Below are 57,394 nucleotides of genomic sequence, written 5' to 3'. Positions count from 1 at the left end.
CGCCTTGCGCGCCGCACTGCGCGCACGCGAGGCGGCCGCCGTGGGCCGTTTTTCCGCGCGCGTCGAAGGCAGCCCCGTGGCCGCCAACTCGATCGTCGACGGCGTCGCCAGCAAGGCACTGGCCGACCACGCACTCGACCAGCAAGGGGCCTGGGCGATCGCCGGCTGGCCCGCGGACGATGCGCTGCATCGCTACGCCGGCCAACCCGTTCCCCCGAGCCGCCGCGCGATCGTCCAGACCCTGACCGCGCTCGACAGCGAGCCCTCGTTCGAGCGCATCGAGCAACTGCTCGGCGAAGAACCGACGTTGGCCTATCGGCTGCTGGTGTACCTCAACTCCGCCGGCCTCGGCCTGCGCAGCGGCATCGCATCGCTGCGACATGGCTTCATGATGCTCGGCTACCGCTCGCTCGGAGCCTGGCTGGCCGAGCAACTCGGCCATGCCAGCGAGGACGTGGACCTGTATCCCGTCAACGCGACGATGGTGCTGCGCGGCCACCTGATGGAACACCTGATGGATGCCGGCGTCGAAGACGACCTGCGGCGCGAGGTCTACCTGTGCGGCCTCTTCGCGCAGCTCGACCAGATCCTCGACGAGCCGTTGCGTACCAGTCTTTCGCGCATCCCGTTGTCCGACCGGATCGTGTCGGCCGTCGTGAGCCGCAGCGGCCCCTATGCGCCGAGCCTGCAGGCCGCCCTCGCGCTCGAATCGGAAGACCCCGCATCCATTCGCAGCGTGCGCGACCTGTACGGCCTCACCGCCGAGGATGTCAACCGCGCATTGCTGCGCACGCTTTCTGTTGCAGGCGCGCACACAGGCGAGCATGCAATGGCCGGCGTTCGCTGAGAATCGCCCGCGTTGCAATTTCAATCTTCACCCGGAGTTAGTTCTCGATGTTCAATGATCCCGATCTTGCAAGTGATGCCGCAGGCACCGTGCCCCCAGCCGGCGTGAATACCGCTCTCTCGCGACAGGCGATCGTCGACGACCGGCGCGCCGTGTTCGGCTACGCGCTGTTCGAGCAACCGCGCGACCGCGCCAATGACTCGACCGTGGTGCTGGACGCCGTGTCCGACTCCGGCGCGAAGGCCATCGCCGGCGAGAAGATCGTGTTCCTGCATTGCGCCATCGAGAACCTCGACAGCGTGCACCTCGACCTGCTCGACCCGGACAAGGTGGTGCTCGAAGTGATCACGCGCGACGGCAGTACCGCGGAAGACATCGAGCGCGGCCTGGCCGGGCTCACGAAAATCCGCGAAAGCGGCTTCAGGCTCGCCTTCGGTCCGGCCGTGCTGGAGCCGGCCTACGCATCGTGGAAGCCGCTCGCCTCCTACGTCAAACTCGAGATGTCGGGCCTGGAGCGGGACCAGGCCGAGCGCTACGTCAAGGCGGCCCGCAGCACCACCCGCGCCGAGGTGGTGGCCGAGCAGGTCGACACGGTCGAGCAGTACGAAATGATGAGGCGCTTCGGCGTGAAACTGTTCCAGGGCCAGTGGTTCTCCCAGCCGGCTGTCATCAGCGACAAGTCGGTGCAGGCGTCGCAGGCGACCATCATCCAGCTCATCAATCTGGTGCGCCGCGAGGCCGACCTCGACGAAATCGAGGAGCTGATCAAGCGCGATCCGACGCTGTCGTTCAAGCTGCTGCGCATGATCAACTCCTGCGGCTTCGGCCTCAGCGTCGAGATCACGTCATTCCGCCACGCGGTGATGATCCTCGGGCTCAACAAGCTGTTCCGCTGGGCCACGCTGCTGATGACCGTCTCGCGCCCCGGCGGCGCCGCGCCGGCGGCGGGCACCACGGCCGTCGTGCGCGGCCGCTTGATGGAATTGCTCGCGGCCGAGTTGATGCCGCAGGAAGACTGCGACAACGCTTTTGTCGTCGGCGTGTTCTCGCTGCTCGACACGCTGCTCGGCATGCCGCTCGACCAGGCCCTGAGTTCGGTCACGCTGCCGCAACCCGTGCTCGACGCCTTGCTGCGCAACGAAGGCCAGCTTGCGCCGTTCCTCGCGCTGACCAAGGCTTGCGAGAGTGGCGACGACGTCGCCTTTGCAAAGGCCGCGGACGAGCTGCAACTGTCGAACCACCAGGTCAACTGGGCGCACTTGCAGGCGCTGATGTGGGCGGATCAGCTGGATCGGTGAGCGTTCGCGCGATCTGCGCAAAGGCCGGGAACAGCCGGTGCGACTCGTGCTCGGACGCAACGAGCATCAGGCGCGCACCACTTCCGCCTCCGCCCGCAGCCACCGCACGAAATCCTGCGCATCGCGATTGCCCGCCGCGCGCGTCGACGTGTCGATGAAGTAGCCGCGACGCGAGGCGGCCGTCTCGCCGAACGGTGCGACCAGGCGCCCGTCCTGCACCAACTCGCGCAGCAACGGCATGCGGCCGATCACCACGCCCTGCCCGGCGACGGCGGCAGCCACCGCGTCGGTGTAGTGCGAGAAGCGCAGCACGCTCTTCATGCGCAGGCCGGTCAGGCCCATGACCTGCAGCCATGGCTCCCAGTCCAGCGTCGGCGCTTCGTGGTGATTGGGCGCGTCGATGGTCAGCAGCGTTTGCCCGGCCAGGTCGGCCGGCGTTTGCAGCACCGACGCGATGGCAGGTGCGCACACCGGCATCACCGATTCCTCGAACAGCGCCGGCCCGTTGCCGCGCGCGATCGGCACGAAGCGCACCGCCAGGTCGAGGCGGCTGCGCTCCAGGTCTTGCATATCGAGCGTGGCCGACACGCGCACATCCACCTGCGGATGTGCCGCCGTGAAATGCGCCAGCCGCGGGATCAGCCACAGCGACGCAAACCCCGGCGTGCAGGTGATCGCCACCTCGCGGGCCGCCGGCGCAGAGCGAATGCGGGCGGTGGCGTCGCGCAGCCGCTCCAGGCTATCGACCACTGCGCGTTGCAGCACCGTGCCGGCCTCGGTGAGCGCCAGCGCTCGGTGCCGGCGTTCGAACAGCAGCACGCCAAGGCTGCCTTCGAGCTGCTGCACCTGCCGGCTGACGGCCGATTGCGTCAGCGAGACCTCCGCGGCGGCCTCGGTGAAGCTCAGCCTGCGCGCCGCGGCCTCGAAGCTGCGCAGCAGCTCCAGCGGCGGCAGTCCGTCGAGCCTATTGGGAGTTTTCACATTCTCTGCACGCATGCAACGAGTTCCTATTCATCGTGTGCAAATGGAAGGCATGCCCACTATATTCATTCTCACAACGAATGTGAAAGGCTCATCATGAACCACCACTCCTCATTCCTCAGCGCGTCGGTGTCCTCGGCGTTCCAGATGGGACTGCCGGCCCATGCGGTCTACAGCGTGGACGATGCGTCCGACGTGCGCATCACCTGCCGCAGCGGCTCGGTGTGGATCACGCTCGACGACGACCCGGTGGACGTGGTGCTGGCGCCCGGCGAACAATTCACGACGCCGCTGCATCGGCGTGCGCTGGTGTCGGCGCTGGAATCGTCCTGCATTGCGGTCGCGCCGGCGGCGGAGCGCAGCGTTGCGAGGCAGGCCGCGCCTCCGCGCGTCTCCGGCCTGCATCTACGGGATTTCCAGCCTGCGTGATTTCACTGTGTCACCCGTGCGACGCGGGTTGATACCGGGTTGACCCTGCCCTGCCGGCGCCCAAGATCGAGGGTTCCATTCCTGAAGGGCACAACAAATGGCAGAGGCATACATCGTCGCCACGGCCCGCACCGCGGGCGGCAAGCGCGGCGGCAAACTGGCGGGTTGGCACCCGGCCGACCTGGCGGCTCAAGTGATCGACGCGCTCGTTGCGCGCAGTGGCGCCGACCCGGCCGCGATCGAGGACGTCATCATGGGATGTGTCGGCCAGGTCGGCCAGCAGGCGAGCAACATCGCACGCAATGCGGTTCTCGCATCGCGCCTGCCCGAATCGGTGCCGGCCACTTCGGTCGACCGCCAGTGCGGCTCGTCGCAGCAGGCGCTTCACTTCGCGGCGCAGGCCGTGATGTCGGGCACCATGGACATGGCGATCGCAGCCGGCGTCGAAAGCATGACGCGCGTGCCCATGTTCACTCCCAACGTGCTGCCCGCCAAGGCCGGCCTCGGCGGCTACGTGAGCCCTGGGATGCAAGCGCGCTACCCCGGCATCGAGTTCAGCCAGTTCACCGGCGCCGAGATGATCGCGAAGAACTACGGCCTCCAGAAAGACGCCCTCGACCGCTATGCGTTCGAAAGCCACCAGCGCGCCATCGCGGCCAGCCGGGCCGGTGCGTTCAACGACGAGATCGTGCCCGTCGAGATCCGCACGGCCGACGGCGCCGGCACCGGCGAGATGCACACGGTGGATGAAGGCATCCGCTTCGATGCCACCCTCGAAGGCATCGCGAGCGTCAAGCTGATTGCCGAGGGCGGGCGCTGCAGCGCGGCCACGGCCAGCCAGATCTGCGACGGCGCCAGCGGCGTGCTGGTCGTCAACGAGCGCGGGCTGAAGGCGCTCGGCGTGAAGCCGCTCGCGCGTATCCATCACATGAGCGTGATGGGGCACGACCCGGTGATCATGCTGGAAGCGCCCCTGCCCGCCACCGAGCGCGCGCTAAAGAAGGCCGGCATGTCGATCGACGACATCGACCTCTTCGAAGTCAACGAAGCCTTTGCGCCCGTGCCGCTGGCCTGGCTGCAAGCGCTGAAGGCCGACCCGGCGAAGCTCAACGTGAACGGCGGCGCCATCGCCCTCGGCCATCCGCTCGGCGCATCGGGAACCAAGCTCATGACCACGCTGGTCAATGCCTTGGGCCAGCGCGGCAAGCGCTACGGCCTGCAGACCATGTGCGAAGGCGGCGGCATGGCCAACGTCACCATTGTGGAAAGACTCTGAGCAATGCCGTTGGTCCTGTATGAAGTCGAGAACGGCGTTGCAACCATCACGCTGAATCTTCCCTCCAAGCTCAACCCGATCGCCCGAGACCTGCAGGTCGAGTTGCGCGATACGCTGGCCCGTGCAAGCGAAGACAAGAGCGTCCGCGCAGTCGTGCTGACCGGCGCCGGCAAGGCGTTCTGTGTCGGTGCCGATCTGAGCGTGATCGGCACGCCTGAAGACGGCAAGACCATCGGCGACCAGACCGCCGAGTGGATGCAGTCGCTGAGCCACCCGATCATCAGCGGACTGCACAACTTTCCGGTGCCGGTGGTCTGTGCGGTGAACGGCCCTGCCGCCGGCGCCGGCGTGGGCCTGGCGCTGGCAGGCGACGTCGTGCTGGCGGCACGCAGCGCCTACTTCTACCTGTCGTTCCTGCCCAAGCTCGGCCTCGTGCCGGACCTCGGCTGCACCTGGCTCCTGCCGCGCCTCGTGGGCTCGGCGCGCGCAATGGGAATGGCCCTGCTCGACCAGCGCCTGAGCGCCGAGAAGGCCGCGCAATGGGGTCTGATCTGGGACTGCATCGACGACGACCTGCTGCTGCTCGAAGCGCAGAAGACAGCGCAACGCCTGGCAAACCTGCCCGCCCACGCCATCCTGGAAGCGCGCAAGGCCTTCGCCGCCAGCGAGCGGCACACGCTCGATGAGCAACTGCACTACGAAAGCGAACGCCAGCGCGAACTGCTGATGAAACCGACCTTGGCCGAAGGCGTGGAGGCGTTCCTTCAGAAGCGCCCGGCTGTGTTCCCGGGACGCTGAGCGATCCGATTCGAGCAGCCGGACGCAGGGGCTTGCCTGCGACGACTCGCTTCCAGGCCCTCGGGTTCAAGCGTCAAGGAATCCTTGACAGTTGCCGCCAGTTCATTTGGTCGTCGCCAACGCCTGTCGCAGAATGCAGCCATGACCGCCGCCGCAGTCCCGCCAGACCCCAGCCGCTGCCCCCTCTGTGGCGCAGCAAATGTCTGCGCGATGGAGATTGCGCACGAAACCGGCGTCGCCCAGCCGCCGTGCTGGTGCATGTCGGCCACATTCACCAAGGCCTTGCTGGCGCGCGTGCCTGCCGATGCGCGCGGCCTGGCCTGTATTTGTGCGAAATGCGCGGCGGTAGCCGCAGCGCTCGAAGAGACGACAAGGGCCTCATGACAAAAACCACCAACGCCTTCTACGCACAGTCCGGCGGCGTCACCGCCGTCATCAATGCCTCGGCCTGCGGGGTGATCGAGACCGCGCGCAAGCACGCCGACCGCATCGGCACCGTCTACGCCGGCCGCAACGGCATCCTTGGCGCACTGGCCGAAGAACTGATCGACACGGCGCAGGAGTCGGCCGAAACCATCGCCGCGTTGCGCAGCACGCCCTCCGGCGCCTTTGGCTCATGCCGCTACAAGCTCAAGTCGCTCGAGAAAAATCGCCGCGAATACGAGCGCCTCATCGAAGTCTTCAAGGCCCACGGCATTGGCTACTTCTTCTACAACGGCGGCGGCGATTCGGCCGACACCTGCTTCAAGGTGAGCCAGTTGTCACAGTCGCTGGGCTACCCCCTGCAGGCGATCCACGTGCCCAAGACCATCGACAACGACCTGCCGATCACCGACTGCTGTCCCGGCTTCGGCTCGGTCGCGAAGTACGTGGCGCTGTCGACGCTGGAAGCCTCGCTCGACGTGCGCTCGATGGCCGCAACCTCGACCAAGGTGTTCGTGATCGAAGTGATGGGCCGGCATGCGGGCTGGATCGCGGCGGCGGGCGGGCTGGTGGAGGCGCACGGCATTCCGGTCGTGATCCTGTTCCCCGAAATCGACTTCGACGAAGCGAAGTTCCTCGCGCGTGTCGATGCGATGGTCAAGCAGCACGGCTATTGCAGCGTGGTAGTGTCCGAGGGCTGCCATCACCCCGACGGCACTTTCCTTGCCGAGCAGGGCACGCGCGATGCGTTTGGTCATGCACAGTTGGGCGGCGCGGCGCCGGTGGTCGCGCAGATGATCAAGGGCGCGCTGGGCTACAAGTTCCACTGGGCCGTGGCCGACTACCTGCAGCGCGCGGCGCGACACGTGGCATCGGCCACCGACGTGCGCCAGGCCTACGAACTCGGCAGCCGCGCGGTCGAACTCGCGCTCGAGGGCCACAATTCGGTGATGCCGACCATCGATCGCATCAGCGACGTGCCCTACCAGTACCGCATCGGCAGTGCATCCCTGGACACGGTGGCCAACGTCGAGAAGATGATGCCGCGCGACTTCATCTCGGAAGACGGCTTCGGCATCACCGAAAAGTGCCGCCGCTACCTCGCGCCGCTGATCGAAGGCGAGGACTACCCGGCCTACCGCGATGGCCTGCCGGTGTACGTCACCCTGAAAAACCAGACGGTGGCGAAAAAGCTGCCCACCTTCGCCTTGGCCTGAACGCGTTCGCGGCGCCGCGCATGATGCGCTGCGCCTGGAACTGCTGCAGCATCGGCGACCAGCCGTGCTCCTGCTGTTGCGCCTGGCGTTGCTCCGGCGCTGGCGAGGCTTCGCGCGGGACCGGCGGCTCGACACGGCGCTGACGCTCGTGCGTGATGACCTGGTGCACGAACTGCAGCTTGCCAACCGCCGCACGCGGCAGCACGAACGGGTAGTAGTCGGGCTGGCCCATGCTGCGCGAGAGTTCGTTCAGCACATTGGTCAGGCGCACCCAGCCGTTGAGGAAGTCGAGGAACTTCATCGCGTCGGGATGCTCCGGCTGCCACAGGTCGGCAGCCTCGAAAAGGTCGCTCGCCAATTCGACCAGCGTCGCGTCGACACCGAAGCTCATCGCCGTATCGGCCGTGTCGGCCATGTGCAGGTAATGGGCCCAGGTCTCGGCCCAGTCTTCCCACGGATGCGAGCTGGCATAGCTGGTCACGAAGCGCAGGGCCCAGTCGGGCGGCGGGCCTTGCTCGTAGTGCTGGTGCAGCGCGCCGGCGTAGTCCAGTCGCTCGTCGCCGAACAGCGCGCGGAAGTCGTCGATCCACGGCGTGGGGTACACCAGCCGGTCCCAGTAGTAGTGGCCGATCTCGTGCCGAAAATGGCCGACCAGCGTGCGATACGGCTCGCGCATCTCGGCACGGATACGCTCGCGCACGGCGTCTTCCGCTTCCTCCGCGTTGAGCGTGATCACGCCCTCCTCATGCCCCGTCAGAACATGCGGGCCACCGGGCACGTTGCTGAGGAAGTCGAAGGCGAGGCCATGCACCGGATCCGCATGGCGCGTGACCACCGGCAACCCGAGCGCAAGCAGTTGCGACATGAGGCGGCGCTTGGCCTGCTCCAGCCTGCGCCAGAGTTCGCCGTTGGTCGGCACCGAAAGATCGGGAATGGTGCGCGTCGCGCTGCATGAGAGGCAATAGCCGGGCGCCAGGCCGAGGTTGTCTTCCCCGAGGTCGCCGTTGTCACCGTTGTGGCCGTTCCCGCGCACGGGCACCATCCAGTTGCAACCCGCCGCGGTGGTGAAGTTCGCGCAGCGGTGATATTGCTTGCCATTGCCGTCGCCGAACACCGTGTAGGTGTCGAGCGCAGGATCGTTCTCATCGCCGTTGCCGGCGTCTTGCGCGTCCAGCCCATCATTGCCCCCTTGCGGGTCTTGCTGGGCGGCGGGCACGGGCGCTCGCGCAACAGGCGCGAGCGGCACCACGCCCATGCTGTCAATGACAAAGCCCAGCGGCGTATGGCAGGCGAGGCATTCGCTGTTGCCCAGGAAGATCGGGCGGCCGCACTGGCACTGATAGGCGCGCGTGATCGTCGGCGCGCTGAGGTCCGCCGCCAGCGAGTGGAGGGGCGTCTCTTGCGGGTCCGGGGTCGGCTCTTGCTGGTCCGGCTCTGCGGGTGATTCCATGGTGTGCGTGTTGTTCTCTGGAATGGGTTGGTCGGGCAGCAAGTCATTGTGAGGGCGACCCGGCATGTCCCAACGGCTGCAAACACCGATATCCTTGTAGGACGGTTCGCCCGTCCCCTGCAGCCCCTCGCGCTCGATGACTCACCCTTCCTCTCCTGTTGCCGCCGACGGCGCCACCGCCCCGCCCCCGTCGATGAACTTGCTGCGCGAGCGCTATGGCGAGCGCTACCGCTGGCTGCTGTTGCTGTCGGTGATGGTCGGCACGATGGCCTCGATCATGTCCTCGACCATCGTCAACGTGGCGATTCCCGACATGAGCCGCCACTTCGCACTCGGCCAGGAGCGTGCGCAATGGGTGAGCTCGGGCTTCATGGTCGCGACGACGGTGTCGATGCTCACGACGCCCTGGCTGCTTTCGCGCTACGGCTACCGGCGCACCTACGTCGGCACCATGCTGCTGCTGATGGCGGGCGGGGTGCTCGGCGGGCTTTCCAATGTCTTTTCGCTGGTGCTGGTGGCGCGCGTGGCCGAAGGCCTCGCGGCCGGCGTGGTGCAGCCGATCCCGGCCATCATCATCCTGCGGGCGTTCGAGCCGCACGAGCAGGGCCGAGCGAGCGGTATCTTCGGCATGGGCGTGGTGCTGGCCCCGGCCATCGGACCCAGCATCGGCGGCGTGCTGGTCGACCTGTTCGGCTGGCGCTCGATCTTCTTCATGGTGGTGCCGTTCTGCCTGGCCTCGCTGTGGCTGGCCTTCAAGTTCGTGCCGACCACCGCGCCCGGCGGCGTGGCCGCGGCACGGCAAGGTGCGATCGACTGGCGCGGACTGCTGCTCGGCACGATCGGCACCCTGTGCCTGCTCAACGGACTGGTCGAACTGCGCGGCAATGCGCCGGGAGAGGCCGCGTTGCTGTTGGCCGGCGCCGTGGCTTCGCTCGCGGTCTTCGTGTGGTGGCAGAAGCGGATGATCGCCGCGGGCGGCGAGCCGCTGATGAACATGGCGCTGTTCGGCTACCGCCAGTTCGCGATGGGCAGCGTGGTGGCCTTCATCTACGGTACTGCGCTGTTCGGCTCGACCTACCTGCTGCCGGTGTACATGCAGGTCGCGCTGCACCTGTCGGCATCGCACGTGGGCACCATCATGTTGCCGGCGGGCATCGTGCTGGCCATCACGATCGCCGGTGTCGGGCGTCTCGCCGACCGCCAGCCGACCTGGGTGCTGGTCTCCATCGGGTTGGTGTTGCTGGCGATTTCGTTCGCGCTGATGGTGTGGATGCACCTGCGCAGCCCGATCTGGCCGCTGGTGGTCTTCGCGATCATCGGGCGCATCGGACTGGGCTTCATCCTGCCGTCGCTCAATCTCGGCTCGATGCGGCCACTGGCCAAGCCGTTGATTCCGCAAGGCGCCAGCACGATCAGTTTCGTGCGCATGCTGGGCGGTGCCAGCGGGGTCAGCTTGTGCGCAATCGTGCTCGAATGGCGCCTGGCCGCGCATGGCGATTCCCTTGCCAGCTCAATGACCAGCACCGCCCGGCTTGCCGCCTTCAACGAGGTGTTCGTGATGCTCTCCGGCCTTTGCGTCGTCGCGATTTGCGCCGCATGGCAACTGCGCGAGAAGCACGAGAAAAAACCGGTCTAATCAGTCCCATGTGCCAACTGCTAGGGATGAACTGCAACACGCCCACGGACGTGACCTTCAGCTTTGCCGGCTTCGCGCAGCGCGGCGGGCGCACCGACCACCATGCCGACGGCTGGGGCATTGCCTTCTTCGAAGATCGCGGCCTGCGCCATTTCGTCGACCACCAGCCGGCCTGCGAGTCGCCGGTCGCCGAGCTGATCCGCCGCTACCCGATCAAGAGCCAGCATGTCATCTCGCACATCCGCAAGGCGACGCAAGGCAAGGTCAACCTGCAGAACTGCCACCCCTTCGTGCGCGAGCTCTGGGGCCGCTATTGGGTGTTCGCCCACAACGGCGACCTCAAAGACTTCCGGCCACGCCTGCACGGCAACTTCCATCCGGTCGGCGATACCGACAGCGAGCATGCCTTCTGCTGGATCATGCAGGAGCTGGCCAAGTCGCATGCGGGCGTGCCGAGCATCCACGAGCTGACGCTCACGCTGCGCGAACTCGCGCCGCAGATCGCGAAGCACGGCACCTTCAATTTCATGCTGTCCAACGGCCAGGCACTGTGGGCGCACGCCTCGACCAATCTTTGCTACATCGAGCGCCGCCATCCGTTCAACCAGGCGCACCTGGCCGATGACGACATTTCGATCGACTTCGCGCGGCACACTACGCCGACCGACCGCGTCGCCGTGGTCGTGACCACGCCGCTGACCACCAACGAGACCTGGATGCCGTTCGCCACCGGCGAACTCAAGGTGTTCGTGGACGGCCAGTCGCGCGAGTGATACGCCCCCGAAGCGCCTGCGGCGCATCCTGGCGTAAGTGTGGAAAAAGTGCCTGGCCGTAGGCTTTGCATTCGTATTGGAACCGTTTTCATGCACGCCCGGTCGGTCCGTTCGGCGCGGCCTACTCGTCGTGCTGAGCCAGAACGTGCCCTGGAAAGGCACAGCCGCCGATGTGTTCGTGCAACTCCAGTTTCCGCTGCACTCGGGCCGCATCCTCGGCATGCCCGGACGCATCATGAAGTCGCTGATGGGCCTGATGGTGGCGATGCTGTCGGTGACCGGCATTGTGATCTGGGAGCGCAAGCGGCGGTCGCGCCGCTTGCAGGCATCGCGCGAGGCGGCTGCCCAGTGCAGCACCAAACCATGGCGAGTGGCAAGACGCCTGTCAGCGCGAGGTAGAGAAAGCAGAACGCCAGCAGCTTGAGCCGCTGCCGCCGCGGGAGGCTGCCCGCGACAACCGGGCGTGCTGCCGCGAAGGCTCGACTATTTCAGGCTTTGCTCCAGCGCGTCGATGAATCGCTTCGGCACGTCGTAGCCGGTCTGGTCCGAGATTTCTTGAAAGCAGGTCGGGCTGGTGACGTTGATCTCCGTCACGAAATCGCCGATGACGTCGAGGCCGATCAGCAGCAGGCCGCGCGGCGCGAGTTCGCGGCCCACGGCTTCGGCGATCTCGCGGTTCTTCGCGCTCAACGGCTGCGCCACTCCCTTGCCGCCGGCAGCAAGGTTGCCCCGCACCTCCGTGCCTTGCGGAATGCGCGCGAGCACGAAGGGCACCGGTTCACCCGCGATGATGAGGATGCGCTTGTCGCCCGCTGCGATCTCGGGCACGAAGCGCTGGACCATGATGGTCTCGGCGCCATCCTTGTTGAGCGTCTCGGTGATCGAGCCCAGGTTCAAGGCGTCCTCGCGCACGCGAAAGATGCCCATGCCGCCCATGCCATCGAGCGGCTTCAGGATGATGTCCTTGTGCTCGGCATGGAAGGCGCGCACTGCGGCCGGGTCGCGCGTGACGAGCGTGGGGCTGGTGAACTGCTGGAACTCCATTACCGCGAGTTTTTCGGGATGGTCGCGCAATGCGGCCGGCTTGTTGAACACCCTGGCGCCTTCACGTTCGGCCTGGCCGAGCAGGTGCGTGGCATAGATGAATTCGGCGTCGAAGGGCGGGTCCTTGCGCATGATGATCGCGTCGAAGGTGTGCAGCGGCGCGAAGCGCGCGGGCGTTTCGGTGAACCACTGGTCCTTGTGTCCTGTCAGCGTGATGTCGCGCACGGTGGCGGTGACGGGTTGGCCGGTTTGCCAGCCCAGATCGCGCGGCTCGCAGGCCGAGATGCCGTGCCCGCGCCGCTGCGCCTCGCGCATCATCGAGAAGGTGGTGTCCTTGTAGATCTTGAAATGTTCGAGCGGATCGGCAACGAAGAGGATGTTCATCGGGAAGCCTTTTCGGCGGACGAGGTAGTTGGTGAAGGCTCGGGCGCGGCGCGGCGCCGGCGCAGTTGCTGGATGCCGAGTGCGACCGCGCCGGCCACGACGCCCCAGAATGCCGAGCCGATGCCGGCCAGCGTGACCCCCGAGAGCGTGACCAGGAAGGTGATGAGCGCGGCCTCGCGGTGCGAATCGTCGCGCACCGCCGCGGCTAGTCCGCCGCCGATGGTGCCGAGCAACGCCAGGCCCGCGATGGCGGCGACGAGTTCCTTGGGGAACGCGGTGAGCAAGCCGGTGACGGCGGCGCCGAACAGGCCGATGACCACGTAGATCGCGCCACAACACACCGCCGCGCTATAGCGTCTGGCCGGATCGTCGTGCGCCTCGCGGCCCATGCAGATGGCGGCCGTGATCGCGCTGAGGTTCAACGCGAAGCCGCCGAAGGGCGCCAGCACCAGCGTGGCGACGCCGCTGAGGGTGATGAGCTTGCTGATCGGCATGTCGTAGCCGGCCGCGCGAATCGCGGCAACGCCGGGCAGGTTCTGCGAGGCCATCGTCACCACGAACAGCGGCAGCGCCAGGCTCACGGCCGCCTGCCATGTGAACACGGGCATCGTGAACACCGGCATGGCAAGCGAGAAGTGAACGGCCGACCAGGCCAGCTGGCCCCGCGCCTCCACGAACACGATGGCCACCAGCAGCGTGAGCGGTACCGCGTAGCGCGGCAGGAAGCGCTTGGCCAACAGGTAGGTGGCCAGCATCAGCAGCACCAGCGGCAACGCGGTCTGCGCGGCCAGGAAGGCTTGCAGCCCGAAGCGCGCCAGCACGCCCGCGAGCAGCGCCGAAGCAATCTCCATCGGAATCTTGTTCATCACGCGCTGGAACCAGCCGGTCGCGCCCGCAATGGTGATGAGCACCGCGCAGACGATGAACGCGCCGACCGCCTCGTTCATCGAATAGCCAGCACCGGCGACGGCGAGAACGGCCGCTCCCGGCGTGCTCCACGCGATCATCACCGGCATGCGCAACCAAAGCGAAGGCAGTGCCGACGCGAGGCCCATGCCAAGGCCCAGCGCCCACATCCATGAACTGATGATTTCAGGCGTGGCACCGAAGGCCAGCGCGGCCTGGAAGACAATGGCGACCGAACTCGTGAATCCCACGAGCACGGCGACGAAGCCCGCGGTGAAGGCCGACAGGCTGAGGTCCTTGAAAAAGCGCATCGGGCGATTGTGCCGGGAGACCGAATCCCGTCGCCGGCTCGGCACATGTCTTGCTCACTACTGGCGCATGACCGAACGCTGGCCCCGCCTGCTGCCCCATCACGGGCGCTTCGACTACTCGCCCATCACGCGCCGGCCCGATTGGCGCTGGCCCAATGGAGCGCGGCTGGCGGTGTACCTCGGCTTCAACCTCGAGCACTTCGCTTTCGGCGATGGACTGGGCGCGCGCATCGGGCCGACGTCGGCCAGGGAGCCGGATGTGCTGAACCATGGCTGGCGTGAATACGGCAACCGCGTCGGCGCGTGGCGCTGCCTGGAACTGTTCGACCAGCTTGCGCTGCCGACGGGCGCGTTGATCAACACCGCGCTGTACGACCATTGCCCCGAACTCGTCGCGGCCTGCGTCGCACGCGGCGACGAACTCATCGGCCATGGCCACAGCAACGCCGAGCGCCAGGCAGATTTCGATGAAGCCGGCGAGCGGGCCTTGCTGCAGCGCTGCAGCGCGCGTATCGCCAGCGAAAGCGGCGCTGCGCCCATCGGCTGGCTGTCGCCGTGGATATCGGAAAGCAATGTCACGCCCGACTTGCTCGCCGAAACCGGCTACCGCTACACCCTCAACTGGTGCCATGACGACCAGCCGACGCGCATGCGCACGCGCAGCGGCCGGTCGCTATGGGCCGTGCCCTATCCGCAGGAGCTCAACGACATCCCGATGATCGTCGCGCGCCAGATGGACGCGAAGGACTTCTGCGCGATGGTGCGCGACAACTTCGAGGAGATGCGCCAACAAGCCGTGCGCCAGCCGCTGGTGATGGGCCTGGCATTGCATCCCTACATCTTCGGCCAGCCGTACCGGCTGCGGCACCTGCGCCCGCTGCTCGAAGCGTTGGCCGCTGCGCGCGCCCACGGCGAGATCTGGTTCACGACACCGGGCCAGATCTGCCGGCACATGGATGCGCTCGCAGTCGAGCGGCCGGATGACTTCTGACTAGATTTCGATCTTCGACCCCAGCTCGACCACCGCGTTGTTCGGCAGCCCGAGGAAGTCCGCCGCGCCGCTGGCGTTGTGGTGCATTTGCGCAAACAGCTTCTCTCGCCAGGGCAGCATGCCACTGCCCAGGGTCGGGATGACGACGTCGCGCGAGAGGAAGTAGCTCGTCGTCATCGGCTCGAGCTGGCAGCCGCGCATGCGCGCGTTCTCGAGTGCGCGCGGCAGGTCGACGTCGTTCTTGAACCCGTAGTGCACCATGATCTGCCAGCAGTGGTGGCCGAGGGCCTCGATCTCGATGCGCTTGTCCATCGGCACCCATGGCACCTCGTGGTTGCGCACCGTCACGAACATGTTCTGGTCGTGCAGCACCTTGTTGTGCTTCAGGTTGTGCAGCAACGCGTTCGGCACCACGCCGGGTTCGCCCGTAAGGAACACGGCGGTGCCTTCGACGCGCATCGGCGGGTTCACGAACACCGAATCGAGGAAGCTCTGGAGGTCGATGGCGTCGGCGCGCTGCACCTCGCCCATGAGCCGGCGGCCTTCCTTCCAGGTGATCATCAGGGTGAACACGCAGCCGCCGATCAGCAGCGGGAACCAGCCACCTTCGAACAGCTTCAGAAGGTTCGACGCGAAGAACATGAAGTCGACCACGAAGAACGCGGCTGTCGAGGCGATGCACAGCGCCAGCGGCAACTTCCACGCAAAGCGGATCACGAAGAAAGTGAGCACCGTGGTGATGAGCATGTCGGTGGTCACGGCAATGCCATAGGCTGCGGCCAGGCTGCTCGACGAACGGAACATGACGACCGCCAGCACGATCGCCACGAACAGTCCCCAATTGACGAACGGGATGTAGATCTGCCCGGCCGTGCGCACGCTGGTGTGCTCGATGTTCAGACGGGGCAGATAGCCGAGCTGGATGACCTGCCGCGTGACGCTGAAGGCTCCGGTGATCAGGGCCTGCGAGGCAATCACTGTCGCAGCCGTGGCCAGGATCACCAGCGGTATCAAGGCCCAGTCGGGCGCCATCATGAAGAACGGGTTCTTCACCGCCTCGGAGTTCTCCAGCAGCAACGCGCCCTGGCCGAAGTAGTTGAGCGTGAGCGCCGGCATGACGACCGAGAACCACGCGATGCGGATCGGGCCCTTGCCGAAGTGGCCGAGGTCGGCGTAGAGCGCCTCGGCGCCCGTGACGCACAGCACCGTCGCGCCCAGGATGATGAAGCTGGTGACCGGGTTCTCCCACATGAACTTGAGCGCGTAGTACGGGCTCAGTGCCTTCAGGATTTCCGGGTGCGAGAGGATCTGGTGCACGCCCAGCACCGCGATAACGGCAAACCAGGTCATCGTGATCGGACCGAAGAAGCGGCCGATGCCGGCGGTACCGTTCTTCTGCACGAAGAACAGGCAGAACAACACCACCAGGGTGATCGGAATCACGTAGTGCGTGAATTGCGGTGACACCACTTCAAGGCCTTCGACCGCGGAGAGCACCGAGATGGCCGGCGTGATGACGCCATCGCCGTAGAACAGCGAGGTGCCGAAGATGCCGACCATCAGCAGGACCTGGCGCAGCCGGGGCTTGTCGTGCACCGCGCGCGAGGCCAGCGCGAGCATGGCAACCAGGCCGCCTTCGCCCTCGTTGTCGGCGCGCAGCACCAGCACCACGTACTTCAGCGAGACGATGACGGTCAGCGTCCAGAAGAACATCGACAGGATGCCGTAGACGTTCTCGATGGTGAAAGGAACGTGTCCATGTGCGAACACTTCCTTCATTGCATAGAGCACGCTCGTGCCGATGTCGCCGTAGACGACGCCGATGGCCGCGATGATCAGCGCAGCTGAAGAAGTTTTGGGGGCTGACACAAGGGTCGCTGGAGGGCGGGGTCGACGCGAGCACGCCGGGCACCGCGGGCCGCCCGTGCTGCCTCGCTCACCCTCCCCGCCCTCTTTTTGTCCAATTGCTGTGGGGTCGCTATTTTGACGCCGCAGCAAGCCGCCGCAAGAGGTGCTGTGGCCGGTTGGCGTCAGTCACCGGCCTGCCCGCCCGCATCACTCGTAGACTTCGGCGTCCGGATTGGTCGCCTCGAGTTCGTAGCTGGCCGCGACCATGGCCAGCCGGGCAACGACGCCGTACATGTAGAAGCGGTTCGGCGCGCTCGCGCCGGGCTTTGCACCCGGCTGAGGTAAGTGCGCACTCTCCGAAAAAGCCAATGGCACAAAGCTCACACCCGGCGAAGCCAGGCTTTCATCCGGACTGCGGCCAGCGTGCACGCGGTAGAAGCCGCCGACCACGTAGCGGTCCATCATGTAGACCACCGGCTCGGCCACGCCGTCATGCACGCGTTCGTTGGTCAGCACGCCTTCCTGCACGATCAGGGGCTCGAACTCCGCGGTCGGGCTCATCATGCTGCGCGTCTTGGGGTCGAGCGTGTCCAGGTCTTTCACGTCGCGCACCGTCAGCACGCCCACGCCGGCCGCGCCGTTGTCCGGCTTGACGATGACGAACGCCTTCTCGTTGATGCCGTATTCCTTGTACTTTCGGCGTACCTTGGTCAGTACCGTGTCGACATGGCTGGCCAGCACGTCCATGCCCTTCTTCGAGCCGAAATTGACGCCTTCGGCCCGCGCGTACATCGGGTTGACGAGCCATGGGTCGATGCCCAGCAGCTTCCCGAAGCGCTTGGACAGCTCCTCGTAGCTGTGGAAATGGTTGCTCATGCGCCGAGACGGCCAGGCGGCGTGCAGCGGCGGCAGCAGGTATTGCTCGTGCAGGTCTTCCAGGATGCCCGGGACGCCAGCCGACAAATCGTTGTTCAGCAGGATCGTGCACGGGTCGAAATTCTTGAGACCCAGGCGCCGCTTGCCGCGCACCACGGGCTCCAGGCACACCGATTCGCCATTGGGCAGCGCGATTTTCTTGGGCGACTTGATGGCCGGATCGATCGAGCCCACCCGCACGTTGAGGCCGGCCATCTGGAAGATATGCACCAGTTGGGCGACGTTCGACAGGTAGAAGGTGTTGCGCGAATGGTTTTCGGGGATGACCAGCAGGTTGCGCGCCTCGGGGCAGATCTTCTCGATGGCCGCCTGGGCGGCCTGCACCGCCAGCGGCAGCATCTCACGGGTCAGGTTGTTCCAGCCGCGCGGGAACATGTTGGTGTCCACCGGCGCTAGCTTGAAGCCGGCATTGCGCACGTCGACCGAGGTATAGAACGGCGGCGTGTGCTCCATCCATTCGAGCCGGAACCAGCGCTCGATGGCCGGCATGGAGTCGAGCACGCGCTGCTCGAGCTCGTTGATGGGGCCGGTCAGGGCGGTGACGAGGTGGGGGACCATGGAGAAGGTGACCTTCGGAAAACCGGACTGCGATTGTAGGGAATTGGGGCTGGCTGCCGGGTTTGCAATCGCACGTCCGAAGGCCAGTTCGCACTATTTCCGGAAGTCAGGAAAGTGGTGTGACGACCGGCCGTGCACGCCCTTGGTCCCCGCATGTCGGCGTCGCGCACGCCGATGGAGCCTGCTGCGAAGACGATGATTTTCGTGCTCCCGCAGGCGCCTTGCAGCAACGCCCGCCGGTCGCGCTCAGGTACGCACTTCGCCCTGGCCCAGCACCACGTACTTGAGCGAGGTCAGCCCCTCGATGCCGACCGGCCCGCGCGCATGGAACTTGTCGGTGCTGATGCCGATTTCAGCGCCGAGGCCGAACTCGAAGCCATCGGCGAAACGGGTGCTGGTGTTGACCATCACGCTGGCCGAATCCACCTCTCGCAGGAATCGCTGCGCGTTGACGTGGTCGCGCGTGACGATGGCATCGGTATGGTGGCTGGAATAGTGGTTGATGTGGGCGATCGCCTCGTCTACGTTCTTGACCACCTTGATGCTGATGACGGCGGCGAGATATTCCTCCGACCAGTCGGATTCGACCGCATCGACCACCACATGACCCGCATCGCGCACGATGGCGCCGGCGGCAGCGTCGCAACGCATCTCCACGCCCTTGGCGGCGAAAACCTTCGCAATCTCCGGCAGGAACCTCGATGCCACGCCCTCGGCGACCAGCAAGCCTTCGGCGGCGTTGCAGGGGCTGTACTTCTGCGTCTTGGCGTTGTCGACGATCTTCAGCGCCATGTCGATTTCGGCAGTGTCGTCGACGAACACATGGCAATTGCCGTCCAGGTGCTTGATGACCGGCACCTTGGCCTCGCGGCTGATGCGTTCGATGAGGCCCTTGCCGCCGCGCGGAATGATCACATCCACGTATTCGGGCATGGCGATCAGCCGGCCGACGGCTTCGCGGTCGGTCGTCTGCACCAGTTGAACCGCTTCGACGGGCAAGCCGACTTCGGCCAGCGATCCGGACACCAGCAGCGCCAGCGCCTTGTTCGATTCGATCGCCTCCGAGCCGCCGCGCAGAATGGCCGCGTTGCCGCTCTTGATCGCCAGGCTGGCCGCTTCGATGGTCACGTTCGGACGGCTCTCGAAGATCATGCCGAACACGCCGAGCGGGACGCGCATCTGGCCGACGCGGATGCCGCTGGGCATCTGCTTCATGCCGATGATCTCGCCGATCACGTCGGGCATCGCGGCGAGTTGCTCGCAGCCTTCGGCCACGGTGGCCAGCACCTTGGGCGTGAGCTTGAGGCGGTCGACCATCGGCGCCGACAGGCCGGCCGCCACGGCCCGGTCGATGTCGCGTGCATTGGCCTCGGCGAGTTCCGGGCCGGCCTCGCGCAGGCGGCGTGCGAGCGCCCTGAGCGCCTTGTTCCTGATGGCGGCGTCCGCGCGCGCCATCTGGGCGGCGGCGGCCTTGGCCTGCAGGCCCAAAGCCTGCATGTGTTCGTCGACGTTGAACGCGTTCATGGCGACATTTTCCCACTCCCCGCGCCCGCGCAGGCGCGGCAGGTCATTTGCGCCAACCGATGCAGCGCCTGCCAGCCGTTGGCGGGCCAATCGGGCTGCTTGAGGCCCTTGACGATGCCGTCGACCACATGGGCCGAGCGCAACAGGCGGTTCAGCGCACGGTCGTCGATGCGCTGGAGCACGCGCTCGAAGGCGCGCTCCTTGTTGCCCCAGATGCGGTTCTCCCGCAATGCCATCGGCAGCGGCCGGCCGGAGGCCATCGAATCCTTGACGCGCTTGAGGGCGCGGATGTCCTCGGCCAGGGTGTAGTGCACGAGCACTTCGGCCTCGCCCTCGGCCTGCAGGCCGTCGAGCATGCGCGCGACGCGCTGCGAATTGCCCGCCAGTACTGCCTCGCCAAGCTTGAACACGTCATAGCGCGCCACGTTGTGCACTGCGCTTTCGACCTCCTCCCAGCCCAATTCGCCGGGCGGGTGCAGCAGCGCCAGCTTCTGGATTTCCTGGTGCGCCGCCAGCAGGTTGCCTTCGACACGATCGGCAAAGAACTGCAGCGTGCGCTGGCCTTCCTCGCCGGGTTTCACGCGCTGGCCCTGCACGCCCAGGCGCTGGGCGATCCATTGCGGCAATGCGGCGCGGTCGATCGGGTCGATCTGCAGTGCCACGCCATTCGATTCGAGCGCGCCGAACCAGGCGCCGGTGCGGGTCGCCTTGTCGAGCCGGGGCAGCATCACCATCAGGAGCGTGCTGTCGTTGCCAATGGCCGACTGCGCCAGCTGCTGCAGCGCCACGCTGCCATCCTTGCCGGGCTTGCCCGAGGGAATGCGGACCTCGACGATCTGCTTGTCCGCGAAGAGGCTCAGCGAGCCGCCGGCCGCCAGCACGGCGCTCCAGTCGAAATGCGCGCCGGTCACCGTGTACGAACTGCGCTCGGTGTAGCCCTGTGCGCGGGCAGCGGTGCGAATGGCATCGGCAGCTTCCTGCGCCAGCAGGGGCTCGTCGCCGTGCAGGACGTAGAGCGGGCGCAGGCCGTCTTTGAGGTGCGCCGCAAGCCGGCCGAGGGCAAGTTCCATGGGACCGGAGTTTACGCAGCCCCGCTCCCGCCTTCAGGCCGCGATGGCTTGCGCCACTGGCAGGGTGATGGACGACAGCAACGCGAATGCCGATTGGGCGGTGCGGCCGGCGACATCGTGCAACGGGTTGTATTCGGTCAGCTCGATCGCCGCGCATTCCGGGTCGGCAGCGCAGCCGCGCAGGGCCTGCACCGCGTCGACCAGCGCGATGCCGGCCTCGACCGGCGTGCCGGTGCCGGGTGCATCCGCCGGGTCGAGCGCGTCGAGGTCGAAGCTCAGGCCCCAGGCCACGGTGTGGCGGCGCACCAATGCCAGCGCTTCGTCAAAGCAGGCGGCGAAGCCCCGTCGATCGACTTCGGGCATGTACATGACGCGCACGCCAAGGCGGTCGAGCAGCGCCCTTTCGCCAGCCTCGAAGCTTCGTGCGCCGATGATGACCAGGTTGCCCGGCTTGACCTTTCCCGTCCAGCCGTAAAGCGATGTGAGTCCGGGTGCGCCGTGCCCGAGCAGTGCGGCCACGGGCATGCCGTGGGGCGCCAGGCTGTCGGAAGTCGCGGGCGTATGGGCGTCGAGGTGCGCATCGACCCAGATCAGCCCGATGTCGCCCTGGCCTCGCCAAGCATCGGCGACGGCGCTCCACGTGCCGACCGCGCATGAATGGTCGCCGCCAATGACCACCGGCATCGCGCCACTGCGCAGTTGGCGGTGCACGACGTGGGCCAGCCTGCCGCTGAACTCCGCGACCGAGTCCAGCCGCGACTGCACTTCCTGTTCCGGCCGCGCGCCGACCATGTCGACCCAGCGCGCATCGCGCCTCGCTTCGCCGAGGTGTTGCGCCAGGCCACGCTCGCGCAAGGCGCGGGCGCCCCATTTGCAGCCGCTGTCGCTTGCGCCTTCGCCGACTTCGGCCCCGATCAGGGCCAGGGGTTTGTTCTTCATCATCGACGGCTCCTCATGCGGCCTTGCGTGCAGCCAGCGTGTCTTGCTGCGAATACCCGAACAGGTCCTTCGGATCGTCCATCGTCGGCACCAGGTCGATATCGCGCCCCACGCCGTGCGCCAGCGCGAGCCGGTGCAGGTAGCGCAACGCGGACAGGTCTTCGAGCGCGAAGCCGACCGAATCGAACAGCGTGACCTGCTCGGCGTCGTCGCGTCCCGCGGCGCGGCCGGCGAGCACCTCCCACAACGCGGTGACGGGGAAGTCGGCCGGCATCTGCTGCAATTCACCTTCGATGCGCGTCTGGGGTTCGTATTCGACGAACACCTTGGCGCGGTGGAGGACTTCCGCGGCGAGTTCGGTCTTGCCCGGGCAGTCGCCGCCGAGCGCGTTGATGTGCATGCCGGGTTCCAGCAGGTCGGCGGTGAGGATGGTCGCGTTCGCCTTGTCGGCCGTGGCGGTGGTCACGATGTCGGCGCCGCGCACCGCGTCGCGGATGCTGGCGGCGCGCCGCACCTGCAACTGGCCGCTTCGGATCTGCGGCGCGAGGTTGGCGAGCAGCTTGGCGGTGGCGCGCGGGTCGACGTCGAACACGCGCAGCTCGCGAATGCCCAGCCGGTCCGCGAAGGCGAGCGCCTGGAACTCGGACTGCGCGCCGTTGCCGATCAGCGCCATCGAGCGCGCGCCGGGCCGGGCCAGCGCGGCGGCGGCCATCACCGATGTGGCCGCGGTGCGCAGGGCGGTCGTGATCGTCAGCTCGCTCAGCAGCAGCGGATAACCAGTGAGGACGTCGGCCAGCACACCGAACGCCATCACGGTGGACATCCGCACGCGCGGATTGCCGGGGTGCCCGTTGACGTACTTGAAGGCGTAGAGCTTCTGGTCGGACACCGGCATCAGCTCGATGACGCCGCCCTTCGAATGGTTCGCCATGCGGGCGCTTTTCTGGAAGTCCTCCCAGCGCAGGAAGTCCTCGCGGATGCAGGCCTCCATCTCGCGGCTCATGCGTTGCGCGCCAAGCTGCCGGATCAGGTGCCGCATGTCGTGGATGTCGACATACCGTGTCATTTTTCGTTCCTTCGTGGCCACCGCGGCCGTAAAGGAAGTCTAGGTTTGCAAGCCCGTCCACAAGGGACGTTGCACGGTGCGTCAATACCCGTTCGGGCAGTTTCGATCGGGTGATACTTCCGATTCGGAAGTTGACGGCATTCGGACCGGGCTCCGGGCTCCGGGCTCCGGGCTCCGGGCTCTACAACGGCTCGACAGGGAAACCGGTGAATTCCTTCACCGTCTGGAGTTCGGTGCTGGTGACGATGCGGTCGATGCCCAGCCCGACCTGATCGAGCCAGGCATTGGTCAGGTTGCGGTAGTGCGTGAGGTCGCGGCAACCGAAGCGCAGCAGGTAGTCGTAGCGCCCGCTGACCAGCCAGCAGCCCACGACCTCGCGCGTGGCGCCGATATGCCGCTCGAAGCGCTGCACCGTGGCCTGGCGCTGGTCCTTCAGGGTGACTTCGGCGAACACCGCGACGTGCTCTCCAAGCGCGGCCCGATTGACTTGCGCACGGTAGCCCTCGATGACACCCTGCGCCTCCAGCCGGCGCACCCGGTTGAGCGTGGCGCGGGCCGAGAGGTGAACCGCCTCCGACAGCGCCTGCATGCTCTGCCGCCCATCGGCCTGCAGGCGCTCGAGCAAAAGGCGGTCGATGCGATCGAAAGGGCCCATCAGAGCTGTTTGACGGCCCCGAGCTGTCGCACGATCTGCTGCGCGATGTCGGTCTGCATGTCGCGATAGAGCAGGTTCTGCTCGGTCTCTTTCGCCAGCGCGTTGGTTTCGTTGTACGTGATGTCGCGCTGCTGCCGGATCTCGCCGGCGCTGATCAGTTCCTTGCCGGCCGGCGTGCGCAGGCGGAAGCGCACCGTCAGCCGAAGCGTCAGTTCACGCACCTGGCCGGCGGAGTTGGTGGAGATCACCAGCGAGTCACGCGGCTCGGCCAGGATGTCGAAGATCACGTCGGCTGTCTGCGCGTCGGCTTCGGGCACGACCGTGACATTGCCAGCAGCCTGCAAGTAGCGCTTCAGGCGCGCAGACACCAAGGAATTGCCCATGACCGCGATGGACTTGAACGCAAAATTCGGCGCCTTGCGCAATTCGAAACCACAGCCGGCCAGTGCGAGCAAGGCTGCGGCGAGCAATCCACGGCGCGTTGCCGTCGACGAGGGAGTTTTCATGCGTCTCAAACCACCACGTTGACGAGCCGGCCCGGCACCACGATCACGCGCTTGACCGCGGCACCCGCCGCGAACTTGACGAAGTCCTCGCTGGACAGCGCCAGCTTCTCGATGTCCTGCTTCGAAGCCGCCGAGGGCACGCGCACCGCACCGCGCAGCTTGCCGTTGACCTGCAGCACCAGTTCGATCTCGTCCTGTTCCAGCGCAACGGCATCGACCTTCGGCCATGCCGTGTCGAGCAGATTGCCATGGCCGTCGTCGTAGCCCAGTTCCTTCCAGAGCTGCTGCGCGATGTGCGGCGTGGCCGGGTAGAGGCAACGCAGCAGGATGCCGAATCCCTCGCGCACGGCGGCCGTGTCGCCCACCTTGCCGGGTTGCGGCTTGAAGCCTTCCAGCGCGTTGAGCAGCTTCATCGCGCCCGACACCACCGTGTTGTATTGCATGCGCTGGTAGTCGTAGTCGATCTGGCGCAGCACGGTGTGAACCTCGCGGCGCAGTTTCTTCGCCTCGGCGCCGTAGGTCGCTGCGGCCTTCACGCCCTTGACGTCGGCGGCCAGGTCCTTCAGGCCGACCCCGAAGATCCACACGCGGCGCAGGAACCGGTAGCTGCCCTCGACGGCGGCATCGTTCCATTCGAGCGTGGCCTCGGGCGGCGCGGTGAACATGGTGTAGAGGCGCGCTGTGTCTGCACCGTACTTCTCGATGAGGTCCTGCGGGTCGACGCCGTTGCGCTCGGTCTTGCCCATCTTGCCGACGCCGCCGTATTCGACTGTGGTGCCATCGGCCAGCGTGCCGCCGCTGATGCGGCCTTGTTCGTCGAGAACCGGCGTGACTTCGGCCGGCGGGAAGTATTCCTTGCCGCCCTTGTCGCCGCGCCGGTAATAGATGTGGTTGAGCACCATGCCCTGCGTGAGCAGCTTGAGAAAAGGCTCGTCGACATTGATCAGCTTCAGGTCGCGCATCACCTTGGTCCAGAAGCGCGCATAGAGCAAATGCAAGATCGCGTGCTCGATTCCGCCGATGTACTGGTCCATCGCCATCCAGTACTTGGCGCCGCCGTTGACCATCGCGTTGTCGCTGTGCGGGTCGCAATAGCGCATGAAGTACCAGGCCGAGTCGACGAAGGTGTCCATGGTGTCGGTCTCGCGCCGCGCGGACTTGCCGCAGACGGGACAGACCACGCCGGCATGGAAACCTTCGTGCTTGTTCAGCGGGTTGCCGGAGCCGTCGGGCACGCAGTCGGCCGGGAGCACAACCGGCAGGTCCTTCTCGGGCACGGGCACCGCGCCATGCTCCTCGCAATGAATGATCGGGATCGGCGTGCCCCAGTAGCGCTGGCGGCTCACGCCCCAGTCGCGCAGTCGCCAGGTGGTCTGCTTGTCGCCCAGGCCCTTGATCTGCAGCGCGTGCGCGACGGCGTTGACGGCCTCTTCGTGGCGCATGCCGCTGAACACGTCGGAGTTGATGGTCACGCCGTTCGTCTTGTCGGCGTACCAGTCCTGCCACTTCTTGTAGCTGAAGTGCGGAGCGTCGTCGTCGATGATCACCTGCAGGATTTCAAGGCCGTACTTGTTGGCGAATTCGAAATCGCGCTCGTCATGGGCGGGCACGCCCATGACGGCGCCGTCGCCGTAAGCGATCAGCACGTAGTTGCCGACCCACACCGGGATCCGCTCGTCGGTGATCGGGTGCTTCACGAAGAGGCCCGTGGCCACGCCCTTCTTTTCCTGCGTGGCAAGTTCGGCTTCGGTGGTGCCGCCGGCCTTGCATTCGTCGATGAAGGCGGCAACCTTGGGATTGGTCGTTGCGGCATGCACAGCGAGCGGATGCTCGGGCGCGACGGCACAGAAGGTCACGCCCATGATCGTGTCGGCACGCGTGGTGAACACGTACATGCGGCCACCCTGGATCAGCTTGCCGCCGGCGTCCTTGATGTCATGCGGGAACGCGAAGCGCACGCCGCTCGACTTGCCGATCCAGTTTTCCTGCATCAGCTTGACGCGTTCGGGCCAGCCCGGCAGCTTGTGCTGGGTGTGGTCGAGCAGTTCCTCGGCGTAGTCGCTGATCTTCAGGTAGTAGCCCGGGATCTCGCGGCGCTCGACCGTGGCGCCGGTGCGCCAGCCCTTGCCGTCGATGACCTGCTCGTTGGCCAGGACGGTCTGGTCCACCGGGTCCCAGTTGACGACCTGGGTCTTGCGGTAGGCAATGCCCTTCTCGAGCATCTTGAGGAACAGCCACTGGTTCCACTTGTAGTAGGCCGGGTCGCAGGTGGCGATCTCGCGGCTCCAGTCGATGGCAAGGCCCATGGCCTGCAACTGGCCCTTCATCGTGGCGATGTTCTCGTAGGTCCATTGGGCGGGCGGCACGCCGTTCTTCAACGCCGCGTTCTCGGCGGGCAGGCCGAACGCGTCCCAGCCCATCGGCATCAGCACGTTGTAGCCGCTCATGCGCAGGTAGCGCGTGAGCATGTCGTTGATGGTGTAGTTGCGCACATGGCCCATGTGCAGCCGGCCGCTGGGGTACGGCAGCATCGAGCAGGCGTAGTACTTCTTCTTGCGCGTGTCTTCGGTCACGCGGTAGGCGTCGGCGGCGCGCCAGACGGCCTGGGCGGCTGACTCGACGTCACTGGGGGTGTAGCTGGGGTTCATGGCATTCGCTGGGGCCCGGCGCCAGGCGGCCGGGGGAAGGCGATTATCGCGGCTGGACGCGAATCAAGGCGGCGGCTTGATGCGGTGATGGGTCTTTTGGGGTCAAGCGCGCACCCTTGGCGGGGGTTGACACGCCTTTTCAGCCTCAACGGCGGGCAGGAAGGGGGTTTAAGTTCCGCTACCGTTTCGCTTCGAGGCGCGAGATCAGACGGGGACGAATGCAACTTGCCGTGCCATCATGCTGTGCCCTTCCCCGATTGCGGATGTTTTCTGCCGAGCCTGCCCATGCCAACTCTGCCCGACTCCGAGATCCATGCGCTGATGCGCGCCGAACATGGTGATCCATTCGCCGTCCTGGGGCCGCACGAGACGGCCGAGGGCCTCGAAGTGCGTGCGCTGCTGCCCGGCGCGCAAGCGGTGGCCGTGATGCACGCGAGTTCGGGCTGGCCGCTGGCCACGCTGGAGCGGGTGCCCGGCAGCGACCTGTTCGCCGGCCTCGTCCCGGCCGCGCCCGCCCGGATCGGCTACAGCCTGCGGGTGACCTGGGCGCATCACACCTCCGACATCGCAGACCCCTATCGCTTCGGGCAAGTGCTTCGCGACATGGATGTGTGGCTGCTGGCCGAGGGCACGCACCTGCGGCCTTATGAGCAACTCGGCGCGCACTTTCGCGAAATGGACGGCATCAAGGGCGTGGCCTTTGCGGTGTGGGCGCCGAATGCGCGGCGTGTGTCCGTGGTCGGCAACTTCAATAACTGGGACGGCCGGCGCCACATGATGCGGTTTCGCCGCGAGTGCGGGGTGTGGGAGATCTTTGCGCCAGGCCTGGCGACGGGCGATGTCTACGAGTACGAGATCCTGTCGTCGAAGGGCGAAGTGCTGCGCAAGGCCGACCCCTTCGGTTTCTCCGCGCAACTGCGCCCCGACACCGCGAGCGTGGTGCAGCCGCTGCCGGGCGTGGCCGCGGTGCCGCCGGGACGCGCCGCCGCCAACGACCGGCATTCGCCGATCACCATCTACGAAGTGCACCTGGGTTCGTGGCGGCGCAAGAACAACGGACACGACTGGCTCGACTATCGAGAACTCGCCGACTCGCTGGTGCCCTATGCGCGCGACCTGGGCTTCACCCACATCGAACTGCTGCCGGTGAGCGAGCACCCTTTCGACGGCTCTTGGGGCTACCAGCCGATCGGTCTTTACGCGCCGACCTCGCGCTTCGGCACGCCCGGCGACTTCCGCTATTTCGTGGAGACCGCGCATGCGGCGGGACTTGGCGTGATCCTGGACTGGGTGCCTGCCCACTTCCCCACCGACGCGCACGGCCTCGGCCAGTTCGATGGCACCGCCCTGTACGAATACGCCGACCCCCGCGAAGGCTTCCACAACGACTGGCAGACGCTGATCTTCAACTACTCGCGCATCGAGGTGCGCAACTACCTGGTCGGCAACGCGCTGTACTGGCTGGAGCGCTACGGCGTGGACGGGCTGCGCGTGGACGCGGTGGCCTCGATGCTCTACCGCGACTACAGCCGCGAGCACGGCCAGTGGGTGCCGAACGCGTACGGCGGCCGCGAGAACCTCGAAGCCATCGCCTTCCTGCGCCGCATGAACCACGTGGTCGGCGTGGAGCGCCCCGGCACGATGACGGTCGCGGAAGAGTCGACCAGCTTCCCTGGCGTGACGCGCCCGCCCGCGGATGGCGGCCTGGGCTTCCACTACAAGTGGAACATGGGCTGGATGAACGACACGCTGTCGTATGCCGGCATCGACCCGGTGCATCGCAAGCATCATCACCGTAAGGTCACCTTCGGGCTGATGTACGCGCACAGCGAGAACTTCGTGCTGCCGTTCTCCCACGACGAAGTTGTTCACGGCAAAGGCTCGATGATCGGCCGCATGCCCGGCGACGAGTGGCAGAAGTTCGCGAACCTGCGCAACCTCTACGGCTATCTGTGGGCTTATCCGGGCAAGAAACTGCTGTTCATGGGCAGCGAGTTCGCGCAGTACGCCGAATGGAATGCCGACAAGAGCCTCGACTGGCACCTGCTTTCCCATGCCGCGCACCAGGGTGTGCACCGTTTGGTGCGCGACCTGAACAACGTCTACCGCCACTTCCCGGCGATGCATGAGCTGGACTGTGACGGCGGCGGCTTCGAATGGATCGTGCACGACGACACCGCCCAGTCGGTGTTCGCCTTCATCCGCCGGGCGCGCGATGGTGCTTTCGTCGTCGTAGTGTGCAATTTCACGCCGGTGGTCCGGAATGGCTATCGGCTGGGGGTGCCCGAGCCCGGGTCGTATCGCGAGGTCATCAATACCGACAATGGCGTCTACGGCGGCAGCGGCGTCGGCAACGGGACGCTGTCATCCGAAGCGGAGCCGCAACATGGACGGGCGCAGTCGTTGCTGATGAACGTGCCGCCGCTGGGGACGGTGATGTGGGTCCTGGCCACGGAGAACGAATCGCCATGACCCTCCGATTAGGCTGGCCGACGCCTCTGGGCGCGAGACTGGGCGCCGACGGCGTCAACTTCGCGCTCGTGGCGCCCAATGCAACAGCTGTCGAACTCTGCATTTTCGACACCACCGGCCAGCACGAGCAGCAGAGACTGAAGCTCCCCGCCTGCACCGATGGCGTCTGGCACGGCCGGTTGCCCAACGCGCAGGCGGGACTCGTCTACGGCTATCGCGTGTACGGTCCCTGGGCGCCGGCTGAAGGCCATCGCTACAACCCGGCCAAGCTCGTGCTCGACCCCTATGCACGCGAAATCGTCGGCCAGTACGATGGCAGCGACATCCATTGGGGCCACGACCCCGCACAACCCGATCGGCCCGACCCGCGCGACAACGGCTCGGTTGCGCTCAAGGCCCGCGTCGCATTGCCGCTCGCGCCTGTCACCCCGACCCGGCCACGCGTCGACGCCGGCCACCGCGTCATCTACGAACTGCACGTGCGAGGCCAGACCAAGCAGCATCCCGGCGTGCCCGCCGAGCTGCAAGGCACCTACGCCGGCCTCGCCGAGCCGGCTGTGCTCGATCACCTGCAAAGCCTTGGCATCACCACCCTGAGCCTCATGCCCGTCCAGCATCGCGCCGACGAGCAACGGCTGCTGAAGATGGGCCTCCTCAACTACTGGGGCTACTCCACCATCGGCTGGTTCGCGCCCGAAGTCCGCTACTGGAGCGGCCGCCCCGGCACCACGCCCGCCACCGAATTCCGCGCCATGGCCGACGCCATTCACGTGCGCGGCATGGAACTCGTGATCGATGTGGTCTACAACCACAGCGCCGAAACGGACGAACTCGGCCCCACGCTCTCCATGCGCGGCATCGACAACGCCCTCTACTACCACCTGCGCCGCGACGACCGCGCGCTCTACGAGAACTGGACCGGCTGCGGCAACTGCCTCGATTTCAGCCAGCCCCGCGTCGTGCAGCTCTGCATGGACAGCCTGCGCCACTGGGCCACCGAACTCGGCGTCGACGGATTCCGCTTCGACCTGGCGCCCGTGCTGGCGCGCGGGCCCAACGGCGAGTTCGACCCGCGCGCGCCCTTCCTCGCAGCCGCCCGGCAAGACCCGGTTCTGGCCGACGCCCTCTGGATCGCCGAGCCTTGGGATATCGGCCCCGGCGGCTACCGCGTCGGCGAGTTCCCGCCCGGCTGGCTCGAATGGAACGACCGTTTCCGCGACACCCAGCGTGCGTTCTGGCTGCAGGGCGGCGTCTCCCGGGGCGAGTTCGCCCAACGCTTCACCGCGTCGGCCAACCAGTTCGACCACGATGGCCGCGCGCCCACCGCCAGCGTCAACTTCGTCGTCGCCCATGACGGCTTCACGCTGCGTGACCTGGTCAGCTACAACGAGCGCCACAACGAAGCCAACGGCGAGCAAGGGCGCGATGGCAGCAGCCAGAACCACAGCAACAACTGCGGCGTCGAAGGCGAGACCGGTGACGAAGAAGTGCTGGCCGCCCGCGGCCGACTGCAACGCGCACTGCTCGCCTCGCTGCTGCTGTCGCAAGGCACGCCCATGATGCTGGCCGGCAGCGAACTCGGCCACACCCAGCAAGGCAACAACAACGCGTATTGCCAGGACGGCCCGCTGACCTGGCTCGACTGGCAGCGAGCCGACGACGGCCTCACCGATTTCGTCCGGCGCGTGCTGGCGCTTCGGCGCGAGGCCGAGCCGCTGCGCCATGCCGACTGGTGGCCCGGCCTGCCCGCCGACGGCAGCCCGGCCTTGCGCTGGCACACGCCCGAAGGCCGCGACCTGAGCCCCGAAGACTGGCAGCGCGGCGACACGCCCTCGCTGGCGATCCTGTTCGAGGCGCCCGCGCCCGCATCGCAATGGCTGGTGCTGGTCAACGCCGGCGCGTCCCCGGTCGACTTCAACCTGCCGCCGGGCACATGGACGCTGCAGCTTGCCAGCGACAACCCGCAAGACACGCCACGCGCACTGGCCGCAGGCGCCAACTTGCCGCCATCGAGCCTTTGGATCGCAAGAACGTAGCAGCCAACCGGCACGGCCGGTGCTACGCTGGCACAACATCGATCGCCCATCAACAACGCCCCGGGAGACAACCCATGGACCCATCGACTTCGCAGCCAGCCCACCAGCTCGTGCGCCGTACCATCGCGCTGGTGCTGGCCGGCGGACGCGGCTCGCGCCTGAAGCAACTGACCGACCGGCGCGCCAAGCCGGCCGTCTACTTCGGCGGCAAGTTCCGCATCATCGACTTCGCCTTGTCCAACTGTCTCAACTCCGGCATCCGGCGAATGGCCGTGGTCACCCAATACAAATCGCATTCGCTGATGCGCCACCTGCAGCGCGGCTGGAGCTTCCTGCGCGCCGAACTCAACGAGATGGTCGACGTGCTGCCCGCGCAGCAGCGCGTCGGCGACGAGCACTGGTACCGCGGCACGGCCGACGCGGTCTACCAGAACCTCGACATCATCCAGACCCGCTCCACCCCGCACGACTACGTCGTGGTCCTGGCCGGCGATCACATCTACAAGATGGACTATTCGGTCATGCTGGCCGACCATGTCCAGGGTGGGCTGGGCTGCACGGTCGGCTGTATCGAGGTCCCGCGCATGGAGGCCGTCGCGTTCGGCGTGATGGACGTCGACACCGACCGGCGCGTCACCGCCTTCCTCGAAAAGCCGCGCGACCCGCCGTCGATGCCCGGCAAGCCCGAGGTGGCGCTGGCCAGCATGGGCATCTACATCTTCGATTCCGAGTACCTCTACAAGCTGCTCGAGGACGACAGCCGCAACCCCGATTCGGACCACGACTTCGGCAAGGACATCATCCCGCGCGCGGTGCGCGAAGGCCGCGCGCTGGCACATCCCTTCGGCATGTCCTGCGTCACGCGGGCCACGCGCGGCGGCGACAGCCCGGCCTACTGGCGCGACGTGGGCACGATTGATGCGTTCTGGGCTGCCAACCTCGACCTGGCCTCGATCACCCCCGAGCTCGACATCTATGACACCAACTGGCCGATCTGGACCTACCAGCGTCAACTGCCGCCGGCCAAGTTCGTGTTCGGCGTCGACGGCAAGCCCGGCATCACCTACAACACCATCGTCTCGGGCGGGTGCATCGTGTCGGGCTCGTCGGTGAGCGACTCGGTGCTGTTCTCCGGCGTACGCGTGCATTCGTTCTGCGCGATCACGCAGGCGGTACTGCTGCCCGACGTGGAAGTCGGCCGCGGCTGCCGGCTGAGCAAGGTGGTGATCGACCGCGCCTGCGTGCTGCCCGAGAACACCGTCATCGGCGAGGATGCCGCCGCCGACGCCGCCCGCTTCGAGCGGACCGACACCGGCGTGGTGCTCGTCACGCGCGAGATGCTGGCTCGCCTCGCAACGTAAGCCCGTTGCCGATGCGAATACTCCAGGTCAGCGCAGAAATATTTCCCCTCCTCAAGACTGGCGGACTGGCTGACATCGCCGGTGCGCTGCCGCTGGCGCTTGTCGCGGCGGGCGAGGACGTGCGCGTGCTGCTGCCGGGCTTCCCGGCAATCCTTGCGGGCGTCGCGGGCCTCGCGCCCGTCGCCGACTTTCGCGCGCCATGGGGCGGACATGCTCGCCTCCTGAAAGGGCACATCGCCACCGCCGGCGCGGCCGACGTGCCCGCCTACGTCATCGAAGCGCCGGACCTCTACGACCGTCCCGGCAACCCCTACGAAGACGCCAACCGCCGCCCCTACGGCGACAACCATCGGCGCTTTGCGCTGCTGGGCTGGGCGGCAGCCCGTCTCGCGCAAGGGCTCGACCCCGTGTGGGAACCCGAGCTGGTGCATGCACACGATTGGCACGCCGCGCTGGCGCCCGCCTACCTCGCATTTGCCGACTGGCGTGGCCGGCGCCGCGTGCGCAGCCTCTACACCATCCACAACCTGGCCTACCAGGGTGTGTTCGCGCCCTGGACCTTCACCGAACTCGGCCTGCCGCACGACGCCTTCCAGCTCAACGGGCTCGAATACCACGGCCAGGTGTCGTTCATGAAAGCCGGCCTCTATTTCGCCGACCGGCTCAGCACCGTGAGCCCGACCTACGCCCGCGAGATCCAGACGCCCGAGCAGGGCTTCGGCCTGGACGGCCTGCTGCGCGGCCGCAGCCATGTGCTGAACGGCATCCTCAACGCGGTCGACGATGCCATCTGGAACCCGGCCAACGACCCGTTGCTCGCTGTCGGTTACGACGTGCGTCGGCCCGGCGGCAAGACCACCTGCAAGGCCTCGCTGCAACAGGCGCTCGGCTTGGCCGTGGCGCCCAATGCGCCGCTGTTCACCATCGTCAGCCGCCTGACGGAGCAAAAGGGCTTGCCGCTGGTGCTCGAAGGGCTCGATGCATTGCTGGCGCAGGGCGGTCAGCTCGCGCTGCTCGGCAGCGGCGATGGCTGGCTCGAAGACGCCTTGCGCCGCCGCGCCGCCGCCGCTCCTGATTCGGTGAGCGTGACCATCGGCTACAACGAACCGCTGGCACACCAGCTCTTCGGCGGCAGCGACGTGGCGCTGGTGCCCTCGCTGTTCGAGCCCTGCGGACTGACCCAGATGTACGGCCTGCGCTACGGCAGCCTGCCGCTGGTGCACCGTGTTGGTGGCCTGGCCGACACCGTGGTCGACTGCACGCTCGAAGACATGGCCGCCGGTATCGCCACCGGCTTCACTTTCGATGAATTCAGCGGCGAGGGCTACCAACGGGCCCTGCGGCGCGCCTTCGCCCTGTACGCCCGTCCGGCGGACTGGCGCCGCGTGCGAGCCACGGCGATGCGCCGTCCGGCCGACTGGGGCACTGCCGCGGCGCGCTATATCGAGGTCTACAAATGGGTGCTTGGGCAAATAAATTAAATCGCGCCCCGGCCCCGCTCTTGCTTACAAGAAAGATGACTCAAGGGATACCCGCATGACGATCGAAGAATTTGCCTACGACCACCCCGACCGCGACGTGGCCGCCTTCAAGCGCGCCGTTGCCAACAAGCTGATCTACACCGTCGGCAAGGATCCGGTCGCGGCCAGCCAGGACGACTGGCTGCATGCCACCGCCGCGGCCGTGCGCGACCAACTCGTCGAACGCTGGATGGCAACCACCCGCGCCAACTACAAGCAGGACCTGAAGCGCGTCTACTACCTCTCGATGGAGTTCCTGATCGGGCGCACCTTCACCAACGCGCTGCTGGCGCTGGAACTGCTGGGCACGGTGAAGCAGGCGCTCGCTGACTTCGGCGTCGACATCGAGGCCGTGACCGAACGCGAGCCCGACGCTGCGCTCGGCAACGGCGGTCTGGGCCGGTTGGCCGCATGCTTCCTCGACTCGATGGCCACGCTCGGCGTGCCCGGCATGGGCTACGGCATCCGCTACGAGTACGGCATGTTCCGCCAGCGCATCGTCGATGGCCAGCAACTGGAGACGCCCGACTACTGGCTCACGCGCGGCAACCCCTGGGAGTTCCAGCGCCCCGAGGTCAACTACCGCGTGCGCTTCGGCGGCCGCGTGCAGAAGCGCGACGGCCACGGCGAACCCTATGGCGCCGCGCACTGGGTCGACACCCACGACGTGCTGGCCGTGGCCTACGACACCATCATCCCCGGCTACGGCACGCAGGCGACCAACACGCTGCGGCTATGGTCCGCCCGCGCCACCGAGGAAATCGACCTGTCGGCGTTCAACCGCGGCAACTACATGGCCGCCGTCGAGAGCAAGAACCACTCGGAAAACGTCTCGCGCGTGCTCTACCCCGACGACTCCACGCCTTCGGGCCGCGAGCTGCGCCTGCACCAGGAATACTTCTTCTGCAGCGCCAGCGTGCAGGACCTGGTGCGCCGCTACCTGCGCACGCACACCAACTTCGACAAGCTTCCCGACAAGGTCAGCATCCACCTCAACGACACGCACCCGGTGCTGGCCGTGCCGGAACTGATGCGCTTGCTCCTCGACGAGCACAACCTGCCGTGGGACACCGCCTGGGCGCACACGCAGAAGGTGTTCAGCTACACCAACCACACGCTGATGCACGAGGCTCTGGAGACCTGGCCGGTCGAGATGATGGGCCGCATCCTGCCGCGCCATTTGCAGATCATCTACGACCTGAATGCGCGCTTCCTCGCCAGCGTGGCGCAGAAATACGGCGGCGATCACGAACTGATGCGGCGGCTCTCGCTGGTCGACGAGTCGGGCGAACGGCGCGTGCGAATGGCCTACGTGGCGGTGCTGGCCAGCCATTCGATCAACGGCGTCTCGGGCCTGCACTCGGAGTTGATGAAGCAATCGATCTTTGCCGACTTCGCCAAACTGTTCCCCGAGCGCTTCAACAACAAGACCAACGGCGTTACGCCGCGCCGCTGGCTGGCGCAAGCCAACCCGCCGCTGGCCAGCCTGCTCGATGCCCGCATCGGTCGCGGCTGGCGACGCGATCTCAACCAGTTGCAGGCGCTCAAGCCGATGGCCGCGCAACCGCCCTTCGTGCGCGCCTTCCGCCATGCCAAGCGCGAGAACAAGCTGCGGCTGGCCAACTGGGTCGAGCAGCACATGGGCATCGTGCTCGACACCGACGCCATGTTCGACGTGCAGGTCAAGCGCATGCACGAATACAAGCGCCAGTTGCTCAACGTGCTGCACGTCATCACGCGTTACCACCGCATCCTCGACGAGCCCGATGCGCCGCACGTGCCACGCGTGGTCGTGTTCGCCGGCAAGGCGGCTTCGGCCTATGCGATGGCCAAGATGGTGATCCGCCTCATCAACGACGTCGGCGCGGTCATCAACAACGACGAGCGAGTCGGCAAGCTGCTGAAGGTGGTGTTCCTGCCGAACTACAGCGTGAGCCTCGCCGAGGTCATCATGCCCGCGGCCGACTTGAGCGAGCAGATCTCCACCGCCGGCACCGAGGCGTCCGGCACCGGCAACATGAAGTTCGCGCTGAACGGCGCGCTGACCATCGGCACGCTCGACGGCGCCAACGTCGAGATGCAGCAGAACGTCGGCGCCGAGAACATCTTCATCTTCGGCCACACCACGCCCGAAGTCGCCGACATCCGTGCCCAGGGCTACCAGCCGCGCGACTACTACGACAACGACATCGAACTGCGGCGCGTGCTCGACGCCATCCGCGACGGCGAGTTCTCCCACGGCGAGCCGGCACGCTACCAGCAGGTGTTCGACACCCTGGTGAACTGGGGCGACAACTACCTGTTGCTGGCCGACTACGCGAGCTACATCGAGATGCAGGAAAAGGTCGATGCGCTGTACCGCGACAGCGATGCCTGGACGCGCATGGCGATCCTCAACGTGGCCGGCATGGGCGCGTTCTCGTCGGACCGCACGATCGCCGAGTATTCACACGATATCTGGCACACCAAGCCCGTGACCTTGCCCGCGCACGACATCCGCACTTGAGTTGAAACACCCCCGATGCGCCTGCGGCGCCTCCCCCTCTAGGGGGCGCACCCAGCGGCCCGGCAAAGCCGGTTCCGCGGGTGCCCACGAACAGACTTCGCCGCGCTCGTCCTGGGTTTCATGCGTCGCGGGTCGCGCGGTAGCGCGGTGGAAAACTGAAAAGAAACGCCCCCGAAGCGCCTGCGGCGCCTCCCCCTCGAGTCCCCTCGAGGGGGCGCACCCGGCGGCCCGGCAAAGCCGGTTCCGCGGGTGCCCACGAACAGACTTCGCCGTGCTCGTCCTGGGTTTCATGCGTCGCGGGTCGCGCGATAGCGTGGTGGAAGACTGAAATGATTGGTCAACGCGCAGGCGGTTCCGTTACAAACCCGATCCGGCTCAAACCTGCCTTGTTCGCAATCCCCATGAGCTGGACCACCTTGCCGTAAGGCACGGTCTGGTCCGCGCGCAACTGCACTTCGGTGTTGCGATCGTCGGCAGCCGCCTGCGTCAATCGAGCGGCCAATTGCGCATCGTCCATCGGCTCGTCGTTGAGGTACACCGCCCCCTTGGCGTCCACCACGAGGCTCACGAAGCGCGGCTCTTCGTTCGGCTGCCCCGCATCCGTCTGCGGCAAGTCGAGCCGGATCGAGCTGGCCAGCAACGGCGCCGTGATGATGAAGATCACCAGCAACACCAGCATCACGTCCACCAGCGGCGTCACGTTGATGTCCGACAGCGGACGCTGGCCGCCTGCCCCCATTGCCCGACCGCCGCTGCCGCTGCCGCTGCCGAGAGCGCTGCGCCCGAAAGGCATGTTCAGACCAGCATCGCCCCGGCCGGGGGCAACGCCGCGGCGGGCCGCTCGCCGAACACCGCCAGGAGGTCGTGCGCAAAGCCTTCCAGCTCCGCCTCGATGCGCCCGATCACACGACCAAACCAGTTGTAGGCCAGCACGGCAGGAATCGCGACGGCCAGGCCGGCGGCCGTCATGATCAGCGCTTCGCCGACCGGGCCGGCCACCTTGTCGATGGTGAAGGCGCCCGACTGCGTAATGCGAGTCAGCGCGTGGTAGATGCCCCAAACCGTGCCGAGCAAGCCGACAAAGGGCGCGGTCGCCCCGACAGTCGCCAGCAGGATCTGGCCCGCCGACACGCGCCGCATGGTGCCGTGCAGTGCCACGCGCAACACCCGTGTCAAACGCGCGTCTCGGGCGCCCGAGGCGCCGAGGCTGCCCTTCGCGGCCGGCGTACTGGTCATGCCCTGCAATGCGAGCACCGACGGCAACACCAGCGTATTGCGATCGAATGCCTTGACATGGTCCACCGCTTCATCGAGCGCTTGCGCCTGCCAGAAGGCCGCGACGCTGCGCAGCAAGTCACGCGTGCCGCCACGCAGGAACCAGGTCTTCCAGAGGATGACGACCCAACTGCCGATCGACATGGCGAGCAGCAGCGCGGTCACGCCGCGGCTGACACCGTCGCCCTGCATCAGTTGCTCGAGGAGGGTCATTCGGTGGCTGCGCGCCCGAAGGGCATCAATTCAGTTTTCCACCACGCAATCGCTTGGCCCGCGAAACGTGAAACCAGGACGAGCACGGCGAAGTCCGTTCGTGGGCACCTGCGGAACCGGCTTTGCCGAGCCGCCGGGCGCCCCCCTTCGAGGCCCTCGAGGGGGCGGTGCCGAAGGCGCTTCGGGGGTGTTTCATTTCAAGTCGAGAACGTCGAACATGTCGAACAGCCCGGCCTTCTTGTCCGCCAGGAAGCGGACCGCGCGCAGGCTGCCCTGCACGTAGGTCGCCCGGCTGGCCGACTTGTGCGTGATCTCGATGCGCTCGCCGATGCCGGCGAACAAGACGGTGTGGTCGCCCACGATGTCGCCGCCGCGGATCGCGGAAAAGCCGATCGTCGACGGATCGCGCTCGCCGGTGATGCCTTCCCGGGCATACACGGCGCAGTCCTTCAGGTCGCGGCCCAGCGCGCCGGCAATGACCTCGCCCATCTTGAGCGCGGTGCCCGAGGGCGCGTCGACCTTGTGCCGGTGATGCGCCTCGATGACCTCGATGTCGTAGCCCGTCGAGAGCGCCTTCGCCGCCATCTCCAGCAGCTTGAAAGTCACGTTGACGCCCACGCTGAAATTGGGTGACAGCACGATGGCGATGTCCTTCGCGAACTCGGCAATCTCGGCCTTTTGCGCGTCGCTGAAACCCGTGGTGCCGATGACCGCCTGAACGCCGAGTTCCCGGCACACGGCGAGGTGCGCCAGCGTGCCCTCGGGCCGCGTGAAGTCGATCAGCACCTGCGCGTTCTTCAAGCCTTCGCGCAGGTCGGAAACGATCGGCACGCCGGTGCTGAACCCGACAAAGGCGCCGGCATCCGTTCCGATGGCCGGGCTGGCGACGATGTCGAGCGCGCCGGCAAGCTGGCCGTCGTCCGTTCCACGGACGCCCTCGATCAGCATGCGGCCCATGCGGCCGGACGCACCGGCAATGGCAATGCGACGCATCAGCGAGCCGATGATTCGAGTGGCGGGTAGCTGGCCGGTAGCGGCGGGCGCTTGGCGAGCGGCTCGGCGGCCTTGTCCGGATCGGCGGGGGCGGCCTTCTTGAGTTGTTCTTCAGGAACCTCGAGCTCAGGCACCTTGCCGCTTTTGCGGCGAGTGTCGAGCGTGGCGACGAATTCTTCCTCGCTCGGCATCTCGTCACCCTCGAAACGGTCGAGCAGGTCGCCGTTGAAGTACAGCGTCAGGCGACGCTGCTGCGGCTCGACGCCCTGGCGCCGGATCGTGAAGACGTAGTCCCAGCGGTTGGCGTGAAACACGTCCGTCAGCAACGAGGTGCCGAGGATGTCGCGCGCTTGCTGGCGCGACATGCCGGGCTTGAGCGAGGCGACCTGTTCCTTGGACACGAAATTGCCCTGCACCACTTCGACCTTGTACGGCGTGACCGCCGTGAGCGCGCTGCGGGTGCTGTCCGAAACGCTGCTGCAGGCGCTCAGACTCAGGCACGTCAGCAGCGCGACGGCCAACGCGGCGGCCAGCGCGCCGGATCGGCAATGGGGGATCACGGGCATGGAAAAAGAGGGTAGCGATATGATCGAACCATTGTAGCGGCTGGCCCCCGGCGGACCGGGGCCGCACGGCCATCAGAGAAACCAACATGGCCAACATCGAAGAACTCAAGAATACCGGCCTGAAGGCCACGCTCCCGCGCCTGAAGATCCTCGAGATCTTCCAGACCGGCGGACAGCGACACATGACGGCGGAAGACGTTTTCCGCGTGCTCCTGAACGAGCATTCCGACATCGGTTTGGCAACGGTGTATCGAGTCCTGACACAGTTCGAGCAAGCCGGCATCCTGGAGCGCAGCCACTTCGAAAGCGGCAAGGCGGTCTACGAACTCAACGAAGGCAAGCACCACGACCACCTCATCTGCACCGGATGCGGCAAGGTCGAAGAGTTCTACGACTCCGAAATCGAACGCCGCCAGCAAATGGTCGCCAAGGACAAGGGCTGGATCCTGCAAGACCACGCCATGTCGCTTTACGGCCTGTGCGCCGACTGCACCAGCCGCAGGTAAAGCCGGGTAAACCCGGGCAAAGGCAGGTAACGAGGCGCGGGCGGCTTTAGTCCGCCAAGCCGCTTTCCATCGCCCTGTGGTGGCGAGCGACGAAGTCGGCATACGTGTCGATGCCGCGCAGCTGCAGGATCGAGTTTCGTACTGCCGCCTCCACCAGCACGGCGATGTTGCGCCCGGCCACCACCTGGATGATGACCTTGCGCACCGGCACGCCCAGCACGTCCTGCGTCAGCGGTGCCGCGGGCATGCGCTCGTAGTCGCGCTCGAAGCTGTCGCGACGCACCAGGTGCACGATGAGCTTGAGCCGCATCCGGCGGCGCACCGCCGTCTCGCCGAAGATCGCGCGAATGTCGAGCAGGCCGATGCCGCGCACTTCCAGCAGGTTCTGCAGGAGCTCGGGGCAGCGGCCTTCGATGGTGTTCTGGTTGATGCGGAACACATCCACCGCGTCGTCGGCCACGAGGCCGTTGCCGCGTGAAATGAGTTCCAGTCCCAGCTCGCTCTTGCCGAGCCCCGATTCGCCGGTGATCAGCACACCCATGCCCAGGATGTCCATGAACACCCCGTGCATCGAGGTGCGCTCGGCAAAGTGCTTGGAGAGATAGGCACGCAGCAGATCGATCACGAAGGCCGACGACTCCCGCGTGGCGAACAGCGGCAATTGCGCACGCTCGCAGATCGACAGCAATTCGTCAGGCGCGGACTGGGCGTCGGCCAGCACCAGCATCGGCGGCTCCAGCGTGACGATGCGCGCGATGCGGCGGATGCAGTCTTCCCTGGTGCCGCGCGTCAGGTAGGCAACCTCCCGCAGGCCGAGGATCTGCACGCGATACGGGTGGATGTAGTTCAGGTAGCCGACCAGGTCGGCGGCCGACTGCGCGCGGCTGATGACGTCCGGTTCGAACTGCCGCTCCGATGCGCCGAGTCCCGCCAGCCACTCCCAGCGAAGCGACCCGCGAAATTCCTCGAACATCGCGTCCGCGCTGATGACTGTGGGCTTCATGGGGAGTTGGAAAGAGGACGGCAGCTCGGAAGCTTGTTCCAAGAATACCGTGGAACCGGCTTTGACGGGCCACCGGTATTGCCCCCGGTGGGGGGTGGGAGGAGCGCACGCAGGGCGCGGAGCCTGGGGGCGAGCAACAGTCCTTCCGGGCCACCGGTATTGCCCCTGGCAGGGGGTGGGAGGAGCGCGCGCAGAGCGCGGAGCCTGGGGGCGAGCAACAGCTTCAGGCCACTTGCGCGGACTGCCAGCCAGCGATGAGCGCATGCAGGGCGCGCGCATCGGTGCTCGACTTGATCTTTTCGCGGAGGCTGGAATCACTCAGCAATTCGGCAATCTCGGACAGGATCTCGAGATGCTTCTGCGTGGCCGCTTCGGGGACCAGCAAGAAGATCAGCAGCACGACAGGCTGCTCGTCCGGTGCGTCGAAGCCGATCGGATCGGCCAGCTGGAACACGGCCGCCATGGGCGCCTTGAGGCCCTTGATGCGTCCGTGCGGTATCGCCACGCCATGGCCGAGCCCGGTCGAGCCGAGCCGTTCACGTGCGAACAGGCTGTCGGTGATCAGTGCGCGGCCGAGGCCGTGGAGGTTTTCGAACAGCAAGCCGGCCTCTTCAAAGGCACGCTTCTTGCTGGTAGCGTCGACGCTCACGAGTACTTGAGCGGGCGGCAGGATGGACGCGAGGCGATTCATGTTAGGGGCAGGGCGGGGGCGATTATGCACCGACCTTGCGAAAAGCAAAGGGCCGCCAAAAGGCGGCCCGCAAGAGTGTTTGCCCTGAGCCACTTTCAGCGGCTCAAATCAGCCCGCACTACATGACGCGCTTCGGTGCAGCGTGATGGTGATCCTGCAGGCGGTCCTTGTGACGCACCACTTGCCGATCAAGCTTGTCGACCAGTTCGTCGACCGCGGCGTAAAGATCAGCATGGCTCGACTCGGCGAACATGTCATTGCCCTTCACGTGGATGTTGCACTCGGCCCGTTGCCGGCGCTCCTTCTCCTTCTGCTTCTCAACCGTTAGCAACACCTTCACATCGACCACCTGGTCGAAGTGGCGGGTAATCCGATCAAGCTTGCTAGTGACATAGCTGCGCAGCGCTGGAGTGACGTCGAGGTGATGACCGCTGATCGTCAGATTCATGAATGACCTCCTGGGATGGACCGTTGGGGAAATTGACCTCGCCTCGGGATGAAGCGGGACCACGGGGAACATTGGATAGGGAGTGAAACGGGAGCGAAAAAGGCGAAAGATCGAGGATTGGAGGGAGTGGAAAAGTGAGGTGGTTGAAAAACCCGCGAGGGGTCTGAATCACTATGCCCCCCGTGTCACAGAATTGCAATCCCCGATTTGCCCCGAAATTCGTGACACATTGCACGCGCCGCAGGTAGTTACTATCGACCTCAACAACCCTGTAGTTGTTTTTTATCCGGTCCGCGCCTCTGTTGGCGCGCTGCTATTTCCAGGCGTTGCGCAGACGATTTCGAAGGTCGATGGCCGCGGCCGGCGGGGGCACGAAGACCGGACGTTCGGGCGGGGGCGGCCAAGTGACATGATCGAAACGGGCCGCGTCCGCCGCATCGATGAAGCGGGTGCGGCCGGCATACACATGGCGATCGCCCCGCGCGGCCTGCTGTGTCACGTAGAAGCGCTGCGGCACGACGAGGTGCAGGTGGTCGCGCGCGCGGGTCATCGCCACGTAAAGCAGCCGGCGCTCCTCTTCCAGTTCGGCCGCGCCTTGCGCCACATCGGCCGGTATACAGCCATCAACCACATTGAGCACATGCACCGAGCGCCATTCTTGGCCCTTGGCGGAATGGATCGTCGACAGGACCAGGTAGTCCTCGTCGAGCAGGGGCGGGCCGGCGCGGTCGCTGCTCGCGGAGGGCGGATCCAGCGTGAGTTCCGTGAGAAAGCTCTCGCGCGATGCATAGACCGATGCCAGCCGGGCCAACTGCTCAAGATCGCCGCGTCGCAAGCCGGCGTCGTCATGCAATCGCTCGAGGTGGGGCAGGTACCAGCGCAGCGCCAGTTCCACATCGGCCGGCCATGAAAGCCCAGGCGTGCGCAACGCGCAGTAAATGTCGGCAAAACGCTGCCATTCGACGCTCGCCGCGCGCGGTGGCTGGAAATCGCGCAGCGCCGCGCCCGGATCGGCCGCCTCGGCCATGGCGTCGAGCAGCCGCGAGGAAGTCGCCGGGCCGATGCCCGGGATGAACTGGAGGACTCGAAAGCCAGCCATGCGGCCGCGCGGGTTCTGCACGAAGCGCAGCACCGCGAGCAGATCCTTGACGTGGGCCGCTTCCAGGAACTTGAGGCCGCCGTATTTGACGAAAGGAATGTTGCGCCGCGCCAATTCAAGCTCCAGCGCGGCGCTGTGGCTGGAGGTGCGGAACAGCACGGCCTGCGACTTCAGCGCCAGCCCGCCTTCGCGGTGCGCCAGGATTCGGTCGGCCACCCAGGTGGCCTGCTGCGCCTCGTCGGGCACCAGCACCAGTTGCGGCCGGCCGGCAGAGGGCTTGTCCGTCCAGAGCGTCTTTGCATGGCGCTCGGAAGCATGCGCGATGACGGCATTTGACGCGTCGAGGATCGGTTGGGTCGAACGGTAGTTGCGCTCCAGCGTGACGATGCGCGCCGACTTCGTGAACTGGCCGGGGAAGTCGAGGATGTTGCGCACCGTGGCGCCGCGGAACGAGTAGATCGATTGCGCGTCGTCGCCGACCACCGTGACGCCGCAACCATCGGGCTTGAGCGCGATCAGGATCGCGGCCTGCAGGCGGTTGGTGTCCTGGTATTCGTCGACCAGCACATGATCGAAGCGCGAACTGACGAGTTCGGCCAGCGACGGCTCGCTCATCATCTCGGCCCAGCAGAGTAGCAAATCGTCGTAGTCGAGCAGGTTCTGCTGCTGCTTGGCCTCGACGTAGCCGCTGAAGAGCCGCTTGAGTTCCGCCGCCCATTCGGCGCACCACGGGAAGGCGTGCTTGAGCACGTCCTCCAGTGGCTCGCGCGTGTTGACGCAGCGCGAATAGATAGCGAGGCAGGTGCCCTTCTGCGGAAAACGCCGCGTGCTGGCGGAGAGCCCGATATCGTGCCGCACCAGCCCCATGAGGTCTTCGGCATCGCCGCGGTCGTGGATGGTGAAGTTCTCGTCCAGCCCGATCTGCGCGGCGTGCTCGCGCAACAACCGCGCACCGACGCCGTGGAAGGTGCCGGCCCAGGGCAACGCTGGCGGCGCCTCCGATCGCAGGCCCAGTACGCGAGCCACCACTTGCCCCGCGCGCTTCTCCATTTCCTGCGCCGCCCGACGCGAAAAGGTCAGCAGGAGGATGCGCTGGGGATCGGCGCCCTTGGCAATGAGGCTCGCGACGCGATGGGCCAGCGTGCTGGTCTTGCCCGACCCTGCGCCGGCAATCACCAACAAGGGCTCGGAGGCGGAGTACGCAACTGCTTCGCGCTGCTCTTCGTTGAGCGCGGCCAGCACCGCCGCCAACCGTTGTGCAGGCGTTTCATCGGCAAGGGACGGGGCTTCGGCGAGCAGCGACATGGGAACCGTACTGTACATCCGTCCAGCCCGCAAAAAGACTGTCGCGCATAGACGGCCTCGTTCGCGAAGGCGCCGCAGACCCATGCGGCGGCCGGAACGCGCCGCAGCCGGGAGCGCGAACCGAACTCCGCCCGACTCGGGAGCGAGCAACACCTTCAACAGATAATTCGCGCCATGCTGAATATCTTCACGCTTGCCAACGGCCGCCTGGTCCAGGAAGAAATCGAGTCGCTGGAGGAGTTGTCGAAGTTCCAGCCGATCTGGGTGGACCTCGAATCGCCTTCGGTCGAAGAAAAGCGCTGGGTGAAGCAGTATTACGGACTCTCGATTCCCGAAGACGCGATGGACGAGGACATCGAGGAATCCGCCCGTTTCTACGAAGAAGACAACGGTGAGCTGCACATTCGCAGCGACTTCCTGATTGATGACAGCGAGGACCCGCGTTCAGTGCGCGTCGCCTTCATCCTGAACCAGCACAATGTCGAGTTGCGCAGCCGTGGCGTGCTGTTCTCGATCCATGACGAGGACGTGCCGGTGTTCCGCCTGGTGCGCATGCGCGCACGCCGTGCGCCAGGGCTGATCGAGGACGCCAAGGAAGTGCTGCTGAAGCTGTTCGACGCCGATGCCGAATACTCCGCCGACACGCTGGAGAACATATACGACGACCTGAAGAAGGTCAGCGAGAAGGTGCTGCGGGGCAACATGACCGACGCATTGGCGAGCGAAGTGCTCGGCGAGATCGCGCGCCATGAGGACTTGAACAGCCGCATCCGCCGCAACGTGATGGACACGCGTCGCGCCGTGAGCTTCATGATGCGCAGCAAGATGCTCAGTGCCGAGCAGTTCGAGGAAGCGCGCCAGATCCTGCGTGACATCGAATCGCTCGATAACCACACGGCATTCCTGTTCGACAAGATCAACTTCCTGATGGACGCGACGGTCGGTTTCATCAACATCAACCAGAACAAGATCATCAAGATCTTCTCGGTTGCCAGCGTGGCGCTGCTGCCGCCGACGCTGGTGGCGAGCATCTACGGCATGAACATGAAGTTCCCGGAGCTGGAAGTCCTGGGGGGTCTTTCGTATCCGTATGTCGTGATCATGATGGCGGCGAGTGCGCTGGTTCCAATGTGGTACTTCGGGCGCAAGGGCTGGCTTTCTTAGGCTCGCCCCCAGGCTCCGCGCACTTCGTGCGCTCCTCCCACCCCCTGCCGGGGGCAACACCGACGGCCCGGCGAAGCCGGTTCCGTGGTGTTTCACGAAAGGGGCAGGGCGAGTCGGGGGGCTCGTCCCATCCCCTGCCGGGGCAACACCAGCGGTCCGGCGAAGCCGGTTCCGCGGTGTTTCACGAATGGATCTGCGCCGGGGTCAGGCGTGCATCAGGGACCAGAGCCGCGTGGGGCTCAGGGGCATCTGCAGCAGCGGCGCCTTGGCCGCGTAGCCATTGCGCGCGAGTGCGTCGGCCACGGCGTTCACCACGGCCGGGGTCGCGCCGATGGTGCCGAGTTCGCCGACACCCTTCACGCCGAGCGGATTGTTCTTGCACGGCGTCGACTGGTCCATCTCGGTCTTGAAGTCGGGCGCGGTACGGGCCACGGGCATCGCGTAGTCCATGAAGCTGCCGGTGAGCGGCTGGCCGGTTTCGGGGTCGTAGACGATCTGTTCCAGCAAGGCCTGGCCGATGCCCTGCACCGCGCCACCATCGAGCTGGCCACGCACGATCATCGGGTTGACCACGCGGCCGACGTCGTTGACCGAGGCATAGGCGACCACCTCGACGTCTGCGGTCAACGGATCGACCTCGACCTCGGTGATGTGGCAGCCGTTCGGCCAGGTCGGGCCGGCGACGGTGCTCGTCGAGTCCATGAAAATGCGATGGTCGGGCTGCTTGCCGGCCAGTTCGAACAGGCCGATCTGGAGGTCGGTGCCGGCGACGGTGAAGTTGCCCTCGGCATACTTGACGTCCTCGGGCGCGGCCTCGAGTTCCTTTGCCGCGAGGCCCCGCGCGTGCTCGATGGTCCGGTCAGCGCCCACGCGCACGGCCGAGCCGCCGGTGAAGATCGAGCGCGAGCCGGCGCTGCCGAAGCCGTCGCCACGGTCGGTGTCGCCGAGCACCACGCGAACCTTGTCGAGCGGCACGCCGAAGGCATCGACCACGAGTTGCGCGAGCGAGGTGGCAATGCCTTGACCCATCGCATTGACGGCAGAGAACACTTCGATGACGCCATCGGCGAGCACCGACACGGTCACGCGTTCCTCGAACACGTTGCCGCCGGTCCATTCCAGGAAGGTCGCGATGCCGAGGCCACGCAGTTTGCCGCGTTGTTCCGATTCGGCGGCGCGCGCTTCGAAGCCGGTCCAGTCGGCGAGGGCGAGGCCCTGGTCCATCACGTGCTCGAACCGGCCGGTGTCGTAGGTCTGGCCCATCGGGTTCGTATAGGGCATCTGCTCAGGCTGGATGAAGTTGCGCCGGCGCAGTGCGATTCGGTCCATGCCCAATTGGCGCGCGGCCTCGTCCATGAGGCGCTCCATGTTGTGGATGGCCTCGGGTCGGCCGGCGCCGCGGTAGGCGCCGGTGGGCGCGGTGTTGGTCATCACCGCCTTGAAATGGAAGTCGATGGTCTGGATGTCGTAGATGCTGGTCTGCACCCACGGCCCGATCAGCAACTGGATCGCGACGCCGACGCCCGTCCCGTAGGCGCCCACGTTGGCCAGCGAATGCACCTTCAGCGCGAGGATCCTGCCGTCGGCGGCCAGCGCCAGCTCGGCGTCGACATGCACGTCGCGCCCGTGCGTGGTCGATAGGAATTCCTCGCTGCGGTCGGCGATCCACTTGACCGGGCGCTCGAGCGCGCGCGCGGCGAACACCACGACGGCATCCTCGGGGTACATGCCGGTCTTCATGCCGAAGCCGCCGCCGACGTCGGGCACGCGCACGCGGATCTGGTCGCGCGGGATCTTGAGCACGGCATCGCACAAGGTGTCGCGCACGCCCGATGGCATTTGCGTGCTCATGTGGATCGTGGTACGGCCGCTGGCCTTGTCGAAGTCGGCCAGGATCGAGCGCGGCTCGATGGTGACGGCGGCGAGGCGCTGGTTGACGATGTTCAGCTTGACGACGTGCGCCGCCTTGCCGAAGGCGGCCGCCGTGGCCTCGGCATTGCCGTGCCGCATTTCCGCGGAGATGTTGTCCGGCGCCTCGTCGCACAGCACGGGCGCGCCGGGTGCGATAGCCAGCACGGGATCGATGACCATCGGCAGCGCGTCGTAGTCGATGAACACCGCCTCGGCCGCATCGCGTGCCTGCTGCAGCGTTTCGGCAATCACGGCAACCACTGGCTCGCCGACGAAGCGGACGCGCTCATGGGCCAGGGCGCGGCGCGGTGCGGAGGCGGCAGCGCTGCCATCGGCCCGCACGAAACCCGCCACGCCCGGCAAAGCCTCGACGCCCGCCGCCACGAGGTCCGCACCGGTGATCACCTTGAGCACGCCGGGCATCGCAGTCGCGCCAGCCGTGTCGATCGAGACGATGCGCGCATGCGGGTGCGGCGATCGGGAAAAGGCGAGCTGGGCCTGCGCCTCGACGCGGATGTCGTCGGTGTAGCGGCCGAGGCCTGCCACCAGCGTGTCGTCCTCGATGCGACGCACGGCCTGGCCGCTGCCAAAACGGCCGGCGCCCGCAGGGGTGGGGGTAGAGACAGAAGTGTTCACGGCATCAACCTCGTCAATCAATGGCCCGGGCGGCCAGCGCACGGACTTTGCCACGAAACCGGGCCGCCATGGAAATGATGGCTGCTGAAGACATCGAAGGATGCATGCTGCGACGCTTCAGGATTCCTCGCTGAGGCTGGGTCGCACCCACCGCCAGGTGACTTCCGCCGCGTGGACACCTGCGACAAGGCTGCCCGGATCGGGAAACGGCTGCCCTTCCTCGACGTAGGCCGTGCGGTTCCAGACGTTGAAGGTGCGCGCCTGGGGATGCCGGGCGTCCACGCTGGCGATCCATTCGCCGGTTCCGGGGCACAAGGCCTCGCCGTTGCAGGCGCGAACGTGCCCCTTTTCGGTTTCGGGCGTCAGCGCCTGGATGCCTGCGATGGCCAGGCTGGCGAGCAACCCGATGCCGGCCCCGGCGAGTGTGAAGACGATGGTGGCGAGTGCACCGATGACCGCGCCAATGCCAACGCCGCCCCGTTCACTCAGGTAGTAGCCGATCAGTGCCCCGGCGAGGGGGAACAGCAGGAACTTCATGCCGGCTCGTGAGATCGCGCAGTCCGTTCACGGCGGCAGCATCGGTAGCAACGCTGCGATGAGTGCGCGTGCCTGCCGCCCGGCCACTTGCGCGAGATACGCCGGAAAGTCCACATGCGCCTGGTCGTCCGCACGGTCCGAGATGTTGCGCACGGCGGCAAACGGCACGCCATAGTCGTGGCAAACCTGCGCGACGGCGGCGGCTTCCATCTCGACGGCCATTGCATCGGGCAGCGCCGCGCTCAGCGCGTGCGCCTCATCCGCACGCGACACAAAGCGGTCGCCGCTGATCAGCAAGCCTCGATGAACACGCGCAGCGTCGATGCCGAAGCGGGCCAGTGTTTCTGCGTCGAAGAGCACCGCCGTGCTGGTGGACGGATCGCGCGCAGCCGCCAGGAGCCGCTCGACAAGCTGCTCGTCAGCCGCAAAACGCGAACGCCCATACAGCGGCACTTCATACCGCGGAAACAGCGGCGACGCGTCCATGTCGTGCTGCATGAATTCGGTGCCGATGACCGTATCGCCAACCCGGACATCCGGATGCAACCCACCCGCCACGCCCGTGAACACGATGCGCCGCGCGTTGAAGCGCTCGACCAGCACCGCTGCCGTCGTGGCCGCGGCCACCTTGCCGATGCCCGACAGCGCGAACACCACAGGCCGCCCCAGCCATTCGCCCGCATGAAAATCGCGCCCCGCATGCCGCACGACCCGCAGCGCATCCATCTGCGCCGCAAGCCCCTCCTGCTCCTCGGGCAGGGCACTCAGCACCGCAGTCGTCACGACGGCGCTGTCTTCACGGGAAACACCGCGGAACCGGCTCTGCCGGGCCGCTGGTGTTGCCCCCGGCAAGGGGTTGGAGAAGCGGCACGAAGTGCGCGGAGCCTGGGGGCGAGCAACATCCTTCTGGGGGCTTACTTGATATCCACGCCGTAGAACGTGTGGCGGCCGAACGGGCTCAGCTTGAAGTCAATCACTTCCTTGCGCACCGGCTTCAATTGCACGGCATGCGCGATGGTGAACCACGGCGCCTGCTCCTTGAAGATGACCTGCGCCTTCTTGTAGAGCGCGTCGCGGTCGGCCTGCTTGGGCACGTTCTTGGCTTTCAGCACCAGGTCTTCATACGGCTGGTAGCAGAACTTGGCGACGTTCGAGCCGTTCGCCTGCGCCGACGCGCATCCCAGCAGCGTGTACATGAAGTTGTCCGGATCGCCGTTGTCGCCGGTCCAGCCCAGCATGCCCATCTGATGCTCGCCGTTCTGCATGCGCTTGCGGTACTCGCCCCATTCGAATGTCTTGATCTCGGCCTTGACGCCGATCTTGGCCAGGTCGGCCTGCATCAGCTCGGCGATGCGCTTGGCGTTGGGGTTGTACGGGCGCTGCACGGGCATGGCCCACAGGTCGGTGGTGAATCCATTGGCGAGGCCTGCGGCGGCCAGCAGCTTCTTCGCGCCTTCGGGGTCGTACGGGTCGTCCTTGACCGCGTCGTTGTACGACCACATGGTCGGCGGAATCGGGTTCTTGGCGGCGACGCCGGTGGTCAGGTAGACGCCGTCGATAATGGCCTTCTTGTTGATCGCCATGTTGACGGCCTTGCGCACGCGCACATCGTCGAACGGCTTCTTCTGCGTGTTGTAGGCGAGGTAGCCGACGTTGAGGCCGGCTTGCTCCAGCACCTGCACGGACGGATCCTTGCGGATCGCTTCGAGGTCGGCTGGGTTCGGGTACGGCATGACATGGCACTCGCCCTTCTGCAGCTTGGCCCAGCGCACCGAGGCGTCGGGCGTGATCGAGAAGATCAGGTCGTCGATCTTGGCCTTGCCGTCCCAGTACTGCGGGAACGCCTTGAAGCGAACCACCGCATCCTTCTGGTACTGCACGAGGTAGAACGGGCCGGTGCCGACCGGATCCTGGTCGATCTTCTCGGGCGTGCCGGCCTTGAGCATCGCGATCGCGTATTCCTTGGACTGCACACCGGCGTAGGGCATTGCCAGGTTGGCGAGGAACGGTGCCTCGGCCTTGTTGAGCACGATCTTGATTGTGTAGTCGTCGATGCGGTCGACCGACTTCAGCAGCTTGGGCATGCCCATGTCATTGAAGTAGGAGTGATTCTGGCTGGTGACCTTGAAGTAGGGGTCGTTTTCTTTCCACTGGCGCTCCATCATGAAGATCACGTCGTCGGCGTTGAGGTCGCGCGTCGGCTTGAAGTTCTTGTTGGAGGTGTGCCACTTCACGCCCTTGCGCAAGTGGAAGGTGTATTCGGTGCCGTCGGCGGAAATCTCCCATTTCTCGGCGAGGCCCGGCACGACCTTGGTGCCGCCACGCTCGAACTGGACGATGTTGTCGTAGACCTGCGTGGTGACGTCGAAGGAGGTGCCGGTGGTGTTGACCGCGGCGTAGAAGTTCTCGGGGCTGCCTTCGGAGCAAAAGACCAGCGTCTTTGCAGCCGCTGCGCCGCAGGCGAGCGCAAGCGCGGTCGGGACGATCAGTGTGGCAGCGACGCGGGCGCGGCGCGCGAACACGTTGGACTTGGCTTTCATTGCGAGAACTCCTTCAGACGAAAAAGGGAAAGGGCTGCCTGCCAGCCTTCAGGCCGGCGCAAGCTGCGGATTATGGACAGCGCCAATGGCGGCGCCGTCCAGGAACTTCTCGGCGTGGTGGCAGGACACCATGCGCTCGTCGAGCAAACGCAACACCGGGCGCTCGGCGCGGCAACGGTCGGTCGCATGCGCGCAACGCGTGTTGAACACGCAGCCCGGGGGTGGGTTCAGTGGCGACGGCAATTCGCCTTGCAGCACGATGCGCTGGCTGGTGGCCAGGCCCGGTGTCGACGCCAGCAGGGCTTGCGTGTACGGATGCAGCGGCCTGGCAAAGATGCGCGACTTGGCGCCCTGCTCGACCACATGGCCGAGGTACATCACCAGCACATCATGGGCGATGTGGCGCACCACGCCGAGGTCGTGCGAGATGAACAGGTAGGCCAGGCCGAGTTCGTTCTGCAGATCGGCCAGCAGGTTCAGCACCTGCGCCTGGATCGACACGTCGAGCGCCGACACCGGCTCGTCGGCCACCAGCAGGCGCGGCGACAACATCAACGCACGCGCGATGGCGATGCGCTGGCGCTGGCCGCCGGAGAACATGTGCGGATAACGGTTGGCATGCTCCGGCCGCAAGCCGACGCGCGACAGCATTTCGCGCGCCCTTGCCGCGCGCTCGGTCTTGCCGAGCGTGGTGTTGATGGAGAGCGGATCTTCCAGCACGGCCGAGATCTTCTTGCGCGGATTGAGCGAGCCGTAGGGGTTCTGGAACACCAGCTGCACCGCTTGCCGCAATTCGCGCTTGCGCTCGGACGGCGGGTCGACTGCATCCATGCCCACCAGCGTGAGCTTGCCTGCAGTCGGCTTTTCGATCAGCGTGACCATGCGCGCGAGCGTCGACTTGCCGCAGCCCGATTCGCCGACGACAGCCAGCGTGCGACCGCGTTCCAGCTTGAACGAGACTTCGCCTACGGCCTGCAAGTGCGCAGGCGCCCTGAACATGCCGCGCCTGATGTCGTAGACCTTTCGCAGGCTGGTGGCTTCGGCGACGATTTCCGTCGTCATGGCAACGCCTCCACCGGTTGCGGTCCATCCCGCTGGATCAGTACCGCGCGGTCGGGATCGCCGAGCGCATAGTGGCAGCGCACCTCGCCATCCTCCCGGGCCTCGCTGCCCGCGATCGGGCGCAGTTCCGGACGCACGGCACGCGAATGGGCGGTGGCATAGCTGCAGCGCGGCGCGAACAGGCAACCGGCCGGCCGGTCATGCACGCCGGGCACGACGCCGGCGATGGTGGCCAGGCGTTCTTCGGGCGCAGCGCGCTCGGGCAAGGCCGCGAGCAGCGCCTCGGTGTAGGGATGTTGCGGTCTGGCGAAGAGGCGGTCGACGCGCTGCTGTTCCACCACCTGGCCCGCATACATCACGGCCACGCGCTGTGCCATGTCGGCCACCACGCCCATGTTGTGCGTGATGAGCACCAGCGCCATGCCGCGCTCTTTCTGCAGGCCGCGCAGCAGGTCGAGTATCTGCGCCTGGATCGTGACGTCGAGCGCGGTGGTCGGCTCGTCGGCGATCAACAGGCGCGGGTTGCAGGCAATGGCCATCGCGATCATCACGCGCTGGTTCATGCCGCCCGAAAGCTGGTGCGGGAACGAATTGATTCGCGATGCAGGCGCCGGAATACCGACCTGCTCCAGCAACTCGATCGCGCGCTTGCCGGCCTCGCGCTTGTCGAGATTCAGATGCAGGCGCAGCGTCTCGACGATCTGGAAGCCGATCGTGAAGCACGGATTGAGGCTTGTCGTCGGCTCCTGGAAAATCATCGCCACGTCCTTGCCGACCAGCTTGCGCCGCGCGCGATCGGAAAGCCCGAGCAGGTCTTGCCCGGCGAAGCGCAGATGCTGCGCGCGCACCTTGCCTGGCGAACCGATGAGTCCCATCAGCGCCATCATCGTGACGCTCTTGCCCGAACCCGACTCGCCGACGATGCCGAGCACCTCGCCTTCGTCGACCCGCAGGCTCACGCCATCGACGGCGTGCATGATGCCGCCCTGCGTGGGGAACTCGACGTGGAGATCCTGGATTTCAAGCAGATTCATAAGCTGCCCCCCGAGGGGGCGCGAGCTTGCTTGAAGCGGTTCTGCGCTGCGCTGACTTGCCCCCACGCTCGGCACTTCGTGTCCTCGCTGCCCCCCGAGGGGGCGCGAGCTTGCTTGAAGCGGTTCTGCGCTGCGCTCATGGCTACCTCTTCAGCTTCGGGTCGAGCGCATCGCGCAAGCCGTCGCCCACGAGGTTGAAGGCCAGCACCGCAGCGAGGATCGCCAGGCCCGGGAAGGTCACGACCCACCATGCGCGCAGGACGAACTCGCGGGCGTCGGCGAGCATCGTGCCCCACTCCGGCGAAGGCGGCTGCGCGCCCAGGCCGAGAAAGCCGAGTGCGGCGGCGTCGAGGATCGCGGTCGACACACCAAGAGAGGCCTGCACGATCAACGGCGCAGCGCAGTTCGGCAGTACTTCGCGGAACATCAGCCGCAGCAGGCCCGCACCGCTCAACCGCGCAGCCGTGACGTAGTCGCGCGAGACTTCCGTGATGACCGCCGCGCGCGTGATACGCACGTAATGCGGCAGCACCACGACTGCCACCGCGAGCATCGCGTTGATGAGTCCCGGGCCAAGAATCGCAACGATGACGATGGCCAGCAGCAGGCTGGGCAGCGTCAGCACGATGTCCATCAATCGCATGATCGCGATCTCGACGATTCCGCGGGAGAAACCGGCGATCAGGCCGAGCGCGATCCCCACTGCCATCGACAACGCGACCACCGCAATGCCGATGGAGAGGGAGAGCCGCGAACCCCACATCAGGCGCGACAGGATGTCGCGGCCGATGGCATCGGTGCCGAGCAGGAACTGCATCGATCCGCCCTCCTGCCACGCCGGCGGCCGCAGGAAGGCCGCGCTGTCGGTCTGGTTCGGTGCATGCGGCGCGATCCACGGCGCCATCACGGCCACCACCAACAACACGCCGATGACGGCCAGCCCCATCACGGCGCCCTTGTTGGCCGAGAACGAGGTCCAGAACTCGCGCCACGGACCGGGTGGCGCGGATGCGGTCGTGGCAACCGGCAACGATGCGGACGCGCTCATTTCCTGATCCTCGGATTGATGACGCCATAGGCGACGTCGACCAGCAGATTGACGACCATCACGATCACGCCCAGCAGCAACATGCCGCCCTGCAGCACCGGGTAGTCGCGCCGGCCGATCGCCTCGATCAGCCACTTGCCCACGCCGGGCCAGGAGAAGATGGTTTCGGTGAGGATGGCGCCGGTGAACAGTACGCCCACCTGCAGGCCGATCACGGTCACGACCGGAATCAGTGCATTGCGCAGCGCATGCAGCGCCACCACGCGGAATTTCGACAGGCCCTTGGCGCGCGCGGTGCGGATGTAGTCCTCGCCGAGCACTTCGAGCATGGCCGATCGCGTCATGCGCGCGATCACCGCGAGCGGATTGGTGCCGAGCACGATGGCCGGCAGGATCAGGTGCTGCAGTGCCGACCAGAACGCGCCCGGCTCATCGGCCTTCAGCGAATCGATCAGCAGTAAGCCGGTGGTCGGCTCGATGAAGTACTCCACCGCGATCCGCCCCGACACCGGCGTCCACCCCAACTGCACCGAGAAGAACAGGATCAGCAGCAGGCCCCACCAGAAGATCGGCATCGAATAGCCGGTGAGCGACACCGCCATCACGCCATGGTCGAACACCGAATTGCGCCGCACCGCCGCGATGATGCCGGCCGGAATGCCCAGCAGCAGCGCGAAGAGGATGGCGCAGACCGCCAGTTCGACCGTGGCCGGAAACAGCGACAGGAACTCCCCCATCACGGGCTCCTGCGTGATCATCGACTTGCCCAGGTCCCCATGCAGCACGCGCGCGACGTAGATGCCGTATTGCGTGATCAGCGGCCGGTCGAGTCCATAGGCCTTGAGCAATTCGGCATGGCGCGCCGGGTCGATGCCACGCTCGCCCGCCAGCGTTTCGATCGGGTCGCCCGGTACCAGCCGGATCAGGAAAAACGCCAGCAACGTCATGCCGATGAAGGTCGGCACGAGCAGGCTCAGGCGCGTGAGAATGAAACGAAGCATCGCCGGCAACTATGCAAGTCCAATGCCGCCCTTCGTCCCCGGCGGAACCCTAACTCAACTAACGCAGTTCGCGGCGCAGGATCTTGCCGACTGGCGTCTTTGGCAGGTCGGTACGAAATTCGATGATGCGGGGCTGCTTGTAGCCCGTGAGATTGGCACGGCAGAAATCACGCACCTGCTGCTCGGTAAGATCCGGTGACTTCTTCACGATCACCAGCTTGACGGCCTCGCCGGTCTTCTCGTCGGGCACGCCGACCACGGCGCATTCGAGCACGCCGGGCATCGTGGCCACGACGTCTTCGACCTCGTTCGGAAACACATTGAAACCGCTGACGATGACCATGTCCTTCTTGCGGTCGACCACCTTGAAGAAGCCGCGCTCGTCCACCGTGCCGATATCGCCGGTCTTGAAGTAGCCATCGGGCGTCATGACCTTGGCGGTTTCGTCCGGGCGCTGCCAGTAGCCGGCCATGACCTGCGGGCCCTTGATGGCGATCTCGCCGCGCTCGCCGTGCGGCACTTCGATGCCGTTGTCGTCGAGCAGCTTCACATAGGTGCTCGGCAGCGGCACGCCGATGGTGCCGGAGTATTCCTTGCTCGTGGTCGGGTTGCAGGTGACCGACGGCGAGGTTTCGGACAGGCCGTATCCCTCCACGATCGGGCAGCCGGTCTTCTCCAGCCAGAGCTTGGCGACGGCGCCTTGCACCGCCATGCCGCCGCCGACCGATACCTTGAGGTTGCGCCAGTTCACCAGGCCGAAGTCCGGGTGGTTCGCGAGGCCGTTGAACAGCGTGTTGACCGCAGGGAAGCTGTGGAAGGTGTGCTTCGACAGTTCCTTCAGCACCGAATGCAGATCGCGCGGATTCGGAATCAGGATGTTCTTTCCGCCAGTGCGCATGCCCAGCATCATGTTCACCGTGAAAGCGAAGATGTGATAGAGCGGCAGGGCGCACACGCTGGTCGGCTGCTCACCGGCCGCGATGGTGCGCATCGCGGGGTCGTTCCACGCCTCGGACTGCAGGACGTTGGAGATCACGTTGCGATGCAGGAGCACCGCACCCTTCGACACGCCGGTGGTGCCGCCGGTGTATTGCAGCAGGGCCACGTCATCCGGCCCGATGGCGTGCTTGTCGAGCTTGCGCGCGCTGCCCTTTTCGACCGCGTCGTTGAAGCGCACGGCGCCGGGCAGGCTGAATTCCGGCACCATCTTCTTGACGTTGCGCAGCACGTAGTTGACCAGCATGCCTTTCAGGAAGCCGAGCTGGTCGCCCATGGCACACAGGACGATGTGCTTGACCTGCGTGGCGGCCAGGCACTTCTGCAGCGTGGCCGCAAAGTTCTCGATGATGACGATCGCCTTCGCGCCCGAGTCCTTGAGCTGGTGCTCGAGTTCGCGCGGCGTGTAGAGCGGGTTTACATTGACCACCACCAGTCCCGCTCGCAGCACCGCCGCCATCGCGATCGGGTACTGGGGCGTGTTCGGCATCATCAGCGCGACGCGGTCTCCCTTCACGAGGCCGAGGTTCTGGAAGTAGGCCGCGAGCGCCGCGCTCATCTTGTCGGTCTGCGCGAAGCTCAGGTCCTTGCCCATGAAGCTGTAGGCCACGCGGTCGGAGTAGCGCGAAAAGCTCTCCTCCATCAATGCCACCAGCGAGGTGTATTGCGAGCCGTCGATGTCGGCAGGCACGCCTTCCGGATAGCTCGCGAGCCAGGGACGATCGGTCATTTCTTTGTCTCCAAAAACGGAAAATGCACGCGCCGCCCCGCGGGGCTTGCGCATGCCTGTATTAGATCAAAGCCGGGAGGGAGTCGACCGGGCGATGTCAGCCCGGCGACAGGGACCGATTACTCGATCGCCTTGCCCATGTCCTCGACCACCTTCTTGGCGTCGCCGAAGACCATCATGGTCTTGTCCATGTAGAACAGCTCGTTGTCCAGCCCGGCGTAGCCCGC

48 protein-coding genes and 1 pseudogene (1 of these 49 cut by a window edge) are annotated in these 57,394 nt (G+C 66.2%); 18 read left to right on the top strand and 31 right to left on the bottom strand.

Annotation, left to right across the window (positions count from 1 at the left end; all coding sequences use genetic code 11):
* Positions 1-847 carry the 3' portion of an HDOD domain-containing protein gene (locus WKW80_RS30275; RefSeq protein WP_340367298.1) on the top strand. 416 nt of this gene lie to the left of the window's left edge, so 847 of the gene's 1,263 nt are visible here — the last part of the coding sequence; its start codon lies off the left edge, out of view; the stop codon is at positions 845-847.
* 47 nt (positions 848-894) lie between these two features.
* Entirely contained in the window at positions 895-2,145 is a 1,251-nt protein-coding gene (locus tag WKW80_RS30270; protein ID WP_340367297.1) for an EAL and HDOD domain-containing protein, read from the top strand.
* A gap of 66 nt (positions 2,146-2,211) precedes the next feature.
* Here the strand turns inward: WKW80_RS30270 and WKW80_RS30265 are convergent, their stop codons facing one another.
* Positions 2,212-3,126, bottom strand: a complete 915-nt coding sequence (locus WKW80_RS30265; protein WP_340367296.1) for a LysR substrate-binding domain-containing protein — start codon at positions 3,124-3,126, stop codon at positions 2,212-2,214.
* A 96-nt stretch (positions 3,127-3,222) separates the two neighbouring features.
* Between WKW80_RS30265 and WKW80_RS30260 the strand changes: the two genes are divergently transcribed.
* From WKW80_RS30260 to WKW80_RS30240, 5 genes are all read left to right on the top strand, one after another.
* Complete coding sequence (locus tag WKW80_RS30260) at positions 3,223-3,555, top strand: DUF2917 domain-containing protein (protein WP_340367295.1); 333 nt, start codon at positions 3,223-3,225, stop codon at positions 3,553-3,555.
* A gap of 97 nt (positions 3,556-3,652) precedes the next feature.
* Positions 3,653-4,831, top strand: coding sequence for an acetyl-CoA C-acetyltransferase (locus WKW80_RS30255; protein WP_340367294.1), 1,179 nt, complete (start codon positions 3,653-3,655; stop codon positions 4,829-4,831).
* A 3-nt stretch (positions 4,832-4,834) separates the two neighbouring features.
* Positions 4,835-5,629, top strand: a complete 795-nt coding sequence (locus tag WKW80_RS30250) for an enoyl-CoA hydratase-related protein (protein WP_340367293.1) — start codon at positions 4,835-4,837, stop codon at positions 5,627-5,629.
* Between the two features lie 141 nt (positions 5,630-5,770).
* On the top strand, positions 5,771-6,013 hold the full coding sequence (locus tag WKW80_RS30245) for a cysteine-rich CWC family protein (RefSeq protein WP_340367324.1): 243 nt from the start codon (positions 5,771-5,773) through the stop codon (positions 6,011-6,013).
* Positions 6,010-7,269: a 6-phosphofructokinase gene (locus WKW80_RS30240; protein WP_340367292.1), complete on the top strand. Its 1,260-nt coding sequence runs from the start codon at positions 6,010-6,012 to the stop codon at positions 7,267-7,269. The genes WKW80_RS30245 and WKW80_RS30240 overlap by 4 nt, the downstream gene beginning before the upstream one ends.
* Here the strand turns inward: WKW80_RS30240 and WKW80_RS30235 are convergent.
* Positions 7,214-8,719, bottom strand: coding sequence for a zinc-binding metallopeptidase family protein (locus WKW80_RS30235; protein ID WP_340367291.1), 1,506 nt, complete (start codon positions 8,717-8,719; stop codon positions 7,214-7,216). The two genes, WKW80_RS30240 and WKW80_RS30235, sit on opposite strands and share 56 nt — an antisense overlap.
* Before the next feature lie 136 nt (positions 8,720-8,855).
* On the opposite strand from WKW80_RS30235, the gene WKW80_RS30230 reads away from it, so the two are divergent.
* The 3 genes and pseudogenes from WKW80_RS30230 to WKW80_RS30220 form a co-directional block, all read left to right on the top strand.
* Positions 8,856-10,355, top strand: a complete 1,500-nt coding sequence (locus tag WKW80_RS30230; protein ID WP_422822991.1) for a DHA2 family efflux MFS transporter permease subunit — start codon at positions 8,856-8,858, stop codon at positions 10,353-10,355.
* Between the two features lie 8 nt (positions 10,356-10,363).
* A complete protein-coding gene (locus WKW80_RS30225; protein WP_340367289.1) occupies positions 10,364-11,128 on the top strand; it encodes a class II glutamine amidotransferase in 765 nt (254 codons plus the stop codon).
* A gap of 145 nt (positions 11,129-11,273) precedes the next feature.
* A pseudogene (locus WKW80_RS30220) lies at positions 11,274-11,552 on the top strand (PepSY domain-containing protein); the annotation flags it as partial.
* 59 nt (positions 11,553-11,611) lie between these two features.
* On the opposite strand, the gene gshB reads toward WKW80_RS30220, so the two are convergent.
* Positions 11,612-12,556: a glutathione synthase gene (gene gshB, locus WKW80_RS30215; protein WP_340367288.1), complete on the bottom strand. Its 945-nt coding sequence runs from the start codon at positions 12,554-12,556 to the stop codon at positions 11,612-11,614.
* Complete coding sequence (locus WKW80_RS30210) at positions 12,553-13,773, bottom strand: benzoate/H(+) symporter BenE family transporter (RefSeq protein WP_340367287.1); 1,221 nt, start codon at positions 13,771-13,773, stop codon at positions 12,553-12,555. Before WKW80_RS30210 ends, gshB begins: the two co-directional genes overlap by 4 nt.
* Positions 13,774-13,840: 67 nt before the next feature.
* Here WKW80_RS30210 and WKW80_RS30205 point away from each other — a divergent pair, with 67 nt between their 5' ends.
* Positions 13,841-14,764, top strand: a complete 924-nt coding sequence (locus WKW80_RS30205) for a polysaccharide deacetylase family protein (protein WP_340367286.1) — start codon at positions 13,841-13,843, stop codon at positions 14,762-14,764.
* On the opposite strand, the gene WKW80_RS30200 is transcribed toward WKW80_RS30205, so the two are convergent.
* The 9 genes from WKW80_RS30200 to leuS form a co-directional block, all read right to left on the bottom strand.
* Positions 14,765-16,633 (bottom strand): potassium transporter Kup, encoded by a 1,869-nt coding sequence (locus WKW80_RS30200; protein WP_340367285.1) that lies wholly within the window; start codon positions 16,631-16,633, stop codon positions 14,765-14,767.
* Between the two features lie 186 nt (positions 16,634-16,819).
* Positions 16,820-18,106 carry a glutamate--cysteine ligase gene (gene gshA / locus WKW80_RS30195; RefSeq protein ID WP_340367284.1) on the bottom strand — a complete coding sequence of 429 codons (1,287 nt, stop codon included), beginning with the start codon at positions 18,104-18,106 and terminating at the stop codon, positions 16,820-16,822.
* A gap of 246 nt (positions 18,107-18,352) precedes the next feature.
* Positions 18,353-19,630 carry a glutamate-5-semialdehyde dehydrogenase gene (locus tag WKW80_RS30190; protein ID WP_340367283.1) on the bottom strand — a complete coding sequence of 426 codons (1,278 nt, stop codon included), beginning with the start codon at positions 19,628-19,630 and terminating at the stop codon, positions 18,353-18,355.
* On the bottom strand, positions 19,627-20,700 hold the full coding sequence (holA, locus tag WKW80_RS30185) for a DNA polymerase III subunit delta (RefSeq protein ID WP_340367282.1): 1,074 nt from the start codon (positions 20,698-20,700) through the stop codon (positions 19,627-19,629). Before holA ends, WKW80_RS30190 begins: the two co-directional genes overlap by 4 nt.
* A gap of 33 nt (positions 20,701-20,733) precedes the next feature.
* Positions 20,734-21,642 carry an arginase gene (locus tag WKW80_RS30180; protein ID WP_340367281.1) on the bottom strand — a complete coding sequence of 303 codons (909 nt, stop codon included), beginning with the start codon at positions 21,640-21,642 and terminating at the stop codon, positions 20,734-20,736.
* 10 nt (positions 21,643-21,652) lie between these two features.
* A complete protein-coding gene (locus WKW80_RS30175; protein ID WP_340367280.1) occupies positions 21,653-22,705 on the bottom strand; it encodes an ornithine cyclodeaminase in 1,053 nt (350 codons plus the stop codon).
* A 181-nt stretch (positions 22,706-22,886) separates the two neighbouring features.
* Complete coding sequence (locus WKW80_RS30170) at positions 22,887-23,360, bottom strand: Lrp/AsnC family transcriptional regulator (protein ID WP_340367279.1); 474 nt, start codon at positions 23,358-23,360, stop codon at positions 22,887-22,889.
* Positions 23,360-23,866: an LPS-assembly lipoprotein LptE gene (locus WKW80_RS30165; protein WP_340367278.1), complete on the bottom strand. Its 507-nt coding sequence runs from the start codon at positions 23,864-23,866 to the stop codon at positions 23,360-23,362. The genes WKW80_RS30170 and WKW80_RS30165 overlap by 1 nt, the downstream gene beginning before the upstream one ends.
* Before the next feature lie 5 nt (positions 23,867-23,871).
* Positions 23,872-26,514 carry a leucine--tRNA ligase gene (gene leuS / locus WKW80_RS30160; RefSeq protein ID WP_340367277.1) on the bottom strand — a complete coding sequence of 881 codons (2,643 nt, stop codon included), beginning with the start codon at positions 26,512-26,514 and terminating at the stop codon, positions 23,872-23,874.
* A gap of 285 nt (positions 26,515-26,799) precedes the next feature.
* Here leuS and glgB point away from each other — a divergent pair, with 285 nt between their 5' ends.
* From glgB to WKW80_RS30135, 5 genes are all read left to right on the top strand, one after another.
* A complete protein-coding gene (glgB, locus tag WKW80_RS30155) occupies positions 26,800-28,986 on the top strand; it encodes a 1,4-alpha-glucan branching protein GlgB (RefSeq protein WP_340367276.1) in 2,187 nt (728 codons plus the stop codon).
* Positions 28,983-31,022 carry a glycogen debranching protein GlgX gene (gene glgX / locus WKW80_RS30150; RefSeq protein ID WP_340367275.1) on the top strand — a complete coding sequence of 680 codons (2,040 nt, stop codon included), beginning with the start codon at positions 28,983-28,985 and terminating at the stop codon, positions 31,020-31,022. Before glgB ends, glgX begins: the two co-directional genes overlap by 4 nt.
* 74 nt (positions 31,023-31,096) lie before the next feature.
* The gene (glgC, locus tag WKW80_RS30145) at positions 31,097-32,383 is read left to right on the top strand and encodes a glucose-1-phosphate adenylyltransferase (protein ID WP_340367274.1); all 1,287 of its coding nucleotides are present in this window, start codon (positions 31,097-31,099) and stop codon (positions 32,381-32,383) included.
* 11 nt (positions 32,384-32,394) lie between these two features.
* The gene (gene glgA, locus WKW80_RS30140; RefSeq protein ID WP_340367273.1) at positions 32,395-33,864 is read left to right on the top strand and encodes a glycogen synthase GlgA; all 1,470 of its coding nucleotides are present in this window, start codon (positions 32,395-32,397) and stop codon (positions 33,862-33,864) included.
* Between the two features lie 55 nt (positions 33,865-33,919).
* Entirely contained in the window at positions 33,920-36,409 is a 2,490-nt protein-coding gene (locus WKW80_RS30135) for a glycogen/starch/alpha-glucan phosphorylase (protein ID WP_340367272.1), read from the top strand.
* 337 nt (positions 36,410-36,746) lie between these two features.
* Here the strand turns inward: WKW80_RS30135 and WKW80_RS30130 are convergent, their stop codons facing one another.
* The 4 genes from WKW80_RS30130 to WKW80_RS30115 all read right to left on the bottom strand — a co-directional run bounded on the left by WKW80_RS30130 (position 36,747) and on the right by WKW80_RS30115 (position 39,456).
* On the bottom strand, positions 36,747-37,202 hold the full coding sequence (locus WKW80_RS30130) for an ExbD/TolR family protein (protein WP_340367271.1): 456 nt from the start codon (positions 37,200-37,202) through the stop codon (positions 36,747-36,749).
* 2 nt (positions 37,203-37,204) lie between these two features.
* Positions 37,205-37,897: a MotA/TolQ/ExbB proton channel family protein gene (locus WKW80_RS30125; protein WP_340367270.1), complete on the bottom strand. Its 693-nt coding sequence runs from the start codon at positions 37,895-37,897 to the stop codon at positions 37,205-37,207.
* 192 nt (positions 37,898-38,089) lie between these two features.
* Positions 38,090-38,890 carry a 4-hydroxy-tetrahydrodipicolinate reductase gene (dapB, locus tag WKW80_RS30120; RefSeq protein WP_340367269.1) on the bottom strand — a complete coding sequence of 267 codons (801 nt, stop codon included), beginning with the start codon at positions 38,888-38,890 and terminating at the stop codon, positions 38,090-38,092.
* Entirely contained in the window at positions 38,890-39,456 is a 567-nt protein-coding gene (locus tag WKW80_RS30115) for an outer membrane protein assembly factor BamE (RefSeq protein ID WP_340367268.1), read from the bottom strand. Before WKW80_RS30115 ends, dapB begins: the two co-directional genes overlap by 1 nt.
* An 86-nt stretch (positions 39,457-39,542) precedes the next feature.
* Between WKW80_RS30115 and fur the strand changes: the two genes are divergently transcribed.
* A complete protein-coding gene (gene fur, locus WKW80_RS30110) occupies positions 39,543-39,962 on the top strand; it encodes a ferric iron uptake transcriptional regulator (protein ID WP_340367267.1) in 420 nt (139 codons plus the stop codon).
* 46 nt (positions 39,963-40,008) lie between these two features.
* Here the strand turns inward: fur and hprK are convergent, their stop codons facing one another.
* The 4 genes from hprK to WKW80_RS30090 all read right to left on the bottom strand — a co-directional run bounded on the left by hprK (position 40,009) and on the right by WKW80_RS30090 (position 44,508).
* Positions 40,009-40,965: an HPr(Ser) kinase/phosphatase gene (hprK, locus tag WKW80_RS30105; protein WP_340367266.1), complete on the bottom strand. Its 957-nt coding sequence runs from the start codon at positions 40,963-40,965 to the stop codon at positions 40,009-40,011.
* A gap of 223 nt (positions 40,966-41,188) precedes the next feature.
* A complete protein-coding gene (locus tag WKW80_RS30100; protein WP_340367265.1) occupies positions 41,189-41,656 on the bottom strand; it encodes a PTS sugar transporter subunit IIA in 468 nt (155 codons plus the stop codon).
* 118 nt (positions 41,657-41,774) lie between these two features.
* Positions 41,775-42,104 (bottom strand): ribosome hibernation-promoting factor, HPF/YfiA family, encoded by a 330-nt coding sequence (gene hpf, locus WKW80_RS30095; protein WP_340367264.1) that lies wholly within the window; start codon positions 42,102-42,104, stop codon positions 41,775-41,777.
* Between the two features lie 313 nt (positions 42,105-42,417).
* Positions 42,418-44,508 carry an ATP-dependent helicase gene (locus WKW80_RS30090; protein WP_340367263.1) on the bottom strand — a complete coding sequence of 697 codons (2,091 nt, stop codon included), beginning with the start codon at positions 44,506-44,508 and terminating at the stop codon, positions 42,418-42,420.
* Between the two features lie 174 nt (positions 44,509-44,682).
* Here WKW80_RS30090 and corA point away from each other — a divergent pair, with 174 nt between their 5' ends.
* Entirely contained in the window at positions 44,683-45,672 is a 990-nt protein-coding gene (gene corA, locus WKW80_RS30085) for a magnesium/cobalt transporter CorA (RefSeq protein WP_340367262.1), read from the top strand.
* A gap of 204 nt (positions 45,673-45,876) precedes the next feature.
* Here the strand turns inward: corA and WKW80_RS30080 are convergent, their stop codons facing one another.
* The 10 genes from WKW80_RS30080 to WKW80_RS30035 all read right to left on the bottom strand — a co-directional run.
* Positions 45,877-48,219, bottom strand: coding sequence for a xanthine dehydrogenase family protein molybdopterin-binding subunit (locus tag WKW80_RS30080; protein WP_340367261.1), 2,343 nt, complete (start codon positions 48,217-48,219; stop codon positions 45,877-45,879).
* A gap of 117 nt (positions 48,220-48,336) precedes the next feature.
* The gene (locus tag WKW80_RS30075; RefSeq protein ID WP_340367260.1) at positions 48,337-48,756 is read right to left on the bottom strand and encodes a hypothetical protein; all 420 of its coding nucleotides are present in this window, start codon (positions 48,754-48,756) and stop codon (positions 48,337-48,339) included.
* A 27-nt stretch (positions 48,757-48,783) separates the two neighbouring features.
* Entirely contained in the window at positions 48,784-49,539 is a 756-nt protein-coding gene (locus tag WKW80_RS30070; RefSeq protein ID WP_340367259.1) for a 5'-methylthioadenosine/adenosylhomocysteine nucleosidase, read from the bottom strand.
* 131 nt (positions 49,540-49,670) lie between these two features.
* Entirely contained in the window at positions 49,671-51,296 is a 1,626-nt protein-coding gene (locus tag WKW80_RS30065) for an ABC transporter substrate-binding protein (RefSeq protein ID WP_340367258.1), read from the bottom strand.
* 48 nt (positions 51,297-51,344) lie between these two features.
* A complete protein-coding gene (locus WKW80_RS30060; protein ID WP_340367257.1) occupies positions 51,345-52,358 on the bottom strand; it encodes a peptide ABC transporter ATP-binding protein in 1,014 nt (337 codons plus the stop codon).
* Positions 52,355-53,392, bottom strand: coding sequence for an ABC transporter ATP-binding protein (locus tag WKW80_RS30055; protein ID WP_340367256.1), 1,038 nt, complete (start codon positions 53,390-53,392; stop codon positions 52,355-52,357). Before WKW80_RS30055 ends, WKW80_RS30060 begins: the two co-directional genes overlap by 4 nt.
* Before the next feature lie 142 nt (positions 53,393-53,534).
* Positions 53,535-54,440, bottom strand: a complete 906-nt coding sequence (locus tag WKW80_RS30050; protein ID WP_340367255.1) for an ABC transporter permease subunit — start codon at positions 54,438-54,440, stop codon at positions 53,535-53,537.
* Entirely contained in the window at positions 54,437-55,441 is a 1,005-nt protein-coding gene (locus WKW80_RS30045; protein ID WP_340367254.1) for an ABC transporter permease subunit, read from the bottom strand. Before WKW80_RS30045 ends, WKW80_RS30050 begins: the two co-directional genes overlap by 4 nt.
* A 58-nt stretch (positions 55,442-55,499) precedes the next feature.
* Positions 55,500-57,167, bottom strand: coding sequence for a long-chain-fatty-acid--CoA ligase (locus tag WKW80_RS30040; protein ID WP_340367253.1), 1,668 nt, complete (start codon positions 57,165-57,167; stop codon positions 55,500-55,502).
* Positions 57,168-57,286: 119 nt separating this feature from the next.
* Positions 57,287-57,394, bottom strand: a 108-nt coding sequence (locus WKW80_RS30035; RefSeq protein WP_340367323.1) for an NAD(P)(+) transhydrogenase (Re/Si-specific) subunit beta, incomplete at its 5' end; no start/stop codon positions are given.

The sequence above is a fragment of the Variovorax humicola genome, from assembly GCF_037889915.1.
In the GTDB taxonomy this organism is placed as follows: domain Bacteria; phylum Pseudomonadota; class Gammaproteobacteria; order Burkholderiales; family Burkholderiaceae_C; genus Variovorax; species Variovorax humicola.
This window is presented reverse-complemented; position numbering and strand designations above follow the sequence as displayed.

Excerpts from the sequence above, each read along its gene's own strand:
- WKW80_RS30270 (WP_340367297.1), top strand. The coding sequence starts at position 895 with ATGTTCAATGATCCCGATCTTGCAAGTGATGCCGCAGGCACCGTGCCC.
- WKW80_RS30260 (WP_340367295.1), top strand. The coding sequence starts at position 3,223 with ATGAACCACCACTCCTCATTCCTCAGCGCGTCGGTGTCCTCGGCGTTC.
- WKW80_RS30255 (WP_340367294.1), top strand. The coding sequence starts at position 3,653 with ATGGCAGAGGCATACATCGTCGCCACGGCCCGCACCGCGGGCGGCAAG.
- WKW80_RS30250 (WP_340367293.1), top strand. The coding sequence starts at position 4,835 with ATGCCGTTGGTCCTGTATGAAGTCGAGAACGGCGTTGCAACCATCACG.
- WKW80_RS30245 (WP_340367324.1), top strand. The coding sequence starts at position 5,771 with ATGACCGCCGCCGCAGTCCCGCCAGACCCCAGCCGCTGCCCCCTCTGT.
- WKW80_RS30240 (WP_340367292.1), top strand. The coding sequence starts at position 6,010 with ATGACAAAAACCACCAACGCCTTCTACGCACAGTCCGGCGGCGTCACC.
- WKW80_RS30235 (WP_340367291.1), bottom strand. The coding sequence starts at position 8,719 with ATGGAATCACCCGCAGAGCCGGACCAGCAAGAGCCGACCCCGGACCCG.
- WKW80_RS30230 (WP_422822991.1), top strand. The coding sequence starts at position 8,856 with ATGACTCACCCTTCCTCTCCTGTTGCCGCCGACGGCGCCACCGCCCCG.
- WKW80_RS30225 (WP_340367289.1), top strand. The coding sequence starts at position 10,364 with ATGTGCCAACTGCTAGGGATGAACTGCAACACGCCCACGGACGTGACC.
- gshB (WP_340367288.1), bottom strand. The coding sequence starts at position 12,556 with ATGAACATCCTCTTCGTTGCCGATCCGCTCGAACATTTCAAGATCTAC.
- WKW80_RS30210 (WP_340367287.1), bottom strand. The coding sequence starts at position 13,773 with ATGCGCTTTTTCAAGGACCTCAGCCTGTCGGCCTTCACCGCGGGCTTC.
- WKW80_RS30205 (WP_340367286.1), top strand. The coding sequence starts at position 13,841 with ATGACCGAACGCTGGCCCCGCCTGCTGCCCCATCACGGGCGCTTCGAC.
- gshA (WP_340367284.1), bottom strand. The coding sequence starts at position 18,106 with ATGGTCCCCCACCTCGTCACCGCCCTGACCGGCCCCATCAACGAGCTC.
- WKW80_RS30190 (WP_340367283.1), bottom strand. The coding sequence starts at position 19,630 with ATGAACGCGTTCAACGTCGACGAACACATGCAGGCTTTGGGCCTGCAG.
- holA (WP_340367282.1), bottom strand. The coding sequence starts at position 20,700 with ATGGAACTTGCCCTCGGCCGGCTTGCGGCGCACCTCAAAGACGGCCTG.
- WKW80_RS30180 (WP_340367281.1), bottom strand. The coding sequence starts at position 21,642 with ATGATGAAGAACAAACCCCTGGCCCTGATCGGGGCCGAAGTCGGCGAA.
- WKW80_RS30175 (WP_340367280.1), bottom strand. The coding sequence starts at position 22,705 with ATGACACGGTATGTCGACATCCACGACATGCGGCACCTGATCCGGCAG.
- WKW80_RS30170 (WP_340367279.1), bottom strand. The coding sequence starts at position 23,360 with ATGGGCCCTTTCGATCGCATCGACCGCCTTTTGCTCGAGCGCCTGCAG.
- WKW80_RS30165 (WP_340367278.1), bottom strand. The coding sequence starts at position 23,866 with ATGAAAACTCCCTCGTCGACGGCAACGCGCCGTGGATTGCTCGCCGCA.
- leuS (WP_340367277.1), bottom strand. The coding sequence starts at position 26,514 with ATGAACCCCAGCTACACCCCCAGTGACGTCGAGTCAGCCGCCCAGGCC.
- glgB (WP_340367276.1), top strand. The coding sequence starts at position 26,800 with ATGCCAACTCTGCCCGACTCCGAGATCCATGCGCTGATGCGCGCCGAA.
- glgX (WP_340367275.1), top strand. The coding sequence starts at position 28,983 with ATGACCCTCCGATTAGGCTGGCCGACGCCTCTGGGCGCGAGACTGGGC.
- glgC (WP_340367274.1), top strand. The coding sequence starts at position 31,097 with ATGGACCCATCGACTTCGCAGCCAGCCCACCAGCTCGTGCGCCGTACC.
- glgA (WP_340367273.1), top strand. The coding sequence starts at position 32,395 with ATGCGAATACTCCAGGTCAGCGCAGAAATATTTCCCCTCCTCAAGACT.
- WKW80_RS30135 (WP_340367272.1), top strand. The coding sequence starts at position 33,920 with ATGACGATCGAAGAATTTGCCTACGACCACCCCGACCGCGACGTGGCC.
- WKW80_RS30130 (WP_340367271.1), bottom strand. The coding sequence starts at position 37,202 with ATGCCTTTCGGGCGCAGCGCTCTCGGCAGCGGCAGCGGCAGCGGCGGT.
- WKW80_RS30125 (WP_340367270.1), bottom strand. The coding sequence starts at position 37,897 with ATGACCCTCCTCGAGCAACTGATGCAGGGCGACGGTGTCAGCCGCGGC.
- dapB (WP_340367269.1), bottom strand. The coding sequence starts at position 38,890 with ATGCGTCGCATTGCCATTGCCGGTGCGTCCGGCCGCATGGGCCGCATG.
- WKW80_RS30115 (WP_340367268.1), bottom strand. The coding sequence starts at position 39,456 with ATGCCCGTGATCCCCCATTGCCGATCCGGCGCGCTGGCCGCCGCGTTG.
- fur (WP_340367267.1), top strand. The coding sequence starts at position 39,543 with ATGGCCAACATCGAAGAACTCAAGAATACCGGCCTGAAGGCCACGCTC.
- hprK (WP_340367266.1), bottom strand. The coding sequence starts at position 40,965 with ATGAAGCCCACAGTCATCAGCGCGGACGCGATGTTCGAGGAATTTCGC.
- WKW80_RS30100 (WP_340367265.1), bottom strand. The coding sequence starts at position 41,656 with ATGAATCGCCTCGCGTCCATCCTGCCGCCCGCTCAAGTACTCGTGAGC.
- hpf (WP_340367264.1), bottom strand. The coding sequence starts at position 42,104 with ATGAATCTGACGATCAGCGGTCATCACCTCGACGTCACTCCAGCGCTG.
- WKW80_RS30090 (WP_340367263.1), bottom strand. The coding sequence starts at position 44,508 with ATGTCGCTGCTCGCCGAAGCCCCGTCCCTTGCCGATGAAACGCCTGCA.
- corA (WP_340367262.1), top strand. The coding sequence starts at position 44,683 with ATGCTGAATATCTTCACGCTTGCCAACGGCCGCCTGGTCCAGGAAGAA.
- WKW80_RS30075 (WP_340367260.1), bottom strand. The coding sequence starts at position 48,756 with ATGAAGTTCCTGCTGTTCCCCCTCGCCGGGGCACTGATCGGCTACTAC.
- WKW80_RS30065 (WP_340367258.1), bottom strand. The coding sequence starts at position 51,296 with ATGAAAGCCAAGTCCAACGTGTTCGCGCGCCGCGCCCGCGTCGCTGCC.
- WKW80_RS30060 (WP_340367257.1), bottom strand. The coding sequence starts at position 52,358 with ATGACGACGGAAATCGTCGCCGAAGCCACCAGCCTGCGAAAGGTCTAC.
- WKW80_RS30055 (WP_340367256.1), bottom strand. The coding sequence starts at position 53,392 with ATGAATCTGCTTGAAATCCAGGATCTCCACGTCGAGTTCCCCACGCAG.
- WKW80_RS30050 (WP_340367255.1), bottom strand. The coding sequence starts at position 54,440 with ATGAGCGCGTCCGCATCGTTGCCGGTTGCCACGACCGCATCCGCGCCA.
- WKW80_RS30045 (WP_340367254.1), bottom strand. The coding sequence starts at position 55,441 with ATGCTTCGTTTCATTCTCACGCGCCTGAGCCTGCTCGTGCCGACCTTC.
- WKW80_RS30040 (WP_340367253.1), bottom strand. The coding sequence starts at position 57,167 with ATGACCGATCGTCCCTGGCTCGCGAGCTATCCGGAAGGCGTGCCTGCC.